Genomic DNA, 57,188 nt, shown 5'->3' on the forward strand with positions numbered 1-57,188 from the left:
TATTTCCTCACGGACGAGGATGTGATCGCCAGCCAGGCGCAGGAGTTCGCGCCGTTTCCGGGTCTGGCCGACACCTATAATGGCATCACGGCGACCTATCCCGAACCAGCCTCGCTCTGGGAGGCCAAGGATGCCCCGCCGCGTTTCTCTTCAAGCTGGGAAGCCGAGGACGGCGGCCGTCGCCTGGTTGCCAATCTCAGCCTGCCCGCCTGCCCGCATGGGATACAGGTGCAGCGGCTGATGACCTCTGCCATTGCCGATCACCGCCGGATGCGCAGCCATCGCCTCGTGCTGCCGCCCGAGGCCGCGGTGCTGGAGCCGCTGGAAACGGTCGGCTGGACCAGCACGCGCTGGGGCTATTCCGCCAAGACCTTCGAGATCACCTCACTGACCGACAGCCTGATGTCGATGCTGCAGGGGCTGAGCCTGCGCGAGCGGGATGCGGCGGATTTCGCCTGGACCCCAGCCGATCAGATCGTGGTGACCTTTGCCACGACCATGGCGACGCCGCCTGCGGTGCAGGCCGTGCCGGGGTGGGCGGTGGCTGCTGCGGTGATCAGCGACAGTGCGGCGGCGGATCGGCGTCCGGCCCTGCGCCTGTTGTGGTCGGCGGACGGCGCCGATGATGCGCGGGGTCTGCGGTGGGAATTGCGGATTGCCGGAGCGACGGCCGCTGCGCTGGTGGGCACGCACGGGGCCGTTGCCACGGGTGAATTGACGGTGGTCGAGGGTATCCTGCCCGGCGAAGACTATGAGGTGCGCAGTCGCCTGATCGTCGACCGGGCAACCGACTGGACCGCCTGGACCGAGGTCACGGCGCCGGACGTGCGCTTGCCTGCCGGGGATATCGACGGGCGCGGCCTGTCGATTCTCGACCTGTCAGGCGCTCCGGTCTTCAGCCACACCGGGCTCGTCTCCGGCGGGGCCTATGTCACGGTCGGCGGGTCGAACATCATGCTGTCGACCGTGGCGGCCAACAGCCTGGTGCCCTCGCTCTCCTATGTTGGCGCCTTCGCTTCGCCACCGACCGAGTCCGGGCTCGGGGCCGACTGGAAGCAGAACGCGGTCTATCGCAACACCGTGACGGGCAAGAGCTATGTCCTCACGGGAACCCCGTTGGCCTGGGTCGAATACCTGGTCGACGGGACGTCCTGGAACATCGTGATCGAATCCTCGAACGGATCGGTGTTCCGCATTGGCCTCGGGCAATCGACGCTGCTGAAGGCCCGCCTGTTCAAGAACGGCGCCGAGGTCACCGACGAAACCCCGGCCTCGTGGTTCCGGTGGCGCCGGGTCTCGATCATCCCCCAGGCCCCGCCGCTCGACGACGGGACGTTCAACGCGGCCTACGGCGCCGGTGGCTACAAGCAGCTCTCCGTGTCCGTCGACCAGGTCTTTGCCCGTGCCACCTTCTTTTGCGACATCATCAGCTAAGGATCCCTCCCCATGACCATCGTCACCACCGGCCAGATCACCATCGTCGACAACAACGACGCCCGGCCGATCACCAGCTACATCACCGCCAACCCCGGCCCGCAGCAGGTCTATACCAAGGACGAAAGCACCGTCTCCTATTCGCCGGACTGGACCACTGTGAACGCCAATACCGGGGCCGTTCTGACGGCCAAGGTCTTTATCGGCGGCGTCTCGTCCGCGCAGGATGTGACCGGCCAGCTCTCCAACCGCCGCTGGACCTTTGACCTCTCGACCGCCGTGACCGGCACCGCCGCGCTGATCAGCTCGAACGCCCAGATGGCGGCGGCCTTTGTCTCCGGCGCTGGCCTGACCTATACCGCCGCCCACCCCAATGGCGCCGCCTCGACCCTGACCATCAAGTCCAACATGCTGGATTCCGTGTCCCAGGCCGTGATCTATTTCGAGGGCGATTACACCGACCCGGTGACGGGCCTCGTGTCGCATGTCGTGGCCTCTCTGACGCTCGGCATGGTTCGCACCGGCACCAATGCCGTCTATCTGATGACGCGCGGGACGGATTCGATCGAGCCTGCCACCGGCGCCACCAAGAACGTCGCGGTGGTGGCGGCCGACCTGTTCCGCGCCGCCGGGGTGGACACCAGCGGCATCACCTACCGCTTCTACGAGGCGAACGGCGCCACCCAGATCATCACTGGCGCTCCTTTCTCCGCCAAATACGGCCTCAAGACCACCGCGTTCCCCGCCGCTCCGACCGGCGCCCTGGCCGACATCGGCACGAACCTTCCGGCCTCGGGGGCCTGGAGCGCATACAACACGCTCGTCATCCACGAATCCGCCGTCACCGACATCGGCATTTTCCGGGTCGAGGCGAAGGACGCGGACGGCACCATCTACCAGCTCTTCTTCACCATCAGCGACGTGTCCGATCCCTACCAGCTGAACATCCTGTCGTCTTCGGGCGACAAGCTTCAGAACGGCGTCGGCAATACCAACCTGACGCCCGATATCTTCTATGGTCAGAACCGCGTGGTCGATCTGACGGGCTGGACCTTCACCTGGACCTTCTACAACAAGGACGGCAACCGGGGCGCATTCATCGACACCACCCGGACGGCGGTTGCAGGTGGGCGCAACATCACGGCCAACACCACCGGGGCCAGTGCCGTTCTCACCTATGACGGGACCGCGATCACGACGCTGGCGGCGGGCGACATCCTCAAGATCGTCACCCCGGCGGGCGTCGATCGGTTCTATGAGGTCGCCAGCCGCACCGGCAACACGGTGACGATCCGCACCCCCTCCACGAACACCTGGCTGAACTACGCCACCTTCCCGGCGCCTGCGGTGGCGAACGATCTGGTCGGCGGCAAGCTCTATGTCTGTCTTGCCAGCGGCGGGCAGCGCACCACCTCGGGTGCTGCCTCCATCACCGTGACGGGCGACGAGATCGACGCCAAGGGCCGCATCTTCGCGGAAGCCAACCGTCCGTAACAAGGCAGAGGGCAGGGTGAAAGCCCTGCCCATAGAAGGAGGAAATCATGACAAAAACACTGCCGATCAAGGACGCTCTGGGCGCCTCTCACGCGATGGTCATGGCGGAAGACGCCTATGGCGAGTTTCCCAAGCATCTCGCGTCCACCAGCGAAGACCGCTTTTTCGCAACGTTCTCCAGCTTCGATACGGTGAACGACTGGGAAGTGCTGCAAACCGGCGCGGGTATGACCATCGGCCCAGTCGCAGGGGGCGCTGCTGCGGGTGCCAGCCCCTACCTGCCGATCTCCAGTGGTGTCACGGCGGACGCAAAGACCATCCTTGCGGCGCGGGGCATCTTCCGGGCGCCGGTGGAGGTTCGGGTGGGACTGTCGGCCTCGCAGCGCATCGCCAACAACACCCTGCGGTTCGGGTTTCTGGAATGCGACACCACGGGCGCCCTCATCACCGACACCGCCCTCATCGCGGCGCCGGAGCTGCTGAACGCCCGCAATGGCGCCATGCTGGACTTTGCCAGCAACACCGCCACACAGGCCGCGACCCTGTGTCGTCAGGGCGGTGGCGGGATCGACAGCGTGACGACGACCTTCACGAACTTTACGACTGCTGCTTCCGGCACGGCGCCGAACTTCCTGATTATTGATGTCATGAGCCTGTCGATGGAGCGGGATCGTGTCACGGCCCGGAGCTATGATGCAAACAACCTGACCAACAGCGGGGTTCAGGTGGCGCGGGACATGAATATCCCGAACCCGACGAAGTTCTACCGCTTCGTGATCGTGGTCGAGAACGGCGCGACCGCGCCTGCGACGACGACTGACTGGCGGCTGCATTTCGTGAACATTCTGGATGCGACCCGCTTCGACGTATCGCCGCGCCATGCAGGCGGCAATGACGCCAGCCGGGGATTTCCGGTGAACGTCCTTAACACGCCTGCGGTGACATTCTCGGGCACCCAGGCGGTGACAGCGAACCCTCCTGCTGGCACCGAACATGCTCTTGCGAACTCGGCAGCCACGACAAACGCCACCAGCGTCAAGACCTCGGCAGGCAACATCACTTCGTTGATGGCCTATAACCGCAACGCGGCCACGCGCTATCTGAAGCTCTATCGCAAGACATCCGCGCCGAATGTCGGAACGGACGTGCCTGCCATGGTCATCCCGCTGCTGACCGGAACGGTTTTCAACCTCGATGTCGGTCTTCTTGGCCTGCGTTGGGGCACAGGTATCGCCTATGCGATCACCGCAGGCGAAGCCGACAACGACACCGGAGCGGTCGCTGCCGGTGATGTGAAGCTGCACATGACCTATATCTGAGGCCGCCATGCCCATTGTCTCCACCGGCTCGATCACGATCACCGATGTCGCCGACGGTCTGAACATTGTGCTGTCGCAGGGCAGTCATATCGTCGCAACCGATGCAGCCGGTGCCGGTGGCGACTTTGGCGGCGCCTCGACCACCGTCTATGTCATGGTGGGGTCTTACGATGACACGGCGTCCTGGACGATCTCTGCCAACGCCTCGCCGGGGGTGATCGGCAATCTGGTCGGCCGGGTCTATGCGGTCTCGGCAATGACGGTGGATACCGGCTATGTCGATCTGACCGTCAGCCGGGCGGGATATCCGTCCATGGTGGCGCGGTTCAACGTCAGCAAAGCACGTCAGGGCGTCGTCGGTCCTGGACTGAGCCTGACGGCGAGTGCCGCGGGCTTCACCTTCACCGATGGTGTCGCTTTGCCTGCAACGCAGACCATCGCGGTTCGCGCACTTCGTCAGGGCGCAGACTACCCGGTGTTGTTCTTCGCCTCGAATGGTGCCCAACTGGAGACCGACACGGCTGCGCTGACAGCTGAAGGGGCCGCCTTCGGCATCCCGATCGCCGGGGATGGCGAGACCTGCTACATTGACCTTGCCGACTTTGGTGCTGCTGATCAGATGTATGTCACGGCGATCTGCGGCGAGGCGACGGCCGTCCTGCACCTCGCCCGGATCAACTACAGCACCGCCGAGCCGGGCGCGACCCGCAACGTCTTCCGGGGTGCCCATACCGTTGGCACGATCTACACGCCCGGCGACCAGGTGATCTATCAGGGGTCAGGCTGGGCCTGCCGTGTCTGGCACACCGCCGCGCCGGGAAACCTGCCCCCGGCTCTGCCGACGACCCAGAATACCTGGTGGACCCAGAGCGCCGTGATCGGGGATACCGGCCCGCAGGGAGAACGCGGCACCAAGCAGGCTGCCACCGCCACAGCAGGCACCGTCTGGAGCGACAGCGAAGCCAATGCCGCCATCGCAGCGGCTGGCTGGGGGACACCGATCAACGGCGATGTGGTCACGCTCTACAACAGCGCCGCAGGCTTCTCGCAGACCCGCGTCCGGGCCGCTGGCGTCTGGTCGGCGCTGGCAGCCTTCTTCGGCGGCAATGTGCTGGTGGATGGGACGGTGGAGGGTAAGCACATCAAGGCGGGCACCATCACCGCGTCGCGCCTGATACTGGGCGACACCTCCAATATGGTGCCAGACCCCGATATGATGGACGCCACGCTTTACTCGGGCGCGGGTCTCACAGCCGGGGTGCATTACAGCTTCGAGGCTAATATCAGCGCCGATATGATGCCTACGCAGAGTCGAATCCTGCTGACAGCGGGGCTGGTGGGGGAGGTGTTGACCCGCGCCTTTCCGATTGTTGCAGGGGCGGTTCTGAACGTTTCGTGCTATGTCCGCGCCAATGGCTCTGGCAGTTGCACTCCTCGTCTCTATGCTCATTTTTACAGTGATGTCGCCGCCACGACCGAGGTTGGTTCCCCGGTTCTGATCGGGACCAACAACAGCACCACATTCGCCCGCCTCGCGGCGAACGTGACGGTGCCCGCGACGGCGATCCAGATGCGCCTCGGTTTTGCCCAGGAGACTGTTGGCAGCACCCGCCAGCCACGCTTCACATTTCCGGTCGTCCGACTGGTCGCCACAGGCGAGCTTTTGGGAGCGGTCACGACAGATAAGCTGGCAATGTCGGGCACCAACCTGATCGCCAATGCGGATTTTGCGACCGGCGACTTCACCAACTGGCGGCGCTGGGATTCTGCTCTGAACTTTCAGGCCGTCATCCCCGCCGTGACCGCGGGCGTTCCGGTAGGGGCGCCGACAGCGAATGTGGCGACGTTCTTTGGCTCGGCCACCAATATCTCGACATTCGCTGCTGTCGCAGCCTTCTCCGATCCCGGCGCTGGTCAGGATGGGTTCGCTGTGGCTCCGGGCGAACAATATGTCGTCTCTCTTACCGCTGCAAAGCAGGCAAGTCCGGCCCTTGCCGTCACGATGTTTCATGTCCGCGTGTTCTTCTTCACCAGCGCGGGCACCTATAGCGCGACCCCGATTGATGTCATTCCGGGTATTCAGGCGAGCCTGACGACCGGATGGCAGACTTTCAGCGGGGCCTTCACGGTGCCCGCCGATGCAACCCGGTGCTGGGTGCAAGTGCGGGCGAATGGTCTGACGGCGGGCGCGATCTACTGGACCAACCTGTCGGCGCAGAAGATGCTGACGGGTGGCGGCCTTGTCGATGGGTTCCTCGAAGCCCGGCATGTCAGGACGGGCACTTTGTCTGCGGACATGATCGGGGTGGGGAGGCTCTCTGCCGAACACCTGTCGGTCGATGATCTTCTGGAGCTAGATGCGCAGACCGCCGGATTTGCCATCGGCAAGAAGAACATCTCGGACACCGGGAACGACGGCATCTTCATGGGACGGTCGGCCCTTTCCGGCGGTGGCACGGGGTTTGGGCTTTATGTCGGTGTGGATGAGGGCGGGGTTGAACGCTCGATTCTGGCGACGCAGGAGACACTGAGGATTACCAACGCGCAGTTCCTGAACAACACCGCCTCTCTCCCTACGCCTGTGTCGGTGACGACCTCGCAGACGATTTCACTTCCCGCCAACTCCAAGAAGCTGAGCTTGTCGATTCTGGGCGGAGGCGCCGGTGGGTCCACCGGAAAGCAGGGTGTCGATATCGCGCTTTTCCCGCCGACCGCTGGGGGCGATACCGTCGTTCAACTCTACGATGGTGCGACCTATACAGGCGTGTCGTGGACAGCGGCAGGCGCCGTTGCGTCGCAGCAGAACCGTGAGGGCAACACCGGCTATGCAGGTAAGTCGTCCCCCTACGGCACGGGTGGCGCAGGCGGTGTTTATGACGGCGCCCGCGACGGCTCTCCCGGCGCGGGGCAAGGCTCTGGCGGGGGTGGTGGTGCCAGCTACGACGCCGGTTTTGGCGGCCTTGCAGCGGCCCTGGTCTCCGTGGTCGATTACGATGTCTCCACCCTGACCAGCCCGAAACTGGTCGTGAGTATCGGGGCCGGCGGCGCGGGTGGCTATTCGACCGTTCATACCTATGGGTGGGGTGGCGCCGGAGCCGGTGGCCTGCTGCAATACACGGTGATCAACGAGGTTCCGCTGCGCGCATCTGTCATTCCATGGGAGCCCACCGCGTTTGGAACATTTTCGAAGCCAGCGAACACCACGGGGTATGTCTTTCCCGATCTTGGTCCCGGTCTTTGGGTGATCAGCTCGAACGACAGCAACGCCATGGGTCTGGGAAACGTGCAGGTGAACGACTCGGGCCAGAACATCTTCATCTATCAGGACACCAGCGCAACCTTCGTGGCGTCCGTTCGCCCCTATATCCCGAGCGGGGGCAGCGCAAACAGCCGCACGATCCGCTACCAGTTCTATGCAATGAGGTGAGGCACCATGTTTGTTGTTCACGACGCTGACGGCGCGGTGCTTGCCACGGTGCAGGCCAAGGCGGCACCTATCACGGGACTCTGGATCGAGGTTCCCACAGCCGAACTGGGCGATCTCACCCAGTGGCGGGTGCAGGGTGGCGAGCTGGTGTGGGTCTCGATCACACCTGTTCGGCTGGCGGCGATTGAAGCTGTCAATCGCTGTATCGGCGAAATCCGTGCCCGCTACATCACCGCGATCCCCGGCCAGGAGATGATCTACCTGAAGAAGGAAGAGGAGGCCCGGCGCTACATCGCCCAGGAGCCCGAGCCGTCGTCGCTGAGCGACTACCCGATGATCGCCGCCGAGATTGGCATCACCGCCCCGACCGCGTGGCAGATCGCGCAAATCTGGATGCAGATGTCCGCCTTGCTCTCCAGCACAGCCGCCGGTCTGGAAGGGCTGCGCCTGGGCACCATCGCCGCCCTCGATGCCGCGACAACACCCGATAGCATCAGCGCCATTCTGGCGGGCTTTCAAACCAGCCTTGAAGCCGCTTTCAGCCCCTCGTGAACGTCCCCGTGCGAAAACTGCGCTGCTGCAAACCTTCGTGTCTCACACTGCAAATATTCGTGTCGCGCTACAACCACCGCTCTCGCGCGCAGACGAGGTAAGGCACCCGATACCTGCGCCCACGCTCGGACATCCCCGAAATATGCGCATCATCCCGGGGTCGCGGGATTTTCACTGATAGAAGTGCATAGCGGAAATGTGCTTCCGCATGAACCAAATGGCACAAGCTTTCGGTCACACTCAGTCGCAGAAATTCGCTGCGCGCTACGAACTCATCCCACGCGTCAGATTCCAAACGTCAGAAAGTCAAGTCCAGCGCCGGAAACGCCACCCGAAAACCGTATCGCGCCGAATGCCAAACAGAGACTCGCGGCATTTGTGCCGCTATTTCGCCTGTGATTTCAAGTCTCAAGGGGGACGATGCGGCCTGCAAGCCACGGAAATCGCGCGTCAATGCGCCCTACATAAAGCAGCTTGAAATCAATGCGTTATATTGTGGCGGAGTGGAAGGGATTCGAACCCTCGAGACGGTTCCCCGCCTGCACCCTTAGCAGGGGTGTGCCTTCGACCACTCGGCCACCACTCCGCCGACCCGTTTAATGATGGGGGCGGGGAGGGGCAAGAGGGAAAGCGGTGGTTTGTTGCTTTCGGTCTCAGGTTATGAGGCATTTCAGGCCCAGTTCCGCTTCGATCCGCGACCGCCGGCTTTCACCGGGGCAGTGGTCGCAGGGCATTAAGTGGCATGAGTATCTGCAAGACGAAGGGGAAACGCGGAAAACGTCGGAATAGTTATTTAAAACAATGCCTTATAAGGTCCGCTCAAGCATGAAGGATACCTTGCGGCGCGATCAAATGGCCTGCAAAAGCCGTTTACGCTGCCATGTGGTGCTGGTGGAAGCGGCGCAGGGCACCTCCGGCGGTCAACCGACGCAAGTCTATGCCTGCGATCCGTTTCCGACCAACCTTACCCATTAAACAGGAAATGCAGCACGTCGCCGTCTTTGACCTCATAGGTCTTGCCTTCGACGCGGAACTTGCCGGCTTCTTTGGCGCCGGCTTCGCCGTTGCCGGCGACGTAATCGTCATAGCCCACGGTTTCGGCGCGGATGAAGCCCTTTTCGAAATCGCCATGGATGACGCCCGCCGCCTGCGGCGCCAGCGTGCCGCGGGTGATGGTCCAGGCGCGGGCCTCTTTCGGGCCGACGGTGAAATAGGTCTGCAAACCCAAGAGCTTGTAGCCCGCGCGGATCAGACGATCCAGCCCGGCCTCGTGCAGGCCCATTTCTTCAAGGAACATCGCGGCCTCTTCATCGGCCAGTTGCGAGATTTCCTCTTCGATCCGGGCCGAGATGACGACCGAAGCCGCCCCCTGACGCGCGGCCATTTCGGCGACGCGGGCCGATTGGCTGTTGCCCTCGGCGGCGCAGGATTCTTCGACGTTGCAGACGTAGAGAACCGGCTTGGACGTCAGCAGTTGCAGCATCCGCCATTGCTTCTGGTCATCGGCCGAGACGGCAACGGTGCGGGCTGGCTTGCCCGCCTCAAGCGCCGCCAGCGCCGCGCGCAGCAGCCGGTCCTGATCGAGCGTGTCCTGATCGCCGCCACGCAGCTTTTTCGCAAGGCTGGTCAGCCGCCGCTCGACCGATTCCAGATCGGCCAGCATCAGTTCGGTTTCAATGGTTTCGGCATCGGCGACCGGGTCGATCCGGCCTTCGACATGGGTGATGTCGCCATCTTCAAAGCAGCGCAGCACATGGGCGATGGCGTCGCATTCGCGGATATTGGCAAGGAACTGGTTGCCCAGCCCCTCGCCCTTCGAGGCGCCGCGCACAAGACCGGCGATATCGACAAAGGTCATCCGCGTCGGAATGATCTGCTTTGAGCCTGCAATCGCCGCCAGTTTGTCCAGCCGCGCATCGGGCACGGCCACCTCGCCCACATTCGGCTCGATCGTGCAGAAGGGGAAATTGGCGGCCTGCGCGGCGGCAGTCCGGGTCAAGGCGTTGAAAAGCGTGGATTTTCCGACATTCGGAAGCCCGACGATACCCATCTTGAAGCCCATTTTGCCCTCCTGGCGCGCAACGCTTGGGGCATAGGGCGGCGCGCGGGCGCGGTCAAGGCTGGACAGGGCCAGCGCGCATTGGGGCAGAGTCTCAAAATCGGCGCAAATGGTCGCTGGCGGCGGATCGTGCAAAGGCCATCCGGTTCTATCTGAACGGGTGCAAGGTGCCTGTTTTCGGACAGGAGAATTGGGAAGCCGGTGTCATTCCGGCGCTGCCCCCGCAACGGTGACGGGAGAGATGCGGCAAGGACCACTGGGGGCGCCCCCGGGAAGGTGCCGCGTCAGGCGCGCAAGCGCACTCCCCCAGCCCGGAAACCAGCCCGGCACAAGGCGTCGCACCGCGACGGGGGCAACCCCGCCGCATATCTCAATCCGCCGGCGCGGGGAGGCGCGGGCAAGTCAGGGGGCATCATGCTCAACCCAGCCGAAATCCGTGCGCAATTTGCCGCGCGCCGTCCGAACCAGTCACTGTCGCGCGATCTTTACTGCGACGACGGGGTGTATCAGGCCGACCTCTCGCAGGTCTTTTACCGCGAGTGGCTGTTCGCCCTTCCGGCGGCGGCGCTGGACAAGACCGGCGCCTATCAGACAATGCAGATCGGCGCCTATCCGGTGGTGGTGATCCGTGGTGCCGATGGCCGCATCCGGGCCTTTCACAATGTCTGCCGCCACCGCGGGCAGCGGCTGTGTTCCAAGGCGACGGGGGCCACGCCCAAGCTGGTCTGCCCCTATCACCAATGGACCTATGATCTTGACGGCAAGCTGCTGTTCGCCCGCGACATGGGGCCGGATTTCGACCCGGCCGCGCATGGGCTGAAGAAGGTGCATTGCGTCGATCTGGGCGGGATGGTTTTTGTCTGCCTGGCCGATGTGCCGCCGCCGATTGCCGATCTGGCAGGCAAGCTGACCAGCCACCTTGCCCCTTCGGGCCTGACCGATGCCAAGGTCGCCTTTTCCTCGACCATCGTCGAGAAAGGCAACTGGAAGCTGGTGATCGAGAACAACCGCGAATGCTATCACTGCGGCGGCTCGCACCCCTCGCTGTGCCGGACCTTCTCGGACAATCCCAAGATCGGCGCGATGGACGGGCCGCATTCCGCCAGCCCGGAAATCCTTGCCCATTGGGAGCGGTGCGAAGCGGCGGGCCTGCCGTCGCGCTTTACCCACCACCCCGAGTTTCAATGGCGCCTCGCGCGGATACCGCTGCTGAACAATGCCGAAAGCTATACGATGACGACCAAGGCCGCCGTGGCCCGGCGCATGGGCAAGATGCCGTTCAACGATGCGGGCAGCCTCTTGTTCTACCACTACCCCAACACCTGGAACCATTTCCTGGGCGATCACGCCATCACCTTCCGCGTGCTGCCGATCAGCGCCACCGAAACCGAGGTGACGACGACCTGGCTGGTGAACAAGGACGCGATGGAGGGGGTGGATTACGACCTCAAGACCCTGACCGAGGTCTGGATGGCCACCAATGACGAAGACCGCATCGTGGTCGAGGAGAACCAGAAGGGCATCCTGTCGCCCGCCTATGAACCCGGCCCCTATTCCATCATTCAGGAAGAGGGCGTGATCCAGTTCGTGGACTGGTATTGCAACCTGATGACGCGGCGGCTGGACCCGCCTTCGGCGCTGGCGGCGGAGTGAACCATGGGCAAGACCCGTCAGAACTGGACCGCCGCCCCCTGGAGCGATGCCGAGCCGCTGGAATGCGCGATGATCGTGCCCGAAAGCGCCGACACCGCCAGCTTTACCTTCCGCGCGCCTTCGGGCGCGTGGTTCGACTATCAGCCGGGGCAGTTCATCACGCTTGATCTGCCGGTTCCGGGCGGCAATGTGCAGCGCACTTATACGATTTCCTCCTCGCCCTCGCGGCCCCTGTCGATCTCGATCACGGTCAAGGCGCAACCGGGGTCGATCGGCACACGCTGGATGCTGGACCATCTGAAGCCCGGAATGCAGCTTCGCGCCTATGGACCCAGCGGCATTTTCAGTTCGCACCGGCATCCGGCAAAGAAATACCTCTTCATCTCGGCCGGTTCCGGCATCACGCCGATGATGTCGATGACGACATGGGCCTGGGATTCCGGGCAGATGCCCGACATCGTATTCGTCCATGCCGCGCGCCGCCCGTCCGAAATCATCTTCCGCGAGCGGCTGGAGCAATTCGCCAACCGCGTGCCCGGCCTGCAACTGCGCCTGACGGTGGAAGAGGCCGATCCGTTCCGCGCATGGCCCGGCTACAAGGGGCGTCTCAGCCAGATCATGCTGGGTCTGATGGCGCCGGATTATCTGGAGCGTGAGGTGTTCTGCTGCGGCCCCGAACCCTTCATGCAGGCCGTGCGCGAAATGCTGGTCTCGCTTGGCTATGACATGGGCCGCTATCATCAGGAAAGCTTCGGCGCCCCGGTGGCGACCGAGGCGGATGCGCCGGTTCTGGACGATGTGTCGCCGACGGCGGGGGTAGAGGCCGAGATCACCTTTGCCACCAGTGGCGTGACGGCGGCCTGTGCGCAGACCGATACCGTTCTGGCGGTAGCGAAACGGTCGGGGCTGAACATCCCTTCGGGCTGCACCTTTGGCCTTTGCGGCACCTGCAAGGTGAAGAAAACGGCGGGCGAGGTTCACATGGTCCACAATGGCGGCATCAGTGATGAGGATGTGGCCGACGGCTTCATCCTCGCCTGCTGCTCGCATCCCCTGGGTCGGGTGGAACTGGCGGTTTAGCGCAGCGCCTGCACCGCCGCCGCCAGCCGGTCTGCCAGCGTAGGCAGATCGGCGGGCGTCAGGCCCCCGGCCTCGATCCGCGCCAACGGCTCGGCCATCCGGGCGCGGTGGCGCCCATAGCGCGGATCGTAATGCTGCGCCATCAGACCTTCGGCCAGCGCGGCAAAGCCGCCGCTCGCCGCCAGTGCCTGCCATTCCGCAATACGGTCGGCGGAATGCAGCGGGCGCAACTGGTCGATCAGCGCGGTCAGGCGGGGAATGTCCCCGGTCAGGTCGCCATAGGCGCGGGTCAGGTAATCCGCCCGCGCCGCCAGTGGCGCCGAAAGCGCGATGCGCGGCGCGGCCAGCATGGCCTTCCACAGGTTCGGTGGCAGGCGCAGGTTGCCGACCTTGGCGCTTTCCGCCTCGACCACCACCGGCCTTGCCGGGTCCAGTGCGGCCATCGCCATGGCCAGCCGCCCCTCGAACCCGCGCTGCGCCGGTTGCGGCCCCACCGCACCAAAGAGCGAGCCGCGATGGTTCGCCAGCCCCTCAAGATCAATCACCTGCACCCCGCGCGCGGGCAAAAGGTTCAGGATGTCGGTCTTGGCGGTGCCGGTATTGCCGTCCAGCACCACCAAGGGCGCCGGAAAGGGCGCCTCATACAGCGCCCGCACCACCAGCCCGCGCCACGCCTTGTAACCGCCAGCCAGCGTTTCCACCCGCCAGCCGATCTGCGACAGGATCGTGGCAAATGACCCCGACCTTTGCCCGCCCCGCCAGCAATAGACCAGCGGTCGCCAGCCCCCCGGCTTGTCGGCAAGGCTGTCCAGCAGGTGCCGGGCCGCATTGCGCGCCACCAGCGCCGCCCCCAGCTTGCGCGCGGTAAAGGGGTTCACCTGTTTGTAGATCGTGCCAACGCGGGCGCGCTCTTCATCATCCAGCACCGGCAGGCTGATCGCGCCCGGCAGATGATCCTCGGCGAACTCCAGAGGCGCCCGCACGTCGATGATGTCGTCAAAGCCGTGGCGGGCAAGCTCGGTCAGATGGGTCAGGGTGATGGCCATGATCCTTGATAGCCAAAGTGGCAAGTGGCGGAAAGGTGCCTGTATCGGCCCCGGTGCCGCATCGGCTCTGGCCAGCCGGGCCCGGGCTGGGGAAACTTGGCCCATGCGTTTCCTGATCCTTCTCCCCCTGCTTTTCCTGTTGGCGGCCCCTGTCCGGGCGCAGGATGCTGCCGCCCTTGTCACCGCCGCCCGCGCGCAGGTGGGCGTGACGCTGATCTATGACGGGGCCTATGTCGCGCTGGACTATCCGGGCGGCGATGTGGCGCCCGAACGCGGTGTCTGCACCGATGTCCTGATCCGCGCCTTCCGGGCGGCTTGGGGGATCGACCTTCAGCGCGCCATCCACCGCGACATGAGCCGCGCTTTTGAGGTTTACCCCGACCAATGGGGCCTGATCGCGCCCGACCGCAACATCGACCACCGCCGGGTGCCGAACCTGCGCAGCTTGTTCACCCGCGCCGGGGCCGAGCTTGAGCCGGGCAGCACCGATTTCCGCCCCGGCGATATCGTAAGCTGGCGCCTGCCCGGCAACCTGCCGCATATCGGCATCGTCAGCGACCGGCTGGGCGATGACGGGGCGCGCCCGCTGATCCTGCACAACATCGGCGGCGGCGCGCAGGAAGAAGACATGCTGCATTCATTCCCGATCACCGGCCACTACCGGATCACCCCCGAAGCGGCCGAATGGCTGCGCGCGCTGGACCGCTGAACCGGACCTGAGCCCCGGCACCCCCACCGGAATCGCTGCAAGAGCCACAGGCGCTGGGCGGCTGTCTGCTGAACGGCCGGTCGTGACCGGCATCTGTCCGACATACACAAAACTTGTCTGACATGTATTGACATGCAGCCATACAGACCCGTATGAATGTCGAACAACAGCCGGGCGCAGATGCCATGCCCCGGCCGGGCGGCAAACGGGGGACAAGCCACATGATCATCACCGATGTCGAGGTCCGGGTCTTCTTGACCACCACCCGGCGCCACTCGGATACGGCGGGTCATGCCCACCCCGGCCCGGCGCATCAGGTGCAGCAGGCGATGCTCACGATCCGCACCGAAGACGGCCATGCCGGCCATTCCTTTACCGCGCCGGAAGTCGTCCGGCCGCATGTGATCGAGAAATTCGTGAAGAAGGTGCTGATCGGTCAGGATGCCCGCGACCGCGAGCGTCTGTGGCAGGATCTGGCGCATTGGCAGCGCGGCTCGGCTGCACAACTGACCGACCGGACACTGGCGGTTGTCGATTGCGCGCTGTGGGATCTGGCGGGGCGGGCGCTGAATCAGCCAGTCTATAAACTGATCGGCGGCTATCGCGACAAGGTTCTGGCCTATGGCAGCATCATGTGCGGCGACGAGCTGGATGGTGGACTTGCCACGCCCGAAGATTATGGCCGCTTTGCCGAAACGCTGGTGAAACGCGGCTACAAGGGCATCAAGCTGCACACATGGATGCCGCCCGTGTCCTGGGCGCCCGATGTGAAGATGGACCTGCGGGCCTGCGCCGCCGTGCGCGAAGCGGTTGGCCCCGATATCAGCCTGATGATCGACGCCTTCCACTGGTATTCGCGCAGCGAGGCGCTGGCGCTGGGGCGCGGTCTTGAAAAGCTGGGCTTCGACTGGATCGAGGAACCGATGGATGAACAATCCATGTCCTCTTACAAATGGCTGGCCGACAATCTGGATATTCCGGTCATCGGCCCTGAAAGTGCAGCGGGCAAACACTGGCACCGCGCGGAATGGATCGCCTCGGGCGCCTGCGACATCCTGCGGACCGGCGTGAACGACGTGGGCGGCATCACCCCCGCGCTGAAGACCATGCATCTGGCCGAAGCCTTCGGGATGCAATGCGAGGTTCACGGCAATACTGCGATGAACCTGCATGTCGTGGCCGCCACCAAGAATTGCCGCTGGTATGAACGCGGGCTGCTGCACCCGTTCCTCGAATATGACGACGGGTTCGACTATCTGCGGCAATTGTCCGACCCGATGGACAGCGAGGGCTATGTTCATGTCCCCGACCGCCCCGGGCTGGGCGAGGACATCGACTTTGACTTCATCGAGAACAACCGCGTGGCATAGGGATCGGCGCCGTGAAGCAGATCCTCGCCTTCGGAGACAGCCTGACATGGGGCGCCGACCCGGCCACCGGCCTGCGCCATCCGCCCCGGGCGCAATGGCCTGCGGTGCTGGAAGCGGAACTTGCCGGGACGGCCCGGGTGACCGGCGACGGCATCGGCGGGCGCACCACCTGCCGCGATGATCATGGCGGGCCAGCCTGCCGCAACGGTGCCAAGGCACTGCCGCAGGCGCTCTCGGCGCATATGCCGCTGGATCTGGTGATCCTGATGCTGGGCACCAATGACCTCAAGGCAGTGCATGGCGGCCGCGCGGTGGGGGCACAGGCGGGCCTGCGCCGTCTGGTCGAGATCATCGACACTTTCCCCTACAAACCGCGCAGCGCGCGGCCGCACATCCTGATCGTGGCACCGCCCCTGTGCATCGCGCCAGAGGGCAATGCCCCACCGGGCGGCCGCGACCCTGCCGAATTCCGCCTGCTCGCGCCGCTTTTCCGCGCGCTGGCCGAACAGACCGGCTGCGGCTTTTTCGATGCCGCGACCGTGGTGAACCCCTCGCCCGTCGATGGCGTTCACCTTGAAGCCGAAGAAACCGCAAGCCTTGGTCGTGCGCTGGCTGCGCCGGTCCGGGCCCTGCTGGACTGAACCCTGCGGGGGCCCTCCCCCGCGGACACAGGCGAGCCGCACGCCCCGCTGTGGCAGTTTTTGGGAGGAAACATGAAACATCTTTTTGCATCCGTGGCGCTGGCGGCACTGATGACAGGGGCGCTGCCCGTCATCACTCTGGCCGAAACACCCGACGATCAACTTGTCGTCGCCACCACGATGAGCAACATCCTGACGCTTGACCCCGCCGCCATCACTGGCCGCGAAACGGTTCAGGTTCTGAACAACATCTATGACACGCTGCTGGTGCTTTCGCCGGTGGACAAAAGCCTGCAACCGCGGCTTGCCGAAAGCTGGAGCATCTCGGAAGACCGCATGAAGGTGACCTTCAAACTGCGGGCCGATGCCAAATTCGCCTCGGGCAATCCGGTGACCGCGCAGGATGTGGCGTGGAGCCTGAAGCGGCTGCTGACGCTGAATCTGGCGCAATCCTCGTTCCTGAAAACCCGCGGCTATTCGGCCGAAGCGGCCGATGCGCTGTTCGTGGCTGTCGATGACCATACGTTCGAGCTGAACCTGCCGCAGCCCGATGATCCGGCGCTGATCCTGATGGTGCTGGCGCAGAACGGCCCCGGTTCGATCCTCGACAGCAAGACCGTGCTGGAGAATGAAAAGGACGGCGATCAGGGTCAGGCGTGGCTGACGCTGAACTCGGCGGGTTCGGGCCCCTATGGGCTGACGAAATGGGCGTCGAACGAATACATCATCCTGACCCGGAACGAGGGTTATTGGGGCGACGCGCCGGCCATGGAGCGCATCCTGCTGCGCCATCTGCCCGAATCGCAATCGCAGCGCCTGATGCTGGAACAGGGCGATATCGACGTCGCCTATTCGCTCTTGGCCCCCGACCTGACCGCGCTGGCCAGCAATGACAAGATCCGGGTCGAATCCACGCCCGGCGCCGGGTTCTACTACCTGTCGGTCTCGATGAAGGACGAGCGTTTCGCCAAGAAGGAAGTGCGCGAGGCGCTGCGCCTGCTGATCGACTATGACGGCCTCGACAAGGCGGTGATGCCCTATTACGGCAGGAAGCATCAGCGCGGCATCTCGACCGGGGTCATCGGCCTGCTGCCCGATCCGGGCTATACGCTGGATGTCGCCAAGGCCAAGGAACTGCTGGCCGCCGCCGGTTACCCCGACGGGTTCAAGACCACCCTGCGCGTGCTGTCGGAAGAGCCTTTCCTCAAGGCGGGCACCGCGATCCAGAACACGCTGGCACAGGCGGGGATCGAGGCGGAACTGATCACCGGCTCGGGCGACCAGATCTATGGCGCGATGCGCGAGCGGAACTTTGAACTGCTTGTGGGCCGTGGCGGCGGCGGGCAACAGCCGCACCCCGACAGCAACCTGCGCGCGCTGGCCTACAACCCCGACAATTCGGACGAAGCCAAGCTGACCAACTATCAAGGCTGGCGCACCAGCTATTTCGACGAGGCGCTGAACAAGATGATCGAAGGCGCCCTGCTGGAACGCGATCTGGCCAAGCAGAAGGCGGCCTATGAGGCAATTCAGGTCTATATGGACACCTCTGTCATGTCGATCCTGCCCTTCTCGGAAACCGTCGATACCGCAGCCTATCAGGCCGATGTCGCCGGGCTGGTGGTGAACCCCTGGCTGACCCGGTTTGAGGACGTTACCAAAACGCGCTGACGCCCGTTGCCATGACCGGCCTTGAAGGGCGCACCCAGATCGGGTGCGCCCTTTGCCTTTGCCTCTTTCCCCTGCCCGACCCAAACAGAAAGGCCGCGCCGGGCTTCCCCTGCGCGGCCTTTCTGTTTCAGCGGGGCTTGTTCAGGCGGCAGATGCCTTGCCTGCGCCTTCATATTCCAAAGAAGCCCCGATCAGTTCACGAGCATAGGGATGCGTGGCGCCGTTGCCCTGAATGGCCGAAGTGGGCAGAATCTCGGTGATCTCCCCATGCAGCATCACCGCAAAACGGTCGCACATATGGTCCACCACCGCGAGGTCATGGGTCACCATGATATAGGTAAAGCCCCGCTCCGCCCGCAACCGCTGCAACAGGTTCAGGATTTCCGCCTGCACCGACACATCCAGCGCCGAGGTGGGTTCATCCAGCAGCAACAGTTGCGGTTCAAGGATCAGGGCGCGGGCGATGGCGACGCGCTGCCGCTGCCCGCCCGAAAGCTGGTGCGGAAAGCGGTCGAGGAAATCGACCGGCAGGCCGACATCGACCATCGCCTGCTGCATCCGCTCCTCGCGGCGGTCCAGCCCGTGAATGCGCAACGGTTCGGCCAGAACGGTGCGCACCGACTGGCGGGGATGCAGGCTGCCGTAAGGATCCTGAAACACCATCTGCAACATGCGGCAACGCTCTTTCACCGGCAGGTCGCGCAGGTTGCGCCCGTCAATGGTGATGGCGCCGGTCCAGAAATCGGTCAGCATCGACAGGCAGCGCAGCACAGTCGATTTGCCCGATCCGCTTTCGCCCACGAGGCCAAAGCATTCGCCGGGGGCCACGTCGAAACTGACGTTCGGCAGGACTTTGGCCAGACCAAAGCTGATCGACAGGTCGCGGATGGCAACGGATGCGGTCATGGCAGCGGCTCCTCTTTCCATTCGGGCTTGCGGTCCAGCACGGCCAGCGGCGCGTGATTGCCGCCGATCCGCGGCTGCGCGGCCAAAAGGCCCTGTGTGTAGGGGTGCCGGGCCTGACCGAACTCACCTGCTTTCAGCACCTCGACCACGCGGCCGGCATACATGATCAGCACCCGGTCGCAGAAATTGCGCACAAGGTTCAGGTCATGGGAAATCATGATCAGGCCGATGCCACGATCCTTCACCAACCCGTCAAGGATGTTCAGCACCTGCAACCGCACGGTGACATCCAGCGCGCTGGTCGGTTCATCGGCAATCACCAGATCGGGGTCGGCCAGCAGCATCATGGCGATCATCACCCGTTGCCCCATGCCGCCCGAAATCTCGTGCGGGTAAAGGTCATGCACCCGCTCGGGGTCGCGGATCTTCACCGCCGCCAGCATTTCAAGCACCTTGGCGCGGGCTTCGGCCTTGGTGCAGCGGAAATGGCGCAGATAGGTCTCGGCCACCTGATGGCCGACCTGCTGGATCGGGTTCAGGCTGAACTTCGGGTCCTGCAGGATCATCGACATCCGCCGGCCGCGGACCTTGAGCATGTCGCGTTCCGACAGGGCCAGCAGATCGGTTTCTTCAAAACGCAGGGTATCGGCGCTGATCACCGCCCCCGGCAACAGCCGCAGCAAGGCCCGCCCGACGGTGGACTTGCCCGAGCCGCTTTCGCCGACGATGCCCAGCCGCTCGCGGCCCAACTGAAAGCTCACGCCACGCACGGCATCGGCGGGCGCACCCGGATAGCGCACGCAGAGGTTCTTCACATCAAGAATGGGATCCTGCATCACATCACCGCCGGTTCATCTGCTTGGGGTCCAGCGCATCGCGCAACCCGTCGCCCAGAAGGTTGAAGGCAAGGCTGACCGACAGGATCGCCAGACCCGGAAAGGTCACCAGCCACCAACTGTCGATCATATAGCGCCGCCCGGTGGCAATCATGGCGCCCCATTCCGGCAGCGGCGGCTGCGCGCCAAGGCCAAGAAAACCAAGCCCCGCCGCCGTCAGGATAATCGTGGCCATGTTCAGCGTGAGGCGGATCATCACCGAGGGCAGGCACATCGGCATGATCGACTTAACGATGATCCGCAGCGCTGAAGCGCCCTGCAACCGCGCCGCCGCGATGTAATCGGCCTTGCGGAAGGTCAGCGTCTCGGCCCGCGCCAGACGGGCGATGGGCGGCCATGCGGTCAGGCCGATGGCGATGATCGCATTGTTCAGGCTGGGCCCAAGGGCGGCCACGAAGGCCAGCGACAGTATCAGGCTGGGGAAGGACAGGAAGATATCGGTAATCCGCATCATCACCGTATCGAACCGCCCCCCGATATAACCCGCCGTCGTTCCCACCAGAAGCCCGATGGGACCGACGACGACGGTGACCAGAAACACGATCCGCAGCGTGATCCGCGCCCCCCAGACCAGCCGTGAGAAGATGTCACGGCCCAACTCGTCGGTGCCGAACAGATGGCCGTTTCCGGGCGGCTGCAGGACGTTGTTCAGATCCTGCAAATAGGGATCATGGCTGGCAATCCAGGGCGCGAACAGCGCGGTCAGGATCAGCACACTCAACACGATCAGCCCAAAGGCCGAAGTCGGCGTGCGCCACAGGAAGGCGATGATGTTGCGCAGGGCCAGCAGCGGGGCGGGCAGGCGCGAGTGCGGACGGGCGGTGCTGGTCATTTCGTCCTCGGGTCAAAGAGCCGATAGAGAAGGTCGGAGATCAGGTTCAGCAGGATGAAGATGCAGCCGACGATCAGCACGCAGGTCATCACCGCATTCATGTCGCCGATGATCAGATTGTTGGTCAGATACTGGCCAAAGCCGGGCCAGGCAAAGACGGTCTCGATCAGCACCGCACCTTCCAGCAGACCGCCGTAGGCCAGAGCGATGATGGTGACCAGTTGCACCCGGATGTTGCCGAAGGCATGGCGCCAGATGGTCTGGCCACGCGACAGGCCCTTGACCCGGGCCGTGGTCATGTATTCTTGCCCCAACTGGTCCAGCATGAAACTGCGGGTCATCCGGGTGATATAGGCGGAAGAAGAATAGCCCAGCAGGCTGGCCGGCAGGATCAGATGGTTGACCGCCGACCAGAACACATCGCGGTCGCCCGCCAGCAGGCTGTCGATCAGCAGGAAGCCCGTGCGCTCGTCAATCAGGCCGATGTAGAACTGGCTCATCCGGCCCGAACCGCCGACCCAGCCAAGGCCCGCATAGAACACCAGAAGCGCGATCATCCCGGTCCAGAAAATCGGCATCGAATGGCCGAACAGGCTGAAGACGCGCACCAGATGATCGGGCCAGCGGTCTTTGTTCACCGCCGCCGTGACGCCAAGGGGAATGCCCAGCCCGGCCCCGATCAGGATGGCGAAGGTCGCAAGCTCGATCGTGGCAGGCATCACATGCAGGATGTCTTCGATAACCGGCTGTCCGGTGCGGATCGAGGTGCCGAAATTGCCGGTCAGCACATCGCCCAGATACCGCAGGAACTGTTCCCAGATCGGCCGGTCCAGACCCAACTGGTTGAACACCATCTCATAAGTCTCGCGTGAGGCGTCTTCGCCGACGATGGCGCGCACCGGATCGGCGGGCATCATGCGACCGATCACGAAAGTCAGCAGCAGCAGGCCGAAAAGCGTGATTGCAATAGTTGCAACCTGCCCGGCCACCTGTCTGAGGCGGATGTGTGATAGTGCCATGTTCCCCCCGATGTCCTGTCGCCCGATACGGCGAAGCTGACAGAAATCAAAACCTGTCTGACAAGTTATCCGCTATGTCTCACGCAAGGCGAATCGAGTCAAGCGAAAGCTCAGAGGAAGTCGTCGCGGCGCGGGGAAAACACATCGATCAACTCCCCCTCTTCCAGACAGATGCAGCCGTGCTGCACGCCCGAGGGGATCACCAGACTGTCGCCCTGTTGCAGGTGATGGGCCACGCCGTCGCGGTAAAACTCAAAGCGGCCCTTGGCAACATAGGTGGATTGCACATGAATATGGCTGTGCAGCGCCCCGGACGCCCCGGTTTCAAAGCGGAAAGACACAACCATCTGCGCCGGAGATTCGGACAGAACCTGACGGGCAACGCCGGGTGCCGAGACGCGGACAGGATAGGTTGGCAACGGGGCGGTGTCGGTCATCGGGCAATCTCCTGAAATGCGATGCCCTGCTATACACGTTGAAATCCTGTCAGACAAGATTGGACAAACGCCAGACTATTCTGCCGTCCTTTTCCCGCCGCCAAGAAGCTCCTGATAGCGGTCCAGACTGCCGCGCAGATGTTCGCGCATCCGCTCTCGCGCAGCGGCGCCGTTGCCTGCGGTGATGGCATCGACGATGTTGCGATGCTCCTCCTGCAGATGCAGGTTGAAATCCTTGGGCCGCGCGCCGGGCTGGGCGCCCTGCAACTCGCCGCGCGGGATGATGCCCTGCCGGATCAGTTGCAGAAACTCGGGAAAGCGGCGGTTCTGCGTCGCTTCGGCAATCGCCAGATGAAAGGCGAAATCGGCGTCGCGGGTGGGCAACCCCTGCCGCAGACAATCCACCACATGGGCATGGGCATCGTGGATCGCCTCAAGCTGCACCGGAGAGCGCCGCGCCGCCGCCAGCGCCGCCGCTTCGATTTCAAACGCGGTGCGCAGTTCCAAAAGCTCGATCACAGATGAAATCCGCGCCGTGGTCAGGTCGTCGAAGGCCCGCCCGGGGCGGTTCGCCGGGTCCAGCACGAAAACGCCTGCACCTTTCTTGGCCTCGACCAGCCCGTCGGCACGCAGGGCAGCGATGGCCTCGCGCACCACGGCGCGGCTGACGGCGTGGATGCGGGTAAGTTCGGCCTCGCTGGGCAGTTTGTCGCCGGGCTTGTAGGTGCCCGCCTCCAGCGCCGCACGCAGGGCATTGCCGATCTGCGAGACCAGAGACTCGGCCCCCGGCTGCCGTATAGTCTTGGCTGTTGCTGTCATGGGGCCCCGCCGGTTGTCTGACACGTCACTGGACAGGAGTGCTAAACGTTTCGCAGGGGGTCAGGCAAGCCCTGTCGTATAATCTCAGATCGCACGGGCCAGCCAGTCAAAGGCGGCGGCCTGCCGGTCGGGGCCGAAGACATGCCCGCCGGGATGATCTTGCAGGCACAAGGCCCCCGCCGCAGCATGGGCCGCCCAGACCGCTGCCAGCTTGTCCCGCGCGGCCTCTGTGGCGGCAGGCGGAAACAACGTGTCGGCGCGGCCCCACTGAAACAGCCCCGGCTTGGGCGCCGCAAGGGCGGCGATGTCGGGCAGGTCCAGGTCACGCGCCACCAAAGGATGCGTCATCCAGAAGGCTGATTGGCCCCGGGTCTGGTTGTTGCCCTCAACCAGAAGACCCGGCAGACTGGCCATCCAGCACGAGGCGACAAAGCCCGCGACCCGTGGCGACAGCGCCGCCACCTGCCAGGCGCGGAACGCCCCCATCGAAAAGCCGACAGCGGCAATGCGCCCTGCATCAACCTCGGGCTGCGCGGCAAGGAATTCGGCGGCACGCAGATCTTCCCAGGCCATGATCCCCGCAGGCGACAGCCCCAGTTGCAACAGGTTCGCGGCCAGCGCCTGTTGCGCCTCATAGCCATTGCCGGCCCGCGCCCCCCAGTTCAGCGCATCGACCGCCAGCACGGCATAGCCACGCCGCAAAAGCGCATCGCCAAAAGGCTGACCGCCAAAGCAGCGGTCCCACCAGCCTTGCGCACCCTCTGGCAGCGGGCCGGGCGGTGTCAGGCATTTCGCAGCGCCGATGCGGAACTCTGACCCATGGTCATGCAGCGCCAACACCGCCGGCACAGGCCCCAGCGCCTTGGGCACCGCAAACAGCGCCTGCGCGGTCAGACCATCGGTCAGGGTCAGGCGCAGCAGGCGAATGCGACCGCCGGGGCGGTCTTCCTCGGCCAGAACCTCGGGGGCAAAGGCGGGGGCAGGCAGGTCGGGCAGGATCAACGCCCGCAGATGCGGCAGCACCCTGTCGCGCCAGAGCGCCGGATCACCGCCTGTCGCCGCATAGCCCATGGGAAAGCCGCGCCGCGCCGCCAGACGGCCCAGAGCGGGCACAAGATTGCTGCCGGTGATGTCACCCTGCCCCATCTGCCCCTGCCAGAACGGACTCGGCCACGGCCATCATCAGCGGACCCACGCCCTTGGCGTCATCCGATACCACATCCTCGGTCAGATAATAACCGGGAGAGCCGTCGCGTTCGCGCCCAGAAAAGGGGCCAAGCCCCGCCACATGACAAATTCCGGTCAGGCCCGCGCCCGGCGTGACCCGCGCAGACAGCGCGGTCAGCGCGCGTAAACCGGCGGCGCGCAGGCGGCTGGCTTCGGCGCCGGCCACCAGCCCCAGCCGGGCGGCACGCAGAAAGGTATAGGCGAACATCGCCGATGCCGATGATTCATCATAGTTCCCCGCCAGTTGCGGCTGGTCCAGCACCTGCGGCCACAGCCACAACGCCCCCTGCCGTTCCGCCAAAGCCAGCAGGATCGCACGGGTCTGGCCGCGCAGGCTGGCCGTTGCGGCATCCGGCGGCAGCCCGCCCAGCGCATCGACCAATGCCATGACCAGCCAGCCCATCGCCCGTGCCCAGACCGCCGCCGACTTGCCGGTTCGGGCATCGGCCCAGCTCTGAAGGCGGCTGTCGTCATAGCCATGCACATGCAGCCCGCCCGGTGCCACCGTCAGCACAAGAGCGGTCGCAAATTGCAGCAGCGCATCGGTGATGCGCGCGCTGTCGCCCGTGGCCAGCGCGTATTCGATCTGGAACGGCAGGCCCATATACAGCCCGTCCAGCCAGACCTGATGCGGATAGCGTTGCTTGTGCCAGTAATTCCCCGCGGGAATGCGTGGATGGTGGCCCAGTTGCGCGGCCAGATGCCCTGCCGCCGCCATGAAGCGGGGATCGCCCGTCAGCCGCCCCAGCGGCAACAGCACACGCCCGGCAAGGATGTTGTCGATGTTGAACTCTTCCGCCGTATAGTCCCGCAACCGGCCATCCCCGGCCACCTGCGGGCCGATCAGCCGCAAAAGATGTGCATTCCAGCGCGGGTCGCCGGTCGCCTCGGCCAAAAGATGCAGGCCCCAATAGATGCAGCCATCTTCATAGCACCACCGGCCCGCCTTGTAGGGGGCATAGCGGGCGGCATAGGCATCAAGATAATCGGAGAGGATCATGGCGCAGTCTCAGGGCGGCGGCAGGCGGTAAAGCTCGGCCGGGTTCTGTGCCAGCACCCGGTCGCGGCTGCCCTCTGGCAGCCAGCCCAGCGACACTTCGGCCAATGCCGCCTCATCTGGATAGTCCGCCCCCGTCTTCACACCGTTATGCGGCCAGTTGGTGCCCCAGACGATCCGCTCGGGCGCATGGGCCGCGATCCGGCGCGAAGGGGCAGCGACATCGGCATAGGGCCATGGCAGGCGGCTGCTTTCATAGGCGCCCGCGAACTTGAACCAGCAGTTGCCACGGTCGATCAGGCCGCACAGGGCATCCACCTCGGGGCTGTCGGCCGCGACGCCGCGAAAGAACTTGCCGTGGTGGTCAAAGACCCAGCGCGCCCGCAACCGTTTCAGCCGCGGCAGATGCGCCAGAAGGTCCGAACCGTCGAACTGCACCGCCATCATCCAGCCCGCATCATGGGCGATGGCATCCACCGCCTCAAGCTGCGCCAGACCCACGGCACCGCCCGGCAGGTCCATGATCCGCGCCCCGACGATCCGCCGCGATGCCAGCCGGTCGATTTCCGCGCCCGGGGTTTCCGGGCCGATCACCGCCACACCCCAAGCACAATCGCCCATCACCTCAAGACAGGCCAGAAGATTGCCGTTGTCATGCTGATGCGCGTTGGCCTGGGTGATGATCACCCGCTCCAGCCCCAGCCAGCGCATGACGCTGCGATAGGCGCCATCGTCCGGCAAAGGGGCCTGCGGCAGGCCGGGGCCGCCGGGCAGCGCGGGATAACCGGGCAGATACATGTGCATCTGCGTATCGGTGGCCCCTTTGGGAAAAGGCAGCGCAGGCGGCACACCGGTCAGCTTGCGGGTGATCATGCCTCGGCCATCCGGTATTCGCGCAGCGCATCGCGGTTCACCTCAATGCCCAGCCCGGGCCCGTCGGGAATGGCCACCACACCCTGCACGGCCTCGATCGGGGTTTGAAGAACCGCCTGCCGGAAAGGATTGTGAGTGCGGTCAAACTCAAGGATCGGTTCAACCGGATGCAGCCGCACCGGATCGGGCACCATCGCCGCCATGAATTGCAGCGCGGCAGCAATCTGAACCCCCGTGCCCCAGACATGCGGCACCACGCGGATGCCGTGCAGGCTGGCCAGCGCCATGATGTTCTGCGCTTCGGAAAAGCCGCCGACGCCGCACAGATCGGGTTGCAGGATGTCCACCGCCCGCCCCTCGATTGCGGGCCACATGCCCCAGCGGCTGTGCCAGGTCTCGCCCCCCGCCACCGGAATCGGCTGACCTTCGCGCACGGCCCGGTAGGCGGAAAGCTGTTCTGGAACCACCGGCTCTTCGAACCAGTCGATCTCCAGCTCTGCCGCGGCCTGCCCCAGCCGGATCGCCTCGGCCATCGTATAGCCGTGGTTCGCGTCGATCATCAGCCGCATGTCGGGGCCAATCGCCGCGCGCACGGCGCGGATCACGCGCAGATCCTCGGCCACGCCAAAGCCGATCTTGATCTTGCAGGCGTGAAAGCCTTGCGCCCGGTGCCCGGCCATCTCTTCGGCATTGTCCTGCACGCGGTCCACGCCGTCGCGCTTGAAACTGCCCGTCGCATAGGCGCGAACCTTTTCACGCCAGCGCCCGCCCAGCAGCACCGAAACCGGCTGGCCAAGCGCCTTGCCCTTGATGTCCCACAGCGCGATGTCGATGCCCGACAGCGCCGTGATGGTCAGGCCACGCTGCCCCTGATCACGCAGGGCATTGTAGAGCTTGGCCCATATCTTGCCGGTTTCCAGCGGGTTCTGGCCAATCAGCCAATCCGCATAGGTCCGCACCACCGCCGCATTGGGCCGCGCCGGGCCAAGGCATTCGCCCCAGCCCACCGTGCCGTCATCGCATTCGACTTCCACCAAAACATGGGCCCGCCGGTCAAAGCGCATCGAGGCGCTTTCGAACGGAACCTCCAGCCGGTGTTCCAGCAGGTGGGTGCGAACCGCGGCAATCTTCATCGCGGCATCACCGCTGCCACGGCGCGATCAGGGCCGCCAAATCGGCTTCGTCACGCGCGCTGAGGTCGGTCAGCGGCGGGCGCACCGGCCCGGCAGCAAAGCCCTGCAAACGCACGCCGGCCTTGACGGCCGACACGGCATAACCCTTGGCCCGGCTGCGGATTTCCATGAACGGATAGAAGAACGTGTTCAGGATCCTTTCGCAGGTCGCCCGGTCGCCACCGCGCAGCGCGGCATAGAATTCATTCGCCAGCCCCGGCACAAAGTTGAAGACCGCGCTGGAATAGGTGGTGAAACCAGCACCCAGATAGGCTTCTGCGAACAGTTCCGCCGTGGGCATCCCGCCCAGATAAATCAGCCGGTCGCCCATCTTGGCGGTGATCTGGCGCACAAGGCCGATATCGCCGGTGCCATCCTTGAACCCGATCAGGTTCGGGCAGGCATCGCAAAGGCGGGCCAGCGTATCGGCCTGCAACACCGCATTGTCGCGGTTGTAGACCATGACACCGAAATCGACCGACTGGCAGACCTTCTTGACGTGCTGGAACAGCCCCTCTTGCGGCGCGTCGATCAGGTAATGCGGCAGCAGCAGAATGCCGTCGGCCCCGATCTTTTCCACCGATTGCGCAATCTCGACCGCCATTTCGGTGCCATAACCGCAGCCCGAAACGATGGCGGTATCGCCCGACACGTCCTTGGCGGCCTTCACGATGGCCGGAATCTCGCGCGGGGCCAGCGAGAAGAACTCTCCGGTGCCACCTGCCGCAAAGAGGACCGGCGCCTTGTAACCTGCCAGCCATTCGACGTGGGCGCGATAGCTGTCTTCGGCAAATTTGCCCGCGGCATCAAAATGGGTGACCGGGAAGGACAAGAGGCCCGACCCCAGCTTCTCCTTGATCTCGTTCGGCGTCATCTGGCGATTCCCTTGTTGTAGATGTCATGCGAACGGAACCATGCTCCGCCCCCTTGTGTCAACAACTTATCATACAGATTATATGATAAGTTATCGCGCCAGCCAGCCGCCATCGACATTCAGCACCGCGCCATGGATGTAGGCGGCGGCGGGGGAACACAAAAACACCGCCGCCCCGGCAATATCTTCGGCCGCACCCCAGCGGCCCGCCGGAATCCGATCAAGGATCGCCTTGGATCGCTCGGGGTCGGCCCGCAGTGCCTCGGTGTTGTTGGTTTCGATATAACCGGGGGCGATGGCATTCACGTTGATGCCCCGTGCCGCCCATTCATTGGCCATCAGCTTGGTCAGACCGGCGACGCCATGTTTGGAGGCTGTATAGCTGGGCACCCGGATGCCCCCCTGAAACGACAAGAGCGAAGCAATGTTGACGATCTTGCCCGGACGGGCGCGGGCCAGCGCCTCACGCGCGAAGACCTGACAGGTGAAAAACACCGCCTTCAGGTTCACGTCGATCACATCGTCCCAATCGGCCTCGCTGAAATCGACCGAGTCGGCGCGGCGGATGATGCCGGCATTGTTCACCAGAATGCTGAACCCCGTCCCGGCAAATACATCGCGCGCCGCCATCGGATCGGCAAAATCCAGCGCCAGCGCCGAAGCGCTGCCGCCGGCCTGCACGATCATCTCCAGCGTCGCATCGCAATCCTGCCGCGCCGCACAGACAACCTCGGCCCCTGCCCGCGCCAGGCCCAGCGCAATCGCCTGCCCCAGCCCGGTGTTGGCACCTGTTACCAGAGCCTTATGGCCCTGCAAGGAAAAGGGATTCACCGCAAATCCCCCGGCTGGATAAAGTCCATGTCGGTATAGTCGATATTGTCGCCTGCCATGGCCCAGATGAAGGTATAGGCACCGATCCCCGCCCCGGAATGGATCGACCAGGGTGGCGAAATCGCCCCCTCCTCATTGCCGACAAACAGATGACGGGTTTCTTGCGGTTCGCCCATCAGGTGCAGGACACGGGACTTTTCCTCCATGCCGAAGTAAAGATAGGCCTCCATCCGGCGGTCGTGAATATGGCTGGGAATGGTGTTCCAGACCGAGCCTTCCTCAAGCGAGGTATAGCCCAGGATCAATTGGCAGCTTTCCATCACAAGCGGATGGATGAACTGGTTTATGGTGCGCTTGTTCGAAGTTTCGGCCGCACCCAGCTTGACCTCCTTGCTGTCGGCCAGCGTCACCAGCCGGTTGGGGCAGGTGCGGTGCGCCGGGCAGGAGGCGATGTAAAAGCGCCCATTGCCCGCAAAGGTCACCGGCCCGGCGCCCATGCCAAGATAAAGCACATCCCCCCGGTCCAGCAACCAGCTTTCACCCGCGGCCGAAACGGTGCCGGCATCACCGATGTTCACGATCCCCATTTCGCGGCGATCCAGAAACGAAGGCGTGCCGGCCTCCGCAACCCTGTCCAGCACAAGCGCCCCGCCGGCGGGCACCGCGGCCCCCATCACGAAGCGGTCGTAATGGGTATAGATCAGCCGGATTTCGCCATCTGCGAACATGCCATCCGCCAGAAAATGGCGGCGCAATGTGGCAGTATCCATCGCCCGGGCAAAATCGGGATGAACGGCCTGACGGGTTTCGACGGTCAGCATAGGGGCCTCCAAGAACGACATATCATATTAATTGACACTTATTGTATGATGTGTTTTCTGAGTCAAGCAGGATTGCACCCGACCGCTGCCAGCGTCATGGTGCCCCGCCTGTAATATGAGAGGGGACGTCGTGCGCATTCTTGCCTTGGGCGAAGTCATGATAGAGCTGTCCGCCGCCGGAGCGGATGCAGGGCCCGGCCTCTGGCGGCAGGGATTGGCCGGCGACACCTTCAACACCGCCTATTATCTGGCGGCGCTGCGCCCGGACTGGCAGGTTGGCTATGCCACCCGGCTGGGGGCCGATGCGATCTCGGATGCGGCGCTTGCCACCATTGCCGCCGCAGGCATCCGCACCGACCGGATCACCCGCGACCCGGACCGCAGCATCGGGCTTTACATGATCAGCGTCACGAATGGTGAGCGCAGCTTCAGCTATTGGCGCGGCCAATCCGCCGCCCGGATGATGGCCGAAGATGCGGGCTGGCTGGCAGAGAGCTTTGACGGTGCCGATGTCATCTACCTCTCGGGGGTCACGCTGGCGATCCTGCCGCCCGCAGCGCGTGAGCGGCTCGTTGCCGCCTTGCAGGGCCGGGATGTGGTGTTCGATCCGAATATCCGTCCCCGCCTTTGGGAGACGCCCGAGGTTCTGCGCGCTACGATCACCCGCGCCGCCAGCCTGTCGCGCATCGTCCTGCCCAGCTTTGACGATGAGGCGGCGGCCTTTGGCGATGCCGACCCCGCCGCGACCGCACGGCGCTATGCGGCAGCGGGCGCGCAAGAGGTTGTGGTGAAGAACGGCAATGCCGAGCTGGCCATCCTGTCGGCGGGCCGGATGATCGCGGCCCCCGCCCCGCGCGCCGTGCGCCCGACAGATACCACCGGCGCGGGCGACAGTTTCAACGCGGGTTATCTGGTTGCGCGGCTGAACGGCGCCGATCCGGCAAGCGCCGTGGCGGCGGGTCAGGCGCTTGCCGCGCTGGTGGTGCAGCATCCGGGCGCCCTGCTGCCGCGCAACGTTCTGGACACCTTCGCCCGCGAGGCCACCGGGTGAGCCGCCCCGCGATGAACCGCCTGCTGGTAACGGGTGCCGCCGGGGGGCTTGGCCGCGCGCTGCGCCATCGGCTGGCACCCTTGGCCCAAACCCTGCGGCTGGCCGATATCGCGCCGATCCACGACCCGGCCCCACATGAAGAGGTCGTGACCTGCGACCTTGCCGACCGCGCCGCGGTCGATGCCATGGTGGCAGGCTGCGACGGCATTCTGCACCTTGGCGGCATCTCGGTTGAAGCGGCGTTCGATCCGATCCTTCAGGCCAATATCCTTGGCCTTTACAACCTTTACGAGGCCGCCCGCCGCCATGGGCAGCCGCGCATCCTGTTTGCCAGTTCCAATCATACCATCGGTTTTTACAAACAGACCGAGCGGCTTGGCCCCGATGTTCCGACACGCCCGGACAGCCTTTATGGTGTGTCGAAGGTCTTTGGCGAGGCGCTGGCGCGGATGTATTTCGACAAGTTCGGTCAGGAGACCGCGCTTGTCCGCATCGGCTCTGCCACGCCAGAGCCGGAAAACCACCGGATGCTGGGAAGCTGGTTCTCGCAGGATGATTTCCTGTCGCTGATCGGTGCGGTGTTCCGGGTGCAAACCCTTGGCTGCCCGGTGATCTGGGGCGCCTCGGCCAATACGGGCGGCTGGTGGGACAACAGCCATCTGGACTGGCTGGGCTGGACCCCGCAGGACAATGCCGAAGCCTTTCGCGCCAAGATCGACGCGCGTCAGCCGCGCCCCGCTGCCGATGCCGCCGTCGCGGTCTATCAGGGTGGCGTTTTCACCCAGTACCCCATCTATCAGGAGGAACGCGCATGAGTTTCGCCCCCCATGGAAAGCACCTTATCGCCGGCGCGTGGATCGGCACCGATGCCCAGTTCGACAATGAACCGGCACATGGCCCGGTCCACCGCTTTTCGGTCGGCACGGTTGCGCTGGTGAACCAAGCCGCAGAGGCGGCTGAAGAGGCGTTCTGGTCCTACGGCTCTTCCTCGCGCGAAGAGCGCGCCCACTTCCTTGACGCCATCGCGGACGAGATCGAGGCCCGGGCCGAAGCCATCACCGAAATCGGCAGTCAGGAAACCGGCCTGCCCGCCGCCCGCCTGCAAGGCGAACGCGGCCGCACCACCGGCCAGTTGCGCCTGTTCGCCAGCCATATCCGCAAGGGCGATTATCTGGACCGCCGCTTTGACGCCGCCCTGCCCGACCGGCTGCCCGCGCCGCGCCCGGAAATCCGGCTGGTGCAGCGCCCGATCGGGCCGGTTGCCGTGTTCGGCGCCTCGAATTTCCCGCTGGCCTTCTCGACGGCGGGGGGCGACACGGCCGCGGCCCTTGCGGCTGGCTGCCCGGTGGTGGTCAAGGGTCATTCCGCCCATCCCGGCACCGGCGAAATCATCGCCGAGGCGGTCCATGCCGCCATCGGCAAATGCGGAATGCATCCGGGCGTCTTCAGCCTGATTCAGGGCGGGCGCCGGGATGTCGGCACCGCCCTTGTGCAGCACCCGCTGATCAAGGCGGTGGGCTTTACCGGCAGTCTTGGTGGCGGCCGCGCCCTGTTCGACCTTTGCGCAGCCCGTCCCGAACCGATCCCGTTCTTTGGGGAATTGGGCAGCGTCAACCCGATGTTCGTGCTGCCCGAGGCCGCCAGCACCCGCGCCGAGGCATTGGGCGCCGGCTGGGCCGGATCGCTGACCATGGGGGCGGGCCAGTTCTGCACCAATCCGGGCATCGCCGTGGTGATCGACGGGCCGGAGGCCGACCGCCTTGTCGCCGCAACCGCTGCCGCCCTTGCAAAGGTCGGCCCGCAGACGATGCTGACCGACGGCATCGCCAAAGCCTACCGCGACGGTCAGCACCGCTTTCAGAGCCGCAACGCCGTGAAGGCGGTTTACGAAACCCTGTCCGAAGGCCGCACCGCCAACCCGAACCTTTATGAGACGACCGGCGACAGATTTCTTGAGGATCATGCCCTGTCCGAAGAGGTTTTCGGCCCGCTGGCTCTGGTGGTGCGCGTCGCCTCGGTGGATGAGATGCTGCATCTGGCCAAGGGTTTTGAGGGGCAACTGACGGCCACGATCCAGATGGACCCCGCCGACACCGATACCGCCCGCAAATTGCTGCCTGTGCTGGAGCGCAAGGCGGGCCGCGTTCTGGTCAACGGCTTTCCGACCGGGGTTGAAGTGGTGGACAGCATGGTTCATGGCGGGCCTTACCCGGCCTCGACCAACTTCGGTGCCACCAGCGTCGGCACCCTGTCGATCCGCCGCTTTCTGCGCCCGGTCAGTTTCCAGAACCTGCCGCTGGATTTGCTGCCCGAGGGCGCGGCATAACCGAACGGCGGCGTGCCCCGACCCCGGCACGCCGCTCTGGCGCCCACAACCAACCGGATGACCCGCATGACGATGCCGAAATCTCTGGACGCAACGCTGCAGCCGACGCCCCCGCAGGGGCAGACCCTGGTTGCACAGGTGCGCGAAGCCATCCGCACGCAGATCAGCAAGGGCAGCTACAAACCCGGCGACCGCCTGCCCTCCGAGGCGCGGCTGACACAGGAATTCGGCGTCAGCCGCACCGTGATCCGCGAGGCGGTCGCAGCGCTGCAATCGGAAAAGCTGGTGGAACCCCGGCAGGGCGCGGGTGTTTTCGTTCTGGAACCGCCCAGTGGCGAGGGGCTGGCTTTCCGCAATCTGGACCTTGCCCGCGTCTCCTCGCTGATCGAGATGCTGGAACTGCGCACCGCGGTCGAAGGCGATGCTGCCGGTTTTGCAGCACTGCGGCGGTCGCCCGCGCAGGAAGAAAAGATCATCGAGGCTTTCGACGATCTGCGCGCCCGGATGCGGTCCGGCCAATCCACGACCGAGGCTGATTTCCGCTTTCACCTGACGATTGCCGAGGCGGCGAACAGCCCGCGCTTTCCCGAATTCCTCAAGCTGATCGGAACCGCGATCATCCCGCGCCATGCCATCGACAGCGAGGGGGAACGCCTTGTCTCGGCCGAATATCTGGCCGTGCTGGACCGCGAACACGAAGAGATACTTGCCGCGATTCTGGCCAATGACGAAGACGCCGCCCGCGCCGCCATGCGCCTGCACCTGCGCAACGCCCAGCATCGTTATCGCCAGTATCTGCGCGCGCTGCGGCGCTGACGGCCCACCCCCTGCGCCTGACCGCTGCCCGGGCGCAGAGGGCAGAACGCGGGGCGCGGGGGGGGGGCGTTACCGCCCTGCCCCGCGCCACCGCAGATCAGAGGAGCAGATCGGACAGCACCGGCACATAGGTCAGACCGTCAGCGCCGGTCACGCGGATGTCGAAATCAGAGGTGCCGTTGCCGTCGATATCGACGGACAGCAGGCCATAGCCCGCACCACTGTCCACCACCCGCACCTGCCCCGCGACAAAGCTGAACGTCGCCGAGCCGATGAAGGCAAAAGCCTGATCCCCCGCCGCAAGCGGATCGGCGTCCAGCGCCGACAGGTTGATCACATCCGACCCTGTGGTGAAGTCGGTGATGCGGTCGCCCTGGGTGCCCGTGCCGCTGTCGGCGGCACTGACGAAGATAAAGCTGTCAGCCCCCAGCCCGCCCGTCATCACATCGCGCCCCGCGCCCCCCGTGATCACATCGCCCCCGGCAGAGCCGGTCATCGTGTCATTGCCCTTGCCGCCAGAGATATTGGTGATCCCGGTCAGGGTGATGCCCGAATAATCCATGCGATCGGCCGCATCCGAACCGCGCAGCGTGACGCCGGTCTTGCCCCCAGCCGAGATTTCCTCGATCCCCGTGACCGAGGTCAGCGAGATCGCCGTGCCATTGGCGGTCGCGCGGATCACGTCATAGCCCGCGCCACCATCGACCACATCCCGCCCTGCCCCAGCCCCCGAAACGCGGATCACGTCATCGCCGCCGCCGCTCTGGATCAGGTCATTGCCCGCGCCGCCGCTGATCGTATCGGCCCCGGCCGAACCATTGATCGTGTCATTGCCCAGATCGCCGTCGATCAGGGTGATCCCCGTCAGCGTAGTGGTGCTGAAATCCAGCAGGTCGGCAAGAGCGGTCCCCTTGACCGACACATTGGCAAAACCGCCTGCGCTGATCTCTTCAATCCCGGTCACGCTTTCCAGCCCGATGATGACATTGGCCGCCGTGGCAAGGATGCGGTCCAGACCGATGCCGCCGTCGATGGCGTCAGCCCCCTGACCCAGCCCGACAAGGAAGGTGTCGTCGCCGTCGCCGCCCTTCAGGTCGTCGTCGCCCAGACCGCCTTCGATCGAGTCGTCGCCGGCGCGGCCTTCGATGCTGTCATTGCCGGCATTGCCGCGGATGCTGTTGTCTTCTCCGCCGCCGATCACCGTGTCATCGCCGCTTCCGGCATTGGCCTCTTCGATGGTGGTGGTGGTGGCCGCCGTCATCCCGGCGGTGATGGCCGCCACGATGTTCGAACTGTCTGCCGTCAGCGAGACCACCGTGCCCCGCCCGATCTGGGTGACAAGGCCCTGATAGGTCGTCTCATATCCGCCCGCGACGGCGAAGATCGGAATGATGTTGGCCGCCTGCAAGGCTGCCATCAGTTGCGGGATCTGCGGATAGTCTTCCAATGCGCCGCCGCCCGGATAGAAGGCATCGCCATTGTTCGGCGTGAAAATGCCGCCCAGCGCGCCATCGCCCGCCACATGATAGGGAGCATCGGTGAACAGCACCACAAAGCGGGCGGCATCGGTGCGATATCCGGCAGCGGCGGCGTTCAGCGCCAGTTGCATCAGACCTTCAATCTGCGCCTCGGGTCCATCGGCACCGTTCAGCACGTTCATGGAATTGTAGATGCTGGCCAGTGTCGCCGCGCTGGTCGTCATGGCCTGTTCCAGCGCATAGACCCATTCGCCCGCAGCCCCAAAGGGGCCGACCGGCTTGTCGATGAAGGACGAGACACCAAAGGCGCTGTTGGCCTGAACCGCCTGCAAGGCTGCCACGATCTGCGGCACCAGTCCGCGCACCGTGGCAATGTCATCGCCGAACGAGCCGGAGCGGTCTTGCAGGAACTGCACATCCAGCGGGCGCGATGTGGTGCCGCCCGGGGTGACGACCACGACCTGGCCTTCGATCTCGCTCTCGGTCTCGCCCGAAAGGTCGATGTAATCGTTGGTGGTGCTTTCCGAACTGTCGATGCAGTCGCGGCCGGAGTAATCCTCGATCGTCACCGAACCGCCAGAGATGTGATAAACGTCATCGCCATCGTCGCCGACCAGCGTGTCGCTGCCGCCCCGGCTGTAAAGATCATCGTCGCCGCGCCCGCCATTCAAAAGGTCGTCGCCGTCGCCGCCGTCCAGACTGTCATCGCCGATGCCGCCCGACAGCGTGTTGTTGCCCGCGCCGCCGGTGGCCGAGGTGGCGGTGCCGCCCAACCGGATGATTTCGACATTGAGGGGCGCCGTCAGGCCATTCGCCATCAGAACCACCGTATCGGTGCCGCCGCCGATGTCCTCGACGATCACATCGCCGATGTCGTCGATGATATAGGTATCGTCGCCCGCGCCGCCGATCAGCATGTCGGCGCCGCTGCCGCCGTCCAGCGTGTCGGCCCCCTCAAGCCCGATCAGCGTCTGGCTGCCTGCCGAGCCCGAAAGCGCATCCGCCCCCGCCGTGCCGGTGCCGGTCAGCCCGGCGGCAGTCAGGCGCAGCGCCTCGATCCCGGCGGTCAGGGTGTAGCTGATGCTGGCATCCACCCGGTCGCTGCCTGCTGTGTCGATCACGACATCGCCCGCGTTATCGACCTTGTAGACATCGTTGCCCGCGCCGCCCTCCATCGTATCGGCGCCGCCGCCGCCGTTCAGCGTATCGTCAAACCCGGTGCCCACCAGCCGGTTTGCCGCGCCGTTGCCCGTGGCCACCCGGGCCGCGCCGCTCAGCGTCAGGTTTTCGACATAGGCGCCCAGCGTGTAGTTCACCGTGGCAATGACCGTATCAATCCCGCCCGTGGCGGTTTCATTGATCTTGTCGGCCGCATTATCGACGCGGTAGGTATCGCCGCCCGCCCCGCCCGTCAGCGTGTCAATCCCGGCGCCGCCATCCAGCGTATCGGCCCCACCCGTGCCCACGATCAGATTGTTCAGCGCATTGCCGGTGCCCGCGCGGGCAGAACCATAAAGGTAAAGCTGTTCGACCTCGGCCCCGAGCGTGAAGTTGGCATAGGCGTTGACCCGATCCGCCGTGCCGCCGCCGGCAAGTTCGACCACCTGATCGGCGGTGGCATCGACGATATAGGTATCGTTGCCTGCGCCCCCCGCCATGGTATCGGCCCCCGCCAGACCGTCGAGCCGGTCATCCCCCACGGTGCCCGCGATATAATTGCTCAGCGCGTTGCCGGTACCGATGCGCGCCGCGCCCGTCAGGACCAGCCGCTCGACCTCGGCGGCAAGCGTGATGTTGATGGAGGAAACCACCTCATCCGCCGTGCCGCCGCCTGCAAGTTCGGTCACCGCGTCGCCAAGGTCATCCACGATATAGCGGTCATTGCCCAGACCTCCGGCCATCGTATCGGCGCCCGCAGCCCCGTCCAGCGTGTCCGCCCCCGCCGTGCCGGTCAGGCTGTTGGCAAGGGCATTGCCGGTGCCGCTGCGCGCAGCCCCGGTCAGGATCAGGTTTTCAACGCCATCGGCCAGCGTATGGGCCACCCCGGCATAAACCGTATCAACCCCGTCGCCACCCAGTTCGGACACCGTATCGCCCGCGCTGTCAACGATATAGGTGTCATTGCCCAGACCGCCGTTCATCGCGTCGGCGCCGGTGCCGCCGTCCAGCGTGTCATTGCCCGCATCGCCATCAAGGCTGTCATTGCCCGCGCCGCCCTCGATCATGTCGTCGCCGGCATCCGCCGCGATGGTGTCATCGCCGCCCAGCCCCATGATCGCATCATTGCCCGCGTCGATCTGGTTCACCCCGCCAAAGCCGGGGCCCATCAGATCGGCGCCCTCGGTGCCATAGATGTTCAGGTCCGGCTGCCAGGAGGCGGGTGCGAACAGAACCTTCACCGCCTCCCCCGAGCCCGGCGCCCCGATCATCAGATCCTGCGTGCCATCTCCATTCAGATCGGGCGACAGCGCCAGCGTCGAGCCGGTCAGGCTGCCCGGCGCGCCGACGATCTTGGCACCGCCAAAGCCCTGCGCCACCGCCGCGAGGTCAATAGGCCCCTGCCCGCCGCCCCAGACGATATAGACCGCCCCGGCATTGGTGCCGCCCTCTTCATTGCCCGGAACGCCAAGGATCAGGTCGGCGATGCCATCGCGGTTCAGATCGCCGCCGCCCAGCACCACCAGACCGTCAAGGTCTCCGGCATTTTCGGCGATGATCTCATAGCCACCGATCCCGGCCCGCACATCGGCAAGGTCCACCGCCGCCGTATCGGTCTTGCCGAACACGACATAGGCCCGGTCCGAGCGCGGCGCGCCGATCAGGATATCGCCGCGCCCGTCGCCGTTGACATCCGCCACCCCCGCGACGGCGGCCCCGGCATCATCATCCTCGACCCCGGTGATGATATAGCCACCGATCCCCGCCGCGATATTGTTCAGGTCGACGCCTGTGCCCGTCGCCTTGCCGAAGACGACATAGACCGCCCCTTGGTTCGGGGCGCCGTCGTTGTAGTCGGGCACACCGATCAGGATTTCCGCCCGACCGTCGCCATTCTGATCCGCCGAAACGCCCAGCGTGGTGCCCACCGCATCGCCGCTGCTCGCGCCGGTGATCTTGAAGCCGCCCGTCCCCGCCGCGACGTTCGAGAGCAGAACCGGCGCATCGCCCGCCTTGCCCCAGACGATATAGGCCGCCCCGGCGTCAGTGCCGCCGGCATCCTGACCGGGGGCGCCGACCAGCACATCGGCCCGGCCGTCGCCGTTGAGGTCTCCCACCGACATCACGCTGTAACCCGCCATGTCGCCTGCCGACTGGCCGCGGATCGCAAAACCCTCGCCCGAACCCGAGGTCAGCAGATCGCCCAGATCAAGCCCGCCGCCCACCGCCGGACCAAAGGCGACAAAGGCCGTCCCCGCATCGGCGGCGGTGCCGCGCGCCATGCCCGGCGCCCCGATCAGCAGCTCCCCCCGGCCATTGCCATTCATGTCGCCGCTGCCGGCGATGGCAAAGCCGGTCATGTCGCCTGCGTTCACCCCGTCGATGATCCAGGTATCCACCTGCCCCAGAACACCGTCAGCCACCCCAACCGTGCTGCCGGGCGCCGGATCGCCCAGCATGACATAGACGCGCCCGGCCTCGGCAGCCTTGTCGTCATCGCCAGCGGCCCCCACCGCCACATCGGCAATCCCGTCCCCATTCAGATCGCCCACCGAAGCAACCCAGCCGGTCGCCGGCGCGGGTGCCAGCGTCGAGGTCAGATCCCCCGGCGCATTCGGCGTGAGCGTATAGCCGCCACCCGACAGGATGGCAGAGTTCAGAAAGACCTTCGTATTGGGAATCGGCATGGCAAACCTGCTGGCTGAGGGCGGTGGAAACGCCGGGCCAGCAAGCCCCCCGAAACCGAACAGGCGCAATAAACCGAAGTCCAAACGCCCTCAACCCCGGGATGGAGACCCCGGTTTATACCCCGGGTTTAGACCTCCATCCCCGAAATCCGCGCGGCGGCCACGTCAGATTGCATAGATGTCGCGGAACTTCGCCTCGAGATAGTCCAGCAGCGGCCCCTCATCGGGGGCAAAGCCGCAGGCGGCCTGAATGGTGGCCGCGGGTTCGCGCAATCCGCCTTGGCGTTGCAGGTTCTCCCGCAGCCAGCCGGTCGCCGCCGTGGCATCGCCCGCGGCAAGCCCGGCCTCCAGCCCCGGCACCGCCGCCGTGAGCGATTTCCACAGACACCCGGCATAGACATTGCCCAAGGTATAGGTCGGGAAATAGCCGAACAACCCGCAGGACCAATGCACGTCCTGCAACATCCCGTTCGAAGGCCGATCCACCACCGCGCCGAAATCGGCCTTGAAACGGTCATTCCACGCCGCCTCCAGATCGCCCACGGCAAGGTCGCCGCGCACCAGCGCCCGCTCAAGGTCAAAGCGCATCATGATATGCAGGTTATAATGCACCTCATCCGCTTCGGTGCGGATGAAACCGGGCTGCACCCGGTTGACGGCGTGATAGAACCCTTCCGGGCTGTCCACCGACAGATCGCCAAAACGCGCCCGCATCTCACCGAACATCCAGCCGGTAAAGGCACGGCCCCGGCCCATCTGGTTTTCGTAAATCCGGCTCTGGCTTTCATGCACGCCCATCGACACGCCATGGCCCAAGGGCGTCAGCGCATAATCGGGGTCGATGCCCAGCTCATAGCTGGAATGGCCGACCTCGTGGATGGTCGAGTAGAAACAGTTGAACGGCTCGCTTTCCACCACCCGGGTCGTGATCCGGCTGTCGTTCCAGCCGCCCGAGCTGAAGGGATGCACTGCAAGGTCCATCCGCCCGCGCGACCAGTCATAGCCAAAGGCCGAAGCCAGATCGCGCGCCAGCCGCAACTGCGTTTCGGTCTGGAAATTGCCGGTCAGCGCCTTGGGCTGATAGGTGGCGCCCAGCACCGCCTCGCGCAGCGCCACCAGACGCGGGCGCATCCGGTCAAACATCGCGCCGATGGTCGCGGCGGTGGCGCCCGGCTCGTAATCATCCATCAGCGCGTCATAAAGATCGCCGCCTTCGGCGAGACATTCCGCCTCGCGCCGACGGAGCGCGATGACTTCGGCCAGCGTCGGCAGGAAGCCCGGCACATCATCGCGCGCCCGCGCCTCGGCCCAGACGCCCTGCGCGGTCGAGGTCAGACGCGCCAGCGCCTCGGCCAGATCGCCGGGCACCTTCTGCGCGCGGGCATAGCTGCGGCGGATCAGCCGCAGCGCGGCTTGTCCCGCCGCATCGGGCGCCTCGGCCACCTCAAGCCATTCCCCAATGCGCGGATCGGTGCGGCGGGCGTGCAAGACGCCCTCCATCGCCGCCATTTCCTCGCCCCGCTGCTCGGCGGCGCCGCGCGGCATCATGGTTTCCTGATCCCAGCCCAGACGCTCGGCCACCATCGACAGCGCCTCGGTCTGGCGCTGATGGGCCATCAGAGCGGCAAAAGCCTTGTTGTTCACGCTCATGCCGTTCCCTCCCGGATCGAACCTGCAATGGGGTAAATGGACAAATGGCGCGCCCGCAGGATCAGAACCCAGAGGATCACCGCGCCAATCTGATGGGTGATGGCCACATGCACATGCGCCAGCGTCAGCGCCGTGGCGATGCCCAAGGCAACCTGCGCCAGCAGCATTGCCAGCACGGCATGAAACGCCGCCCGCGTGGCGCCATGGGCGGACTTGCGGCCCTTGACCCAGGCCACGATGCCCAAAGCCAGCAGAAGATACCCCGCCATGCGGTGGTTGAACTGCACCAGACCGGGGTTTTCAAGAAAGGCGTGCCAGACCCCGCCGCCCCCCGGCACATAAAAGGCATCCGCCGGAAAGAAGCTGCCGTTCATATCGGGCCAGGTCGGAAAACTGCGCCCCGCGTCGATGCCCGCCACCAGCGCGCCCAACAGGATTTGCACGAAGGCCAGATGCATCAGCCCGGTGGACAGGCCCTTGAGCTTGCGCTCCCCGGCGCGGCGGGCCTGCATCAGCTCGGTCTCACCCCGGCCCAGCAGGAAGACATACCACGCCGCCAGCCCCAGAATGACGAAAGCCAGCCCCAGATGGGTGGCAAGCCGGTAGCTGGCGACATCGACCATCGTGCCTTTCAGCCCCGACGATACCATCCACCAGCCGATGGCGCCTTGCAGCCCGCCCAACACGCCAAGGCCAAGAAGGCGGCCAGTCCAGCCGACAGGGATTTTTCGCGCGACGAGGAAGCCGACGAACCCAACCACCCAGACGAGCCCGATCACCCGGCCCAACTGCCGGTGTGCCCATTCCCACCAAAAGATCGACTTGAAGGCATCCAGCGTCATCGCGCTGTTCTGCAACTGGAATTCGGGGCTGGCCTGATATTTGGCGAATTCGGTGGCCCAGTCGGCCTCGGTCAACGGCGGCAGGGCGCCGGTGACCGGCTTCCATTCGGTGATCGACAGGCCGGAATCGGTCAGCCGGGTCAGACCGCCCACCACGATCATCGCGGCCACCAAAAGGAAGATCGCCACCAGCCACAGCCGGATCCCCCCCCGTGCGCCCCGCGACGGACCGTCGATCAACCCGCCCACCGGCGCCACGGGCGCCTGCGCCCCAGTGCCGACCTCTTCAAACAGCTTGCGTTTTCCGGCCATGCCTGCCCCCTGAACTGGCGCGGAGACTAGGCCCGCCATCCGGGGGCTTCAAGGCCCCGCGATGGGTGGGGGGATGGGCAGATTGCCCATCCTACGCGGGGCGTCCCTTTCAGAACGTAGGATGGGCAATCTGCCCATCCCCCGCGCGCCTATCGCAGCAGCGCCAGAAGCGCCAAACTCGGCTCACCTGTCACCGCCAGCCCGCGTGCGCGCTGAAACGCCTCAATCGCCGCGCGGGTCTTGGCGCCGATCACCCCGTCGGTGCCGCCGGTGTCATAGCCCGCCGCGGTCAACCGCCGCTGCAACTCCTGCCGGTCGGCCTTGCTCATGCCGGTGGCATCGGGCGGAAAGCTGCCGCGGAGCGCGCCGCCACCTGCCAGACGGTCGGCCAGATGGCCGACGCCCAGCGCGTAGTTTTCGGCATTGTTATAGCGCAGGATCACGTTGAAATTGCGGAACACCATGAAGCCCGGCCCGCCCGCCCCCGCAGGTGCCAGAACCGAGGCGGTGCCCCCCGGCAGGCTGCCCCCCGCCGCCGCCCGCACCCCCATCGCCGCCCAATCGGCGGTGGAACGCCCCTTGCCGCGCCCGGCCAGCCCCATGTTGAACCCCGCAGGCAGCAGCACCTCGATCAGCCAAGGCTCCCCCCGAACCCAGCCCGAGCGTGAAAGATAGGCCGCCGTCGAGGCCAGCGCGTCCGAAGGATCGTCGCTCCAGATATCGCGGCGCCCGTCGCCGGTGAAATCCACCGCATAGGCAAGGTAGGAGGTCGGGATGAACTGGGTATGGCCCATCGCCCCGGCCCAGCTTCCCAGCATCCGGTCGGGCGCAATATCCCCCGCCTGAAGGATTTTCAGCGCGGCGACAAGCTGGCTTTCAAAGAACTCGCCCCGCCGCCCATCATAGGCCAGCGTTGCCAGCGCCGAGATCACCGGCACGTCTCCGCGCCTTGTGCCGAAGAAGCTTTCAAGCCCCCAGACCGCCGCAACGATGTGGCGGTCCACGCCATAGTGCCCCTCGACCGCGGCCAGAACCGAACCATAGCGGCCCATCATCTGCCGGCCGAGCGAGACCCGCTCATCCGAGGCGGCGATGGAAAGGTAATCCTCGACCGTGCGGGTGAATTCGGTCTGGTTGCGGTCGCGCTCGACCACGCCGGGCAGGAAACCCGCATGGCGGAACGCCTGATCCAGCACGCCCGGCGCGATGCCGCGCCCTGCCGCCCGGTCGCGGAAGGCCGCGACCCAGGCGTCAAACCCCGGGTTCGGCACCGCACGCCAGCTTTGCGCCGGGGCGGATGCCCCGCCACCACCACCGACACAGGCCGAAAGCAGCGCCAGCCCCATGCCGCCCAAGACGGCCCGGCGCCCAAAGCTTTGCCCACCCAGCGTTTTCGCCATCGCCGAACCCATCCTGCGCCTCCTCTGATTTGGCCGCAGGATAGGCGGCATCGCCGGGGCTGAGAACCCCGCCCGCGCAGCGCCTGCGCGGTTCCGCCCATCCGGGCGCCGTCAGTCGCCCTGTTGCTTCAGCTTGAAGGCGATCTGACGCAACATGCCGTGAAAGGTCTGCACTTCCGCCCGGGTCAGGTTCAGCCGGTTCCACATATGGCGCAGGTTCTGCCGCATCCCTTCCGCCTTGGTTTCGGGAAAGAAAAAACCAGCCGCGTCAAGCCGTTCCTCGAAATGGTCGCCCAGCCGCTCGACCTCGTGCTTTTCGGCGAAATCGGTGCGGGCCAGACCCATGACTTCGGGTGCCACCTCGACCGTCTGGCGGCGCCATTCATAGCCCATCAAGAGCGCGCATTGGCCAAGGTTGAGCGAGGGGAACTCCGGGTTCACCGGCACGGTGACGATGGCATTGGCATGGGCGATGTCTTCATTCTCCAGCCCCGCCCGTTCCGGCCCGAACAGGACGCCCACCCGCTTACCCTCGGCTGTCAGGGCGCGGGCCAGTTCCATCGCGCGTTCCGGCGTCATCACCGGCTTGACGAGTTCGCGGCCCCGCGCAGTGGTGGCGAAGACATAGTCACAATCGCGCACCGCCGCCGCCAGATCGGGGAAATGCCCGGCATTGTCCAGCAGCCGCCCGGCGCCCGAGGCCATCGCCGCCGCCTTGGGGTTCGGCCAGCCGTCGCGCGGGGCAACCACGCGCATCCGCTCCAGCCCGAAATTCAGCATGGCACGGGCGGCGGCACCGATATTCTCGCCCATCTGGGGCCGCACAAGAATGAAGACGGGCGGGATCATCAGCAGACCTTTGGCTTGGGCAAGGCCGCGTGATAGCTTGGCAGAGGGCGGCTGACAAGGAGGGCGCGATGGCCTGGGACGAGGGGGTGGCGCAGCTTTTGCGCGATGATCTGGCGGCAGAGCCGGTAGCCGAGCGGCGGATGTTCGGCGGGCTGGCCTTTCTTCTGGGCGGGCATATGGTCTGCGGCGTTCACAAGGGCGGCGTGATGTTCCGCGTCGGCAAGGACAGCTATGGCGCCGCACTGGCCCTGCCCGGGACTGGCCCGCTGGAAATGGGCGGACGGCCCATGGTGGGGATGATCGGCGCCGATGCCGGACTGGTGGCCGATGACGCGCGGCGCTGGCAGCTTATGGCGCTGGCGCTGGCCTGTGTCCGGGCGCTTCCGCCGAAACTGGCCAAGCCCGCGAAAACCCGCTAAGGCAGGCCGACCGACAGGAGAGCCCGCATGTCCGACGCCGAACGCCCGCAGATCACCCTGATCACGCCGCCCGCCTTTGATCTGGAGGTCTTCCCCGACCGGCTGGCGGCCGTGCTGGACAGCACCGAAATCGCCTGCCTGCGCCTGTCGCTGGCCAGCCGTGACGAGGACGCGCTGTTGCGCGCCGCCGACGCCTGCCGCCTGATCGCGCATGAGCGGGACGTGGCCATCGTGATCGAGGATCATCTGTTGCTGGTCGAGCGGCTGGGGCTGGACGGTGTGCATCTGACCGATGGCGCCCGTTCGGTGCGCAAGGCGCGCAAGGATCTGGGGGCGGATGCCATCGTCGGCGCCTTCTGCGGCACGACCCGGCATGAGGGCATGAACGCAGGCGAGGCCGGGGCCGATTACGCCGCCTTTGGTCCGATCGGGCAAACCGCCCTTGGCAAGGGCGAAAGCGCCGATTTCGACCTGTTCGACTGGTGGAGCCAGGTCATCGAAGTGCCCTGCATCGCCGAAGGGGCGCTGACCGCGGAACTGGTGGCGAAATTCGGGCCCGTCACCGATTTCTTCGGCATCGGCGCCGAAATCTGGGGCGCGGATGATCCTGTTGCGGCGCTCAAGGCGCTGATCGCCCCGCTCGGCTGAGGCTCCTCGTCGCCTTTGGCGCTCGTCGCGGGGCGCTGGCGATGAGAAGCCGAAGGCGCCCGAGGAGGAACTCAGGCGAAAGGGTGCGAGGTGCGGATCACCCGTTCGCAATGGGCGGCCAGTTGCTTGCGGTCGGGGAAGGCATCCACCGGCACGTCGGGGTGAAAGATAACCTCGACCCGCCCCTGCCGCCGCGCCGCCAGCGTGATCAGCAGATGCGGCGCGAAGTCCATCTCGCCCCACCAGCCGTAAAAGCGCGGATCTTCCCCCGCGGGTGCGTGATAAACCACCGTAACCGGCTGCACATGCAGCACGCGGTCCAGCCCATGGCTGTAAAAGGCGGCAAAGAGCGTCGATTTGAACGGCAGCACTCGCTGCGCATCGGTGCTGGTGCCCTCGGGAAAAAACATAAGCTTGTGGCCCATGCGCAGCCGCTCTTCAAACAGCGCCTGCTGCCGTTTCGCCTCGCTGCCCTTGCGCGCGATAAAGACGGTGCCGGTCGCCCGGGCCAGCCAGCCGATGCCGGGCCAGCCCGCCACCTCGGACTTCGAGACGAAATAGACCCGCTGCACCGCGTTCAGGGCGAAGATGTCCAGCCATGAGGAATGGTTGGCCACCACCGCCCCTTTCTGCCGCATCGGCGTGCCCCGCACGATCAACGGCAGGCCAAGAATGACAAAGGCCATGCGGCAGACGAATTGCGTGATGAAGGGCGTGACGGGCCGCGCCTGCCCGCAGAGCGGACGCTCCACCAGCCGGACCAGCAACAGCAGCACAAGACAGCCATAGGTCAGAAGCCCCAGCACCAGCCCCCGCCACAGCACACGCAACCAGCCGGAAATGCCGCGCGCCGGCACCCGGATCGGCACATTGCGCCAATCTTCGGCGCCGCCGGACTCGTCACTCATCCCTCACGCACCTTCTTGCGGGTATAGAAATCGCGGTGCTTGGCGCTCATCCGTTCGGTGTCCATCACAAGGCAGACATCGGTGGTGTTGAAGGCATGGTCGATCCATGCCCCGTCACCGACAAAACCGCCCAGCCGCAGATAGGCTTTGATCAGGGCCGGCGTGCCCGCCATCGCGGCGCGCCGGTCCAGCGCAGAGGCTGCGATCAGGTTCATCTCCTGCCGGTGCGGCGGCAGGGCGCGCACCCGCAGCGCCGGCGGGGCAAGGTGATTGTGGTGCAGATAGGACAGCGGCTGTGCCAGCGCCGCGATGTCGGTGCCATGAAAACTGGCCGCACCGAACAGCACCTCGATCCCGCGTTCCAGCACATAGGCAGCGAGCCCGTTCCACAAATGGAACATCGCCGTGCCGCCGCGATAGTCGGGATGCACGCAGGACCGACCAAGTTCCAACAATTTGCGCCCCGAGGATTTGAGAGCGGCCAGATCGAACTCTCCCTCGGAATAGAAGCGTCCGCCCTCGGCCAGCCGGTCCGAAGGCAAAAGGCGATAGACCCCCACCACATCCTCAAGTGCCGCCGGATCGCGCCGGTTGTCGATCAGCAGCAGGTGGTCGAAGATCGGGTCGAAATCGTCGGCCTCAAGCCGGGCCTCATGGTCCACCAATGGCCCCGAACCGCCAAGCTCGGCCACGAAAACCTCATAGCGCAGCCGCTGCGCGGCCCGCAGATCGCGTGCGTCCTGCGCCAGGCGCAGGGTGAAGGCGGCATCATCGTCGATCATCACACGCAGGTTCCGGCTCTGGCCTCGGGTGCTGGATAGGGCCTGCGGCCCCGCATTGCAACAGCGCGCCACCGCGCCCCAGTAGCTCTCGCAATCTGAAGTTGCGTTAAGCTTTCCTTAACCCATACTGGCTCAACTGGAAAAGTCCGGCAGAAGCGGCACCTGCCGGGCGTCGATCACCACCTTGCCGGCATGTTCAAAGTTCACGGTCACCTTGCCGTTGATGTTGGATTGCACCTGCCCCAGCCCCCAGTCGGGGCGGTCAGGATGGCGCACCAGCATTCCCGGCTCCAGTATCGACAGCATTCCGACCTCCTAAAGCAAAGGACAGCCCTTGCAGGACAAACCCGATCTCGCGGCGCTGCTCGGCTCGCGCATCTGCCACGATCTTATCAGCCCGATCGGCGCCATCGGCAACGGGGTTGAACTTCTGATGCTGGATGGCAGCCGCCAAAGCCCGGAAATGGCGCTGATTTCGGAAAGCGTGTCTCATGCCAATGCACGGATAAAATTCTTTCGCGTGGCCTTCGGTGCTTCGGGCGGCGATCAGCGGATCGGCCGGGGCGAGGTTGCCGGCGTTCTGGCCGAGATGACCCGCGGCGGCCGTGTTGGGATCGACTGGCAAAGCCCCGCCGACCTGCCCCGGCGCGAGGTGAAGCTGGCCTTCCTGCTGATCCTCTGCCTCGAAACCGCGATGTCCCATGGCGGCCGCATCCGGGTGGAACGCAGCGAGACCCGCTGGACCCTGACCGGCGAGGCGGGCCGGTTGCGCGTTGACCCCGCCCTGTGGGAGGTGCTGTCGAACCCCAGTGCCAGCGCCGAAATCGGCCCCGCGCAGGTGCATTTCCTTCTGGTGCCCGAGGAATGCGCCCGCCAGCACCGCCGCCTCACGGTCGAGGTGGATGCGGCAGGTATCCGCTTTGCCTTCTGACGATGCGGCGGTCCCGGGCGGGCGGATCAGCTCCGCACCGTGCCGTCGCCGGTCACCAGATATTTGAAGCTGCAAAGCTGCTCGGCCCCGACCGGACCCCGCGCATGAAGCTTGCCCGTGGCAATCCCGATCTCGCCGCCCATGCCGAACTCGCCGCCATCGGCAAACTGGGTCGAGGCATTGTGCAGCAGGATTGCCGAATCGAGCCGCTGAAAGAATTTCGCAGCCGTCTCGGCATTCTCGGTCAGGATCGCTTCGGTATGCTGGCTGCCGTATTTGCGGATATGGGCAATCGCCTCGTCCACACCGTCCACCAGTTTGGCGGCAATGATCATGTCCAGAAACTCACGCCCGAAATCCTCGGGCGCGGCGCGGACAGTACCGGGAATCTTCAGCAGTTCGCCCTCGGTGCGCACCTCGACCCCGGCCTTGATCAGGTCTTCGATCAGAACGCCGCCATGCTGGGTATAAAACCGCCAGTCGATCAGCAGGCATTCGGCGGCACCACAAATCCCGGTGCGGCGGGTCTTGGCATTCAGCACCACCCGGCGCGCCTTTTCCAGATCGGCCTCGCGGTCGGCATAGACGTGGCAGATGCCTTCCAGATGCGCAAAGACCGGCACCCGCGCCTCGCGCTGAACCAGCCCGACAAGGCCCTTGCCACCGCGCGGCACGATCACGTCGATATGGTCCACCGCCGTCAGCATGGCCGAAACCATCGCCCGGTCGCGCGTGGGGATCAGCTGGATGGCCGCGTCGGGCAGCCGCGCCTCGCGCAGACCCTGCACCATGCAATCATGGATCACTTCGGAGGTGTGGAAACTCTCCGACCCGCCGCGCAGGATCACCGCATTGCCCGCCTTGAGGCACAGCGCCCCGGCATCCGCCGTCACGTTCGGGCGGCTTTCATAGATGACGCCGACCACGCCCAAGGGCGTCGCCACCCGCTGGATATGCAGGCCCGAGGGCATGTCCCATTCCGCCAGCACCCGCCCCACCGGATCGCGCTGTTCCGCGACCGACCGCAGCCCGGCGACGATGCCGCGAATGCGGTTCTCGTCCAGCTTCAGCCGGTCCATCATCGCGGGCGACAGACCCTTTTCAGCGCCGTAGTCGAGGTCAAGGCAGTTGGCATCAAGGATTTCGCCCCGCCGCTCCCAGACGAAATGTGCGGCGCTGATCAGGGCGGCATATTTCCGCTCTTGCGAGGCATAGGCAAGCTCCTCTGCCGCCGCCCGCGCCTTGGCGCCGATCTCGCGCATCAGATCCGAGATTTGCCCATCCATCGCCGCCGTCTCCCCCTGCGCGCCGCAAGTTTCTTCGAAGAAATTTGCAAAAATCTTTCAAGATTTTTGCGCTAAATCACCATATCGTCCCGATGCACCAGCGCCGCCCGGCCCTGATAGCCCAAGATCGCCTCGATCTCGCCCGAGCGGTGCCCGGCAATCGCGCGGGCCTCGGCCACGGTATAGCGCACCAGCCCCTTGCCCAGCACTTCCCCCGCCGGCGACAGGATCGCCACCGGGTCGCCGCGGCCAAAGCTGCCAGAGACGGCGGTCACACCAGCCGGAAGCAGGCTTTTGCCCGCTTTCAGCGCCGTCACCGCCCCCGCGTCCAGCCGCAATTCGCCGCGCGGCTTCATCGCGTTGATCCAGCGTTTGCGCGCCGCCTGCGGGTCGCCCTTGGCGAGGAACCAGGTCCGGTTCGCCCCCTCGGCCAGCGCTTTCAGCGGGCGCAGCGTGCTGCCCTCCATGATTGCCATGGCGCAGCCCCCGGCCACGGCGGTTTTTGCCGCCAGCAGCTTGGTCTTCATGCCGCCCTTGGACAGGCCCGAAATCGGATCGCCCGCCATCGCCTCGATCTCGGGCGTGATCTTCTGCACCAGATCGAACCGCACCGCGTCCGGGTCTTCCTTGGGGTTGGCGGAGTAGAAGCCATCGACATCCGACAGCAGCAAAAGCTGATCCGCCCCCACCGTCACCGCAATCTGCGCCGCCAGACGGTCGTTGTCGCCAAAGCGGATTTCGTCGGTCGCCACCGTGTCATTCTCGTTCACGATGGGCACAACGCCAAGGCCCAGCAGCGTTTCCATCGTGGCGCGGCTGTTGAGGTAGCGGCGGCGGTCCTCGGTATCCTCCAGCGTCACCAGAACCTGCGCCGTGGTAATGCCATGCGGTGCCAGCACCTCTTCATAGGCCCGCGCCAGCCGGATTTGCCCCACCGCCGCAGCGGCCTGCGACTGTTCCAGCGTCAGCGCACCATCGCCCAGACCCAGCACCTTGCGCCCCAGCGCGATCGAGCCGGAAGAAACCAACACCACATCGGCGCCGCGCACCTTGGCTTCGGCCACATCCATGGCCAGCGCCGAAAGCCAGCCCTGCCGCAGCCCGCTTGCGCGGTCCACCAGCAGGGCCGAGCCGATCTTGATGACCAGCCGTTTCGCTGCCCGAATATCGGGCGCAACCAAGGGCATCAGGGCTGCCACGGTCCGGCCTCCACTTGCGGGGCCTCGCCCTCAATGGTGGCGTAGATCGCGCGCAGCACGTCCTGCAACCCGCGCCCGGCCACGCCGGAAATCACATGCACCGGCCCGCCGCTGGCCTTTTCCAATGCGCGGCGGCGGTCGCTGATCTGCTTGGCATCCATGGCATCGACCTTGTTCAGCGCCAGAATCCGCGGCTTGTCGCCCAGCACGTCGGAATAGGCTTCAAGCTCATGTACGATGGTGCGGTAATCCTTGGTGATGGTGGAAGAGGTGCCATCCACCAGATGCAACAGCACCTTGCACCGCTCGACATGGGCAAGGAACTGGATGCCCAGACCGCGCCCCTCGCTGGCGCCTTCGATCAGCCCGGGAATGTCGGCCATGACGAATTCCTTGCCGTCGATCCCCACCACGCCCAGATTCGGCACCAGCGTCGTGAACGGGTAATCCGCAATCTTCGGCCGGGCGTTCGACACCGCCGCAAGGAAGGTCGATTTCCCAGCATTCGGCAGCCCCAAGAGACCGGCATCCGCGATCAGCTTCAGCCGCAGCCAGATGGTGCGCTCCACCCCTTCCTGACCCGGATTGGCCCGGGCGGGCGCGCGGTTGGTGGCCGATTTGAATTGCAGGTTGCCCCAGCCGCCATTGCCGCCCTTGGCCAACAGCACCCGCTGGCCCGGCACCGTCAGGTCGGCCAGAACGGTTTCCTCGTCCTCGTCCAGAATCTCGGTGCCCAGCGGCACCTTCATCACGATATCGTCGCCCGATTTGCCGGTGCGCTGGCTGCCCATGCCCGGCTGGCCCGACTTGGCGAAGAAATGCTGCTGATAGCGATAGTCGATGAGGGTGTTCAGCCCGTCCACCGCCTCGGCCCAAACCGAGCCGCCATGGCCGCCGTCGCCACCATCCGGCCCGCCGAATTCGACGAATTTCTCGCGCCGGAAGGAAACGCAGCCCGCCCCGCCGCCACCCGAGCGGATGTAGACTTTGGCAAGGTCAAGGAACTTCATGGCGCGGGCTTTCGATAGGGGTCACAACAGGCGATAGTGGACAAAGGCTCAAGTCTCAAGGGCAACCCATGCAGTTGCACCTTCTGAAATACTCCGCGGGGGGTCCGGGGGTGGGAAACCCCCGGGGCGCCGGTCGGCTCAGTCCAGACGGCGGATATAGGTCCAGGTCGGCACCCGGGCTGCGCGCGCCACCGAATAGGTTTCGGCATCGCCCAGATATTCAAAACCGGCATGGCTCAACACCCGGGCCGATCCGGCATTGTCCTGAAACACCTCGGCAAAGATCGTCCGGTTGCCAAGCGGATTGGCCGCGACCAGCGCCCGCACCGCCTCGGAGGCGATGCCGGTGTTCCACAGCGCCGGCGCCACCCAATAGCCGATTTCCGACTGGCCACGGTCCATCGGTTTCAGGCTGATGATCCCCAGAAGCTCAGACAATCCGGTGCCCGCCCCATCCATCGCCCAGACCGTCTCGCCGGTGCCGGCCATGGCGCGGGCGATGAAGGCTTCAACCGCCCCCGGCGGCAGAGGATGCGGAATCGACCGCGTGCCTTCGGCGACGCGCCGGTCCCCGGCATACATGCCGCACAGCCCCGCGTCGGAACGGCGCAACGGGCGCAGCACAAAGCGGCCCGCGGCAATCTCCTGCCCCGCGCCCGCGACCGGCGCCCTGACGGCGCCCGCTGCGGCGCCGGTGATGTCAAGCGTCATGGCTTCCCTCCTTCGAAGCGCATGTCCAGGCCGCATGACCCGGAGAACTCCCCGAGGCCCCTCACCCCGAGGTGGCCCCTGTCCAGACCTCCGCCAAGACCCTGCTGGCGGAAACGTGATCGGATGGCGGCGCCGGAAACGGAAAAGGGACCGGCGGTTCCGCCGATCCCCTTCTTACAATGCGATTGTAAAGGTCCGGCTTACTCGGCAGCCTCTGCAACTGGCAGCACCGAAATGAAGGTGCGGCCCTTGAGGCCCTTCTTGAAGGTCACGCGGCCTTCGACGGTGGCAAAGATCGTGTGATCGGTGCCCATGCCGACGCCATTGCCCGGGAACCAGGTGGTGCCGCGCTGACGCACGATGATGTTGCCCGGAATGGCGGCCTGGCCGCCGAACAGCTTGACGCCCAGACGACGGCCCGCGCTGTCGCGGCCGTTGCGGGAGGAGCCGCCTGCTTTCTTGTGTGCCATGGGAGATTACTCCTTACTTCGCGGTTTCGTGGGCAGCACGGCGCGCGTCGGCGGTGCCGGTGGCAGCCTTGACGCCCGAAGCTTCGGCACCCGAGGCGAGAACCTCGGTCACGCGAACCAGCGTCAGGTGCTGACGGTGGCCCTTGGTGCGCTGCGACGAGTGCTTGCGGCGGCGCTTGACGAAGTGGATCGTCTTTTCGCCCTTGATCTGGTCGATGACCTCGGCCTGCACGGCCGCACCCGCGACCAGCGGCGCACCGACGGTCACGGCATCGCCGCCCACCATCAGGATTTCGTTGAACTGGATCTTTTCGCCAGCGACGGCATCAAGCTTTTCCACGCGCAGAACGTCGCCGCTCTGCACCTTGTATTGCTTGCCGCCGGTCTTCAGGACCGCAAACATGGGTCTTCCCTTCCGTGTCTCCGCATCCTTCGGCCCCGCTTGGCGGCGTTTCGGGGGCAAGCCCCGCCTTCGGACAGCGCGCCCCGTGGGGCGTCATTGCAATAAAATACCCCGGACAGACTCAGAGGTCTTCCGGGATGCGCGCTTATCCGGGAATCGCCCCGCGCTGTCAAGAACCCCTGCGCCCCGTTGCGCGGGCGCCCCGACGGGGGCTAGGCTGGGTCCATGCGTGATCTTGCCAGCCCAGCCCTTGCCACCCCAACTGCCGAACCGCCGCAGGCCCTGCCCGGACAGATCGTCCGGCAGGCGCGCAAGGCCCGGCTGCACCGGCTTGTTTCGCCGATGCCTGCCCTGATCGGCGTCGTGGCCGGTGTCAAGGAGGTGCAGGGGGCCGGGCGCAGCCTGTCGGTGCCCGCCGGTTCCTTTGTGCTGCTGCCCGAGGGGCTGGCCCTGACCATCTGCAACATCCCCGATGCCGCCGGCCGGTATGAGGCGCAGGCCCTGCCCCTGCCCCGCCCGCTGGTCGAACGCGCGCTTGCCCGCCGCCCCGACCTTGCCCGCCCCCGCACCGCGCAACCGCAGCTTCTGCCGGCGCTGCCGCCCGAGGCGCGCGGGCTGCTGACGACATTCTTTGCGCCAACCGCGCTGCCGCCCGACATCCTCGCCCTGCGGCTGGAAGAGCTGATCCTCTGGCTGGCCCTCGACGGCGCGCTTCTGCCGCCCGAGGCGCCACCCCGCCTGTCCGAACGGCTGCGCGCCCGCATCGCCGCCGATCCCGCCGCCGCATGGTCTGCCCCCGCCGCCGCCAGCCTGATGGCGATGAGCGAGGCGACCCTGCGCCGCCACCTTGCCGCCGAGGGCGCGGGCTTTGCCGATCTCTTGCGCGACACGCGGCTGACCCATGCGCTGGGGCTGTTGCAGACCACGGATTTTGCCGTGGCGCGGGTGGCGGAAGAATCGGGCTATGCCTCGCCCCAGCAGTTCGCCATGCGGTTTCGCGCCCGCTTTGGCCTTGCGCCGCATGAAATCCGGCTTGTGGAACGCCCGGATGATCGGAACGGGGCCAAATCTGCGCGCCGCGCAGCCGCAAGGGCGCCATAGGCCCGCTAACCTGCCTTCATCGTTCTGATGGAGACAAAGATGATCCGCCCTGCCCTCTGCCTGCTGCTTGCTGCCAGCCCCGCCCTTGCCGAAATGACCCTGACTTCGCCCAGCCTCGATGCCAATGGCGCCTTCACCGCCGATCAGGTGCTGAACGGTTTCGGCTGCACAGGGGGCAACCTGTCGCCCGCGCTGGAATGGTCGGGCGCGCCCGAGGGCACCGCGAGCTTCGCCCTGATGATGCATGACCCCGATGCACCCACCGGCTCGGGCTGGTGGCACTGGGCGGCCTTCAATCTGCCCGCCGACACCACCAGCCTGCCCGAAGGCGCCAGCGCCCATGCCATGCCCGAAGGCAGCATCGAAAGCCGCACCGATTTCGGCGCCCCCGGGTTTGGCGGCGCCTGCCCGCCCGAGGGTGGCGGCGCCCATGCCTATACCATCACGCTATACGCCCTGCCCGCGACCCTTGGCCTTGACCCCGAGGTGATGCCGGCCATGCTCAGTTACATGCTGCGCGGCAGCGCCCTGGAAAGCACCACCCTGACCGTGCCCTTCGGGCGGTAGCGTCAGATATCCTGCCCGATCATTTCCCGCCCCGCCGCCCGGCCAAGGCGGCGGCTGATGTCCAGAAACAGCGCGTCGAACGCGGCAAAGACCGCCGTGTTCACCCGCTGCCCCTCGGGGATATCGGAAAAGGCGATATAGGCTTCCAGCTCGCCGTCACTCAGCGGCCCATAGGCCATGGCAAGGAAGGGCATCAGCCAATCGGTGGTGCTGGCGCGCACCTCGGCCTCGCTGCCCCAGACCATCGAGAGCATGTCCTCCTCGGTCATCTCGCCCAAGGGGCCGCCCGCCTCGGCCATGCCGCGGAAAAAGGCAAGATTGGCGTTCAGCGCCCCCATCACATTGGATTCGATCAGCGCATTGACCTCGGCAAAGCGGTGCAGGGCCGCGGCGCGCGGGGTGTCCGCCGCATCCATTTCCGCCCAACGCTCCTTGGCCGCTGCTTCGGTGGCCGGATCCAGCAGGGCCCGCCGCGCCTCGATCTCAAGCCGCAGCGCCTTCTGCCCGCCTTCCGATGCAAAGAACGCCACCGCCGCCTCGACCGCCGCGGGCGAAGCGGCAAGCTCTTTGGCCAGCGCCGCATCGAACGTGGCGCGCATCGCCTCGGGCGCATAAATCGCCTCGACCGTGGCCTTCCACCCCGGATTGGCCCCCGAGGGGAAATCCGCGGCGAGTTCGGTGGCATTGGCCAGCCCCTCTTCGCGCAGAACCGCCATCACATCGCCGATCAGCAGCGCATCCGACAACGCCTGCGCCGAAGCGGGCGCCGGAACGGCCAGCGGCGCCGTTTCGGTGCGCCCCACCACCGGAGCCATGGCAAGCGCCAGTGCGACAGACAACCCGACCACGCGCAGACCCATGAAGCCCCCCTTTTCAGACCTTGCAGACCAGAGCTATGCCCTGCGCGCCGTCTTGCCAAGCGCCCGCTGCCGCCGCTTGTGCAATCCCGGCATGAAGTTCGCGTGAAAATCGCGTGAAAGGGGGGTTGCAAGCGCCCCGCGCGCCCGCTAAATCCCCGCCACGATCCCTACCGCGGAGAGGTGGCAGAGTGGTCGAATGCGGCGGTCTCGAAAACCGTTGTCGGTTTGCGCCGACCCAGGGTTCGAATCCCTGTCTCTCCGCCATTTCATAGACAACAAGCCAAGACCGCGACCCTTGCTTCAAAGGGGATTTTGCGCTTTCTCGGCTGAGCCCACTAGAAAATCAGCCATTTTTGCTACCGATTCCGCTACCACTTTGCGCGCCGCCCCTCTTGCGCTGTGAACATTCTTGTCGGGGCCATGATCATGCTCCGGGGCTCCACCCTACCCATCAGGTCATCAATGGGGAGAGCGCGAAGGAGCGCACGGAGGCCCGGAAGCAGCTTGCCGGTATCACCGGCATGATGATGCTTCATGCCGGTCTGAGCGGCACTCGGCTCTTTGGCTTGAGCATAGGCGGCAGGGTTGGGCCGAACTCGTCATTGAAGTCGGTTTGGGCGGGGAGCGGAGGTTCGCTGCGTCCCGAATGAACAGCAGCGACGCGCATGAAGCAGGCCTTGTAAAGTTCGGCGAAGCGGCCCAAACCCCCCGCCCGGTGGGACGGTGTGCGCTGCGTCGAAGAGGTTCAGGCGGTGACAATATCCAAGCGCCGGGCTACCGTGGCGAAAGCAAGTGACTTGAGGGGGGGTAAATGAAAGTTGGAATATACTGTTTGGACTGTCTGCGTGAAAACGGACTACCCAACTTCCGACCACTTGTGGTGACCGTTAATGACGAACGATTCTTCGAGATGACATGTTCGAATGGGCACCAGACCCTCACGATCATTCAGGAGCCAAAGCATGAAATTCTGTTTGAGTTAGGAATGAACGCACTGGCCGACGGTTACCCGCGCGAGGCCGTTAATTCGTTCGCATCCTGCATGGAAAATTTTTATGGATTCTGCATTAATCAGGTATCACTTTACAAGGGCGTAGACCGAGCGGCCTTGGATGCTGGTTGGAAATATATGGCCAAGCAATCTGAAAGACAGCTTGGCGCGTTC

Annotated in this window: 52 protein-coding genes, 2 tRNA genes and 1 riboswitch (1 of these 55 running past the window's edge); of the genes, 23 read left to right on the forward strand and 31 right to left on the reverse strand. The window is 65.3% G+C overall.

The genetic code is table 11. From position 1 onward, the window contains the following. The 5 genes from HS053_RS18150 to HS053_RS18170 all read left to right on the forward strand — a co-directional run. A partial coding sequence (locus HS053_RS18150) for a phage tail protein (RefSeq protein WP_241699926.1) occupies nt 1-1,434 on the forward strand: 1,434 nt, incomplete at its 5' end. Nucleotides 1,435-1,446: 12 nt separating this feature from the next. After that, nucleotides 1,447-2,928, forward strand: a complete 1,482-nt coding sequence (locus HS053_RS18155) for a hypothetical protein (protein ID WP_174212664.1) — start codon at nt 1,447-1,449, stop codon at nt 2,926-2,928. A 47-nt stretch (nt 2,929-2,975) separates the two neighbouring features. Continuing rightward, nucleotides 2,976-4,247 carry a hypothetical protein gene (locus tag HS053_RS18160; protein ID WP_174212665.1) on the forward strand — a complete coding sequence of 424 codons (1,272 nt, stop codon included), beginning with the start codon at nt 2,976-2,978 and terminating at the stop codon, nt 4,245-4,247. A gap of 7 nt (nt 4,248-4,254) precedes the next feature. Next, a complete protein-coding gene (locus HS053_RS18165) occupies nt 4,255-7,674 on the forward strand; it encodes a hypothetical protein (protein ID WP_174212666.1) in 3,420 nt (1,139 codons plus the stop codon). A 6-nt stretch (nt 7,675-7,680) separates the two neighbouring features. Continuing rightward, nucleotides 7,681-8,226, forward strand: coding sequence for a hypothetical protein (locus HS053_RS18170; protein WP_174212667.1), 546 nt, complete (start codon nt 7,681-7,683; stop codon nt 8,224-8,226). Between the two features lie 496 nt (nt 8,227-8,722). Here the strand turns inward: HS053_RS18170 and HS053_RS18175 are convergent. Continuing rightward, nucleotides 8,723-8,812 (reverse strand) — tRNA-Ser (locus HS053_RS18175). A 251-nt stretch (nt 8,813-9,063) separates the two neighbouring features. On the opposite strand from HS053_RS18175, the gene HS053_RS18180 reads away from it, so the two are divergent. Further along, nucleotides 9,064-9,201: a hypothetical protein gene (locus HS053_RS18180; RefSeq protein WP_174212668.1), complete on the forward strand. Its 138-nt coding sequence runs from the start codon at nt 9,064-9,066 to the stop codon at nt 9,199-9,201. On the opposite strand, the gene ychF is transcribed toward HS053_RS18180, so the two are convergent. Beyond that, entirely contained in the window at nt 9,191-10,288 is a 1,098-nt protein-coding gene (ychF, locus tag HS053_RS18185) for a redox-regulated ATPase YchF (RefSeq protein ID WP_174212669.1), read from the reverse strand. The two genes, HS053_RS18180 and ychF, sit on opposite strands and share 11 nt — an antisense overlap. Nucleotides 10,289-10,433: 145 nt before the next feature. Continuing rightward, nucleotides 10,434-10,626: riboswitch (cobalamin riboswitch) on the forward strand. Nucleotides 10,627-10,699: 73 nt separating this feature from the next. Between ychF and HS053_RS18190 the strand changes: the two genes are divergently transcribed. Together HS053_RS18190 and HS053_RS18195 are read left to right on the forward strand one after the other, a co-directional pair. Further along, nucleotides 10,700-11,938 carry an aromatic ring-hydroxylating oxygenase subunit alpha gene (locus HS053_RS18190; RefSeq protein WP_174212670.1) on the forward strand — a complete coding sequence of 413 codons (1,239 nt, stop codon included), beginning with the start codon at nt 10,700-10,702 and terminating at the stop codon, nt 11,936-11,938. 3 nt (nt 11,939-11,941) lie between these two features. Then, the gene (locus tag HS053_RS18195) at nt 11,942-13,018 is read left to right on the forward strand and encodes an FAD-binding oxidoreductase (RefSeq protein ID WP_174212671.1); all 1,077 of its coding nucleotides are present in this window, start codon (nt 11,942-11,944) and stop codon (nt 13,016-13,018) included. On the opposite strand, the gene mnmH is transcribed toward HS053_RS18195, so the two are convergent. Beyond that, complete coding sequence (gene mnmH, locus HS053_RS18200; RefSeq protein WP_174212672.1) at nt 13,015-14,064, reverse strand: tRNA 2-selenouridine(34) synthase MnmH; 1,050 nt, start codon at nt 14,062-14,064, stop codon at nt 13,015-13,017. The genes HS053_RS18195 and mnmH overlap by 4 nt on opposite strands. Nucleotides 14,065-14,167: 103 nt before the next feature. Here mnmH and HS053_RS18205 point away from each other — a divergent pair, with 103 nt between their 5' ends. The 4 genes from HS053_RS18205 (at nt 14,168) to HS053_RS18220 (ending at nt 18,455) form a co-directional block, all read left to right on the forward strand. Continuing rightward, a complete protein-coding gene (locus HS053_RS18205; protein ID WP_174212673.1) occupies nt 14,168-14,773 on the forward strand; it encodes a DUF1287 domain-containing protein in 606 nt (201 codons plus the stop codon). Nucleotides 14,774-14,994: 221 nt separating this feature from the next. Continuing rightward, the gene (locus HS053_RS18210; protein WP_174212674.1) at nt 14,995-16,143 is read left to right on the forward strand and encodes a mandelate racemase family protein; all 1,149 of its coding nucleotides are present in this window, start codon (nt 14,995-14,997) and stop codon (nt 16,141-16,143) included. A gap of 11 nt (nt 16,144-16,154) precedes the next feature. Continuing rightward, entirely contained in the window at nt 16,155-16,784 is a 630-nt protein-coding gene (locus HS053_RS18215; protein WP_174212675.1) for a GDSL-type esterase/lipase family protein, read from the forward strand. Between the two features lie 72 nt (nt 16,785-16,856). Then, nucleotides 16,857-18,455 carry an ABC transporter substrate-binding protein gene (locus HS053_RS18220; RefSeq protein WP_174212676.1) on the forward strand — a complete coding sequence of 533 codons (1,599 nt, stop codon included), beginning with the start codon at nt 16,857-16,859 and terminating at the stop codon, nt 18,453-18,455. Between the two features lie 141 nt (nt 18,456-18,596). On the opposite strand, the gene HS053_RS18225 is transcribed toward HS053_RS18220, so the two are convergent. From HS053_RS18225 to kduI, 13 genes are all read right to left on the reverse strand, one after another. Then, complete coding sequence (locus HS053_RS18225; protein ID WP_174212677.1) at nt 18,597-19,361, reverse strand: ABC transporter ATP-binding protein; 765 nt, start codon at nt 19,359-19,361, stop codon at nt 18,597-18,599. Further along, a complete protein-coding gene (locus tag HS053_RS18230) occupies nt 19,358-20,197 on the reverse strand; it encodes an ABC transporter ATP-binding protein (protein WP_174212678.1) in 840 nt (279 codons plus the stop codon). The genes HS053_RS18225 and HS053_RS18230 overlap by 4 nt, the downstream gene beginning before the upstream one ends. A 4-nt stretch (nt 20,198-20,201) precedes the next feature. Then, nucleotides 20,202-21,089 (reverse strand): ABC transporter permease, encoded by an 888-nt coding sequence (locus HS053_RS18235; RefSeq protein WP_174212679.1) that lies wholly within the window; start codon nt 21,087-21,089, stop codon nt 20,202-20,204. Next, complete coding sequence (locus HS053_RS18240) at nt 21,086-22,108, reverse strand: ABC transporter permease (protein ID WP_174212680.1); 1,023 nt, start codon at nt 22,106-22,108, stop codon at nt 21,086-21,088. The genes HS053_RS18235 and HS053_RS18240 overlap by 4 nt, the downstream gene beginning before the upstream one ends. A gap of 110 nt (nt 22,109-22,218) precedes the next feature. Next, nucleotides 22,219-22,545, reverse strand: a complete 327-nt coding sequence (locus HS053_RS18245; RefSeq protein ID WP_174212681.1) for a cupin domain-containing protein — start codon at nt 22,543-22,545, stop codon at nt 22,219-22,221. Between the two features lie 75 nt (nt 22,546-22,620). Next, entirely contained in the window at nt 22,621-23,364 is a 744-nt protein-coding gene (locus HS053_RS18250) for a FadR/GntR family transcriptional regulator (protein WP_174212682.1), read from the reverse strand. An 84-nt stretch (nt 23,365-23,448) separates the two neighbouring features. Beyond that, nucleotides 23,449-24,510, reverse strand: coding sequence for a dienelactone hydrolase family protein (locus tag HS053_RS18255; protein WP_174212683.1), 1,062 nt, complete (start codon nt 24,508-24,510; stop codon nt 23,449-23,451). Further along, a complete protein-coding gene (locus HS053_RS18260) occupies nt 24,497-25,591 on the reverse strand; it encodes a glycoside hydrolase family 88/105 protein (RefSeq protein ID WP_174212684.1) in 1,095 nt (364 codons plus the stop codon). Before HS053_RS18260 ends, HS053_RS18255 begins: the two co-directional genes overlap by 14 nt. Nucleotides 25,592-25,600: 9 nt before the next feature. Next, nucleotides 25,601-26,461 carry an amidohydrolase family protein gene (locus HS053_RS18265; protein WP_206677629.1) on the reverse strand — a complete coding sequence of 287 codons (861 nt, stop codon included), beginning with the start codon at nt 26,459-26,461 and terminating at the stop codon, nt 25,601-25,603. After that, nucleotides 26,458-27,594, reverse strand: a complete 1,137-nt coding sequence (locus HS053_RS18270) for a mandelate racemase/muconate lactonizing enzyme family protein (protein ID WP_174212685.1) — start codon at nt 27,592-27,594, stop codon at nt 26,458-26,460. Before HS053_RS18270 ends, HS053_RS18265 begins: the two co-directional genes overlap by 4 nt. Before the next feature lie 7 nt (nt 27,595-27,601). Further along, nucleotides 27,602-28,507 (reverse strand): 5-dehydro-4-deoxyglucarate dehydratase, encoded by a 906-nt coding sequence (gene kdgD / locus HS053_RS18275; protein ID WP_174212686.1) that lies wholly within the window; start codon nt 28,505-28,507, stop codon nt 27,602-27,604. A gap of 90 nt (nt 28,508-28,597) precedes the next feature. Next, nucleotides 28,598-29,338: a 2-dehydro-3-deoxy-D-gluconate 5-dehydrogenase KduD gene (gene kduD / locus HS053_RS18280; protein ID WP_174212687.1), complete on the reverse strand. Its 741-nt coding sequence runs from the start codon at nt 29,336-29,338 to the stop codon at nt 28,598-28,600. Continuing rightward, the gene (gene kduI, locus HS053_RS18285) at nt 29,335-30,159 is read right to left on the reverse strand and encodes a 5-dehydro-4-deoxy-D-glucuronate isomerase (RefSeq protein ID WP_174212688.1); all 825 of its coding nucleotides are present in this window, start codon (nt 30,157-30,159) and stop codon (nt 29,335-29,337) included. The genes kduD and kduI overlap by 4 nt, the downstream gene beginning before the upstream one ends. A gap of 130 nt (nt 30,160-30,289) precedes the next feature. On the opposite strand from kduI, the gene HS053_RS18290 reads away from it, so the two are divergent. From HS053_RS18290 to HS053_RS18305, 4 genes are all read left to right on the forward strand, one after another. Next, on the forward strand, nt 30,290-31,210 hold the full coding sequence (locus HS053_RS18290) for a sugar kinase (protein WP_347233352.1): 921 nt from the start codon (nt 30,290-30,292) through the stop codon (nt 31,208-31,210). 11 nt (nt 31,211-31,221) lie between these two features. Next, nucleotides 31,222-32,025 (forward strand): NAD-dependent epimerase/dehydratase family protein, encoded by an 804-nt coding sequence (locus tag HS053_RS18295; protein WP_174212690.1) that lies wholly within the window; start codon nt 31,222-31,224, stop codon nt 32,023-32,025. Continuing rightward, nucleotides 32,022-33,536 carry an aldehyde dehydrogenase (NADP(+)) gene (locus HS053_RS18300; RefSeq protein WP_174212691.1) on the forward strand — a complete coding sequence of 505 codons (1,515 nt, stop codon included), beginning with the start codon at nt 32,022-32,024 and terminating at the stop codon, nt 33,534-33,536. Before HS053_RS18295 ends, HS053_RS18300 begins: the two co-directional genes overlap by 4 nt. 66 nt (nt 33,537-33,602) lie before the next feature. After that, nucleotides 33,603-34,352: a FadR/GntR family transcriptional regulator gene (locus tag HS053_RS18305; RefSeq protein WP_174212692.1), complete on the forward strand. Its 750-nt coding sequence runs from the start codon at nt 33,603-33,605 to the stop codon at nt 34,350-34,352. A gap of 97 nt (nt 34,353-34,449) precedes the next feature. Here HS053_RS18305 and HS053_RS18310 read toward each other — a convergent pair whose 3' ends face one another. From HS053_RS18310 to HS053_RS18330, 5 genes are all read right to left on the reverse strand, one after another. Beyond that, nucleotides 34,450-39,675 carry a M10 family metallopeptidase C-terminal domain-containing protein gene (locus HS053_RS18310; RefSeq protein WP_174212693.1) on the reverse strand — a complete coding sequence of 1,742 codons (5,226 nt, stop codon included), beginning with the start codon at nt 39,673-39,675 and terminating at the stop codon, nt 34,450-34,452. A 165-nt stretch (nt 39,676-39,840) separates the two neighbouring features. Further along, nucleotides 39,841-41,325 carry a carboxypeptidase M32 gene (locus HS053_RS18315; protein WP_174212694.1) on the reverse strand — a complete coding sequence of 495 codons (1,485 nt, stop codon included), beginning with the start codon at nt 41,323-41,325 and terminating at the stop codon, nt 39,841-39,843. Beyond that, nucleotides 41,322-42,479, reverse strand: a complete 1,158-nt coding sequence (gene ctaA, locus HS053_RS18320) for a heme A synthase (protein WP_174212695.1) — start codon at nt 42,477-42,479, stop codon at nt 41,322-41,324. The genes HS053_RS18315 and ctaA overlap by 4 nt, the downstream gene beginning before the upstream one ends. 149 nt (nt 42,480-42,628) lie before the next feature. Next, nucleotides 42,629-43,891 (reverse strand): lytic murein transglycosylase, encoded by a 1,263-nt coding sequence (locus HS053_RS18325; protein WP_241699927.1) that lies wholly within the window; start codon nt 43,889-43,891, stop codon nt 42,629-42,631. A 99-nt stretch (nt 43,892-43,990) separates the two neighbouring features. After that, entirely contained in the window at nt 43,991-44,731 is a 741-nt protein-coding gene (locus HS053_RS18330; protein ID WP_174212727.1) for an RNA methyltransferase, read from the reverse strand. 65 nt (nt 44,732-44,796) lie between these two features. On the opposite strand from HS053_RS18330, the gene HS053_RS18335 reads away from it, so the two are divergent. Beyond that, nucleotides 44,797-45,147 carry a TfoX/Sxy family protein gene (locus HS053_RS18335; RefSeq protein WP_174212696.1) on the forward strand — a complete coding sequence of 117 codons (351 nt, stop codon included), beginning with the start codon at nt 44,797-44,799 and terminating at the stop codon, nt 45,145-45,147. A gap of 27 nt (nt 45,148-45,174) precedes the next feature. Then, nucleotides 45,175-45,795 (forward strand): thiamine phosphate synthase, encoded by a 621-nt coding sequence (locus HS053_RS18340; protein ID WP_174212697.1) that lies wholly within the window; start codon nt 45,175-45,177, stop codon nt 45,793-45,795. A gap of 71 nt (nt 45,796-45,866) precedes the next feature. Here the strand turns inward: HS053_RS18340 and olsA are convergent, their stop codons facing one another. From olsA to HS053_RS18355, 3 genes are all read right to left on the reverse strand, one after another. Continuing rightward, complete coding sequence (olsA, locus tag HS053_RS18345; protein ID WP_174212698.1) at nt 45,867-46,703, reverse strand: lyso-ornithine lipid O-acyltransferase; 837 nt, start codon at nt 46,701-46,703, stop codon at nt 45,867-45,869. Further along, the gene (gene olsB / locus HS053_RS18350) at nt 46,700-47,485 is read right to left on the reverse strand and encodes a l-ornithine N(alpha)-acyltransferase (protein ID WP_174212699.1); all 786 of its coding nucleotides are present in this window, start codon (nt 47,483-47,485) and stop codon (nt 46,700-46,702) included. Before olsB ends, olsA begins: the two co-directional genes overlap by 4 nt. A gap of 132 nt (nt 47,486-47,617) precedes the next feature. Next, nucleotides 47,618-47,791 (reverse strand): DUF3553 domain-containing protein, encoded by a 174-nt coding sequence (locus tag HS053_RS18355; protein ID WP_174212700.1) that lies wholly within the window; start codon nt 47,789-47,791, stop codon nt 47,618-47,620. Nucleotides 47,792-47,819: 28 nt separating this feature from the next. Here HS053_RS18355 and HS053_RS18360 point away from each other — a divergent pair, with 28 nt between their 5' ends. Next, nucleotides 47,820-48,416, forward strand: coding sequence for a histidine phosphotransferase family protein (locus HS053_RS18360; RefSeq protein WP_174212701.1), 597 nt, complete (start codon nt 47,820-47,822; stop codon nt 48,414-48,416). A gap of 26 nt (nt 48,417-48,442) precedes the next feature. On the opposite strand, the gene HS053_RS18365 is transcribed toward HS053_RS18360, so the two are convergent. The 6 genes from HS053_RS18365 to rplU all read right to left on the reverse strand — a co-directional run bounded on the left by HS053_RS18365 (nt 48,443) and on the right by rplU (nt 53,495). Further along, nucleotides 48,443-49,702: a glutamate-5-semialdehyde dehydrogenase gene (locus tag HS053_RS18365; protein ID WP_174212702.1), complete on the reverse strand. Its 1,260-nt coding sequence runs from the start codon at nt 49,700-49,702 to the stop codon at nt 48,443-48,445. A 71-nt stretch (nt 49,703-49,773) separates the two neighbouring features. Further along, a complete protein-coding gene (gene proB, locus HS053_RS18370; protein WP_174212728.1) occupies nt 49,774-50,889 on the reverse strand; it encodes a glutamate 5-kinase in 1,116 nt (371 codons plus the stop codon). After that, nucleotides 50,889-51,911: a GTPase ObgE gene (gene obgE, locus HS053_RS18375; RefSeq protein WP_174212703.1), complete on the reverse strand. Its 1,023-nt coding sequence runs from the start codon at nt 51,909-51,911 to the stop codon at nt 50,889-50,891. The genes proB and obgE overlap by 1 nt, the downstream gene beginning before the upstream one ends. Before the next feature lie 138 nt (nt 51,912-52,049). Then, nucleotides 52,050-52,622, reverse strand: coding sequence for a GNAT family N-acetyltransferase (locus HS053_RS18380; RefSeq protein WP_174212704.1), 573 nt, complete (start codon nt 52,620-52,622; stop codon nt 52,050-52,052). Between the two features lie 200 nt (nt 52,623-52,822). Then, nucleotides 52,823-53,092, reverse strand: a complete 270-nt coding sequence (rpmA, locus tag HS053_RS18385; protein ID WP_174212705.1) for a 50S ribosomal protein L27 — start codon at nt 53,090-53,092, stop codon at nt 52,823-52,825. 13 nt (nt 53,093-53,105) lie between these two features. After that, nucleotides 53,106-53,495, reverse strand: a complete 390-nt coding sequence (gene rplU, locus HS053_RS18390; protein ID WP_174212706.1) for a 50S ribosomal protein L21 — start codon at nt 53,493-53,495, stop codon at nt 53,106-53,108. 225 nt (nt 53,496-53,720) lie between these two features. Here rplU and HS053_RS18395 point away from each other — a divergent pair, with 225 nt between their 5' ends. Together HS053_RS18395 and HS053_RS18400 are read left to right on the forward strand one after the other, a co-directional pair. Continuing rightward, nucleotides 53,721-54,596 carry a helix-turn-helix transcriptional regulator gene (locus tag HS053_RS18395; protein ID WP_174212707.1) on the forward strand — a complete coding sequence of 292 codons (876 nt, stop codon included), beginning with the start codon at nt 53,721-53,723 and terminating at the stop codon, nt 54,594-54,596. A 39-nt stretch (nt 54,597-54,635) separates the two neighbouring features. Continuing rightward, nucleotides 54,636-55,163, forward strand: a complete 528-nt coding sequence (locus HS053_RS18400; RefSeq protein ID WP_174212708.1) for a YbhB/YbcL family Raf kinase inhibitor-like protein — start codon at nt 54,636-54,638, stop codon at nt 55,161-55,163. Between the two features lie 2 nt (nt 55,164-55,165). Here HS053_RS18400 and HS053_RS18405 read toward each other — a convergent pair whose 3' ends face one another. Further along, complete coding sequence (locus HS053_RS18405; RefSeq protein ID WP_174212709.1) at nt 55,166-56,023, reverse strand: DUF2059 domain-containing protein; 858 nt, start codon at nt 56,021-56,023, stop codon at nt 55,166-55,168. Nucleotides 56,024-56,197: 174 nt separating this feature from the next. On the opposite strand from HS053_RS18405, the gene HS053_RS18410 reads away from it, so the two are divergent. Together HS053_RS18410 and HS053_RS18415 are read left to right on the forward strand one after the other, a co-directional pair. Continuing rightward, nucleotides 56,198-56,287, forward strand: a tRNA-Ser gene (locus HS053_RS18410). Between the two features lie 547 nt (nt 56,288-56,834). Then, a protein-coding gene (locus HS053_RS18415) for a hypothetical protein (RefSeq protein WP_174212710.1) crosses the window boundary here: on the forward strand, nt 56,835-57,188 show its 5' portion. 375 nt of this gene lie beyond the right edge of the window; 354 of the gene's 729 nt are visible here — the first part of the coding sequence; its start codon is at nt 56,835-56,837; its stop codon lies beyond the right edge, outside the window.

Source organism: Tabrizicola fusiformis (assembly GCF_013328815.1).
Classification (GTDB): Bacteria; Pseudomonadota; Alphaproteobacteria; order Rhodobacterales; family Rhodobacteraceae; genus Fuscibacter.

Bases quoted from the DNA above. Each gene is read 5' to 3' on its own strand.
- kdgD (WP_174212686.1), bottom strand. From the start codon at position 28,507: ATGACGCCGAACGAGATCAAGGAGAAGCTGGGGTCGGGCCTCTTGTCC.
- HS053_RS18300 (WP_174212691.1), top strand. From the start codon at position 32,022: ATGAGTTTCGCCCCCCATGGAAAGCACCTTATCGCCGGCGCGTGGATC.
- HS053_RS18265 (WP_206677629.1), bottom strand. From the start codon at position 26,461: ATGATCACCCGCAAGCTGACCGGTGTGCCGCCTGCGCTGCCTTTTCCC.
- HS053_RS18305 (WP_174212692.1), top strand. From the start codon at position 33,603: ATGACGATGCCGAAATCTCTGGACGCAACGCTGCAGCCGACGCCCCCG.
- olsA (WP_174212698.1), bottom strand. From the start codon at position 46,703: ATGAGTGACGAGTCCGGCGGCGCCGAAGATTGGCGCAATGTGCCGATC.
- HS053_RS18355 (WP_174212700.1), bottom strand. From the start codon at position 47,791: ATGCTGTCGATACTGGAGCCGGGAATGCTGGTGCGCCATCCTGACCGC.
- HS053_RS18335 (WP_174212696.1), top strand. From the start codon at position 44,797: ATGGCCTGGGACGAGGGGGTGGCGCAGCTTTTGCGCGATGATCTGGCG.
- ctaA (WP_174212695.1), bottom strand. From the start codon at position 42,479: ATGGCCGGAAAACGCAAGCTGTTTGAAGAGGTCGGCACTGGGGCGCAG.
- HS053_RS18340 (WP_174212697.1), top strand. From the start codon at position 45,175: ATGTCCGACGCCGAACGCCCGCAGATCACCCTGATCACGCCGCCCGCC.
- rpmA (WP_174212705.1), bottom strand. From the start codon at position 53,092: ATGGCACACAAGAAAGCAGGCGGCTCCTCCCGCAACGGCCGCGACAGC.
- HS053_RS18160 (WP_174212665.1), top strand. From the start codon at position 2,976: ATGACAAAAACACTGCCGATCAAGGACGCTCTGGGCGCCTCTCACGCG.
- HS053_RS18210 (WP_174212674.1), top strand. From the start codon at position 14,995: ATGATCATCACCGATGTCGAGGTCCGGGTCTTCTTGACCACCACCCGG.
- HS053_RS18205 (WP_174212673.1), top strand. From the start codon at position 14,168: ATGCGTTTCCTGATCCTTCTCCCCCTGCTTTTCCTGTTGGCGGCCCCT.
- HS053_RS18260 (WP_174212684.1), bottom strand. From the start codon at position 25,591: ATGATCCTCTCCGATTATCTTGATGCCTATGCCGCCCGCTATGCCCCC.
- HS053_RS18250 (WP_174212682.1), bottom strand. From the start codon at position 23,364: ATGACAGCAACAGCCAAGACTATACGGCAGCCGGGGGCCGAGTCTCTG.
- HS053_RS18195 (WP_174212671.1), top strand. From the start codon at position 11,942: ATGGGCAAGACCCGTCAGAACTGGACCGCCGCCCCCTGGAGCGATGCC.
- HS053_RS18365 (WP_174212702.1), bottom strand. From the start codon at position 49,702: ATGGATGGGCAAATCTCGGATCTGATGCGCGAGATCGGCGCCAAGGCG.
- HS053_RS18170 (WP_174212667.1), top strand. From the start codon at position 7,681: ATGTTTGTTGTTCACGACGCTGACGGCGCGGTGCTTGCCACGGTGCAG.
- HS053_RS18310 (WP_174212693.1), bottom strand. From the start codon at position 39,675: ATGCCGATTCCCAATACGAAGGTCTTTCTGAACTCTGCCATCCTGTCG.
- kduI (WP_174212688.1), bottom strand. From the start codon at position 30,159: ATGCTGACCGTCGAAACCCGTCAGGCCGTTCATCCCGATTTTGCCCGG.
- HS053_RS18325 (WP_241699927.1), bottom strand. From the start codon at position 43,891: ATGGGTTCGGCGATGGCGAAAACGCTGGGTGGGCAAAGCTTTGGGCGC.
- proB (WP_174212728.1), bottom strand. From the start codon at position 50,889: ATGCCCTTGGTTGCGCCCGATATTCGGGCAGCGAAACGGCTGGTCATC.
- HS053_RS18400 (WP_174212708.1), top strand. From the start codon at position 54,636: ATGATCCGCCCTGCCCTCTGCCTGCTGCTTGCTGCCAGCCCCGCCCTT.
- mnmH (WP_174212672.1), bottom strand. From the start codon at position 14,064: ATGGCCATCACCCTGACCCATCTGACCGAGCTTGCCCGCCACGGCTTT.
- HS053_RS18230 (WP_174212678.1), bottom strand. From the start codon at position 20,197: ATGCAGGATCCCATTCTTGATGTGAAGAACCTCTGCGTGCGCTATCCG.
- HS053_RS18155 (WP_174212664.1), top strand. From the start codon at position 1,447: ATGACCATCGTCACCACCGGCCAGATCACCATCGTCGACAACAACGAC.
- HS053_RS18235 (WP_174212679.1), bottom strand. From the start codon at position 21,089: ATGACCAGCACCGCCCGTCCGCACTCGCGCCTGCCCGCCCCGCTGCTG.
- HS053_RS18315 (WP_174212694.1), bottom strand. From the start codon at position 41,325: ATGAGCGTGAACAACAAGGCTTTTGCCGCTCTGATGGCCCATCAGCGC.
- HS053_RS18255 (WP_174212683.1), bottom strand. From the start codon at position 24,510: ATGGGGCAGGGTGACATCACCGGCAGCAATCTTGTGCCCGCTCTGGGC.
- HS053_RS18245 (WP_174212681.1), bottom strand. From the start codon at position 22,545: ATGACCGACACCGCCCCGTTGCCAACCTATCCTGTCCGCGTCTCGGCA.
- obgE (WP_174212703.1), bottom strand. From the start codon at position 51,911: ATGAAGTTCCTTGACCTTGCCAAAGTCTACATCCGCTCGGGTGGCGGC.
- ychF (WP_174212669.1), bottom strand. From the start codon at position 10,288: ATGGGCTTCAAGATGGGTATCGTCGGGCTTCCGAATGTCGGAAAATCC.
- HS053_RS18405 (WP_174212709.1), bottom strand. From the start codon at position 56,023: ATGGGTCTGCGCGTGGTCGGGTTGTCTGTCGCACTGGCGCTTGCCATG.
- HS053_RS18395 (WP_174212707.1), top strand. From the start codon at position 53,721: ATGCGTGATCTTGCCAGCCCAGCCCTTGCCACCCCAACTGCCGAACCG.
- HS053_RS18225 (WP_174212677.1), bottom strand. From the start codon at position 19,361: ATGACCGCATCCGTTGCCATCCGCGACCTGTCGATCAGCTTTGGTCTG.
- HS053_RS18270 (WP_174212685.1), bottom strand. From the start codon at position 27,594: ATGAAGATTGCCGCGGTTCGCACCCACCTGCTGGAACACCGGCTGGAG.
- olsB (WP_174212699.1), bottom strand. From the start codon at position 47,485: ATGATCGACGATGATGCCGCCTTCACCCTGCGCCTGGCGCAGGACGCA.
- HS053_RS18190 (WP_174212670.1), top strand. From the start codon at position 10,700: ATGCTCAACCCAGCCGAAATCCGTGCGCAATTTGCCGCGCGCCGTCCG.
- HS053_RS18220 (WP_174212676.1), top strand. From the start codon at position 16,857: ATGAAACATCTTTTTGCATCCGTGGCGCTGGCGGCACTGATGACAGGG.
- HS053_RS18295 (WP_174212690.1), top strand. From the start codon at position 31,222: ATGAACCGCCTGCTGGTAACGGGTGCCGCCGGGGGGCTTGGCCGCGCG.
- rplU (WP_174212706.1), bottom strand. From the start codon at position 53,495: ATGTTTGCGGTCCTGAAGACCGGCGGCAAGCAATACAAGGTGCAGAGC.
- HS053_RS18165 (WP_174212666.1), top strand. From the start codon at position 4,255: ATGCCCATTGTCTCCACCGGCTCGATCACGATCACCGATGTCGCCGAC.
- HS053_RS18240 (WP_174212680.1), bottom strand. From the start codon at position 22,108: ATGGCACTATCACACATCCGCCTCAGACAGGTGGCCGGGCAGGTTGCA.
- HS053_RS18380 (WP_174212704.1), bottom strand. From the start codon at position 52,622: ATGACGCTTGACATCACCGGCGCCGCAGCGGGCGCCGTCAGGGCGCCG.